General features: G+C 66.5%; 42 protein-coding genes and 3 tRNA genes (1 of these 45 only partly in view). 31 read left to right on the top strand and 14 right to left on the bottom strand.

Going from position 1 to position 45,710, the window contains the following annotated elements:
• The coding region (locus AD89_RS0104225) for a DEAD/DEAH box helicase (protein WP_025777363.1) at positions 1-1,451 on the bottom strand (1,451 nt) is incomplete at its 3' end.
• A gap of 129 nt (positions 1,452-1,580) precedes the next feature.
• On the opposite strand from AD89_RS0104225, the gene AD89_RS0104220 reads away from it, so the two are divergent.
• The 5 genes from AD89_RS0104220 (at position 1,581) to AD89_RS0104200 (ending at position 5,658) form a co-directional block, all read left to right on the top strand.
• On the top strand, positions 1,581-2,387 hold the full coding sequence (locus AD89_RS0104220) for a fumarylacetoacetate hydrolase family protein (protein ID WP_025777362.1): 807 nt from the start codon (positions 1,581-1,583) through the stop codon (positions 2,385-2,387).
• 161 nt (positions 2,388-2,548) lie between these two features.
• Complete coding sequence (gltX, locus tag AD89_RS0104215) at positions 2,549-3,961, top strand: glutamate--tRNA ligase (RefSeq protein WP_231488414.1); 1,413 nt, start codon at positions 2,549-2,551, stop codon at positions 3,959-3,961.
• Positions 3,962-3,963: 2 nt separating this feature from the next.
• Positions 3,964-5,292 (top strand): alpha/beta fold hydrolase, encoded by a 1,329-nt coding sequence (locus AD89_RS0104210; RefSeq protein WP_035319832.1) that lies wholly within the window; start codon positions 3,964-3,966, stop codon positions 5,290-5,292.
• A gap of 181 nt (positions 5,293-5,473) precedes the next feature.
• Positions 5,474-5,545: transfer RNA gene (locus tag AD89_RS0104205), tRNA-Gln, on the top strand.
• Positions 5,546-5,585: 40 nt separating this feature from the next.
• Positions 5,586-5,658, top strand: a tRNA-Glu gene (locus AD89_RS0104200).
• Positions 5,659-5,814: 156 nt separating this feature from the next.
• Here the strand turns inward: AD89_RS0104200 and AD89_RS0104195 are convergent.
• The gene (locus AD89_RS0104195; protein ID WP_155807364.1) at positions 5,815-6,477 is read right to left on the bottom strand and encodes a DUF4282 domain-containing protein; all 663 of its coding nucleotides are present in this window, start codon (positions 6,475-6,477) and stop codon (positions 5,815-5,817) included.
• Positions 6,478-6,578: 101 nt separating this feature from the next.
• Complete coding sequence (locus AD89_RS0104190; RefSeq protein ID WP_025777358.1) at positions 6,579-7,637, bottom strand: aldose 1-epimerase family protein; 1,059 nt, start codon at positions 7,635-7,637, stop codon at positions 6,579-6,581.
• Positions 7,638-7,756: 119 nt separating this feature from the next.
• On the opposite strand from AD89_RS0104190, the gene galT reads away from it, so the two are divergent.
• From galT to AD89_RS0104175, 3 genes are all read left to right on the top strand, one after another.
• Positions 7,757-8,977 carry a galactose-1-phosphate uridylyltransferase gene (gene galT / locus AD89_RS0104185; protein ID WP_025777357.1) on the top strand — a complete coding sequence of 407 codons (1,221 nt, stop codon included), beginning with the start codon at positions 7,757-7,759 and terminating at the stop codon, positions 8,975-8,977.
• Positions 8,974-10,281: a galactokinase gene (galK, locus tag AD89_RS0104180; protein ID WP_025777356.1), complete on the top strand. Its 1,308-nt coding sequence runs from the start codon at positions 8,974-8,976 to the stop codon at positions 10,279-10,281. The genes galT and galK overlap by 4 nt, the downstream gene beginning before the upstream one ends.
• Before the next feature lie 77 nt (positions 10,282-10,358).
• Positions 10,359-11,246 carry an alpha/beta fold hydrolase gene (locus AD89_RS0104175; protein WP_231488410.1) on the top strand — a complete coding sequence of 296 codons (888 nt, stop codon included), beginning with the start codon at positions 10,359-10,361 and terminating at the stop codon, positions 11,244-11,246.
• A gap of 78 nt (positions 11,247-11,324) precedes the next feature.
• Here the strand turns inward: AD89_RS0104175 and AD89_RS0104170 are convergent, their stop codons facing one another.
• From AD89_RS0104170 to AD89_RS0104155, 4 genes are all read right to left on the bottom strand, one after another.
• Complete coding sequence (locus AD89_RS0104170; protein ID WP_025777354.1) at positions 11,325-11,603, bottom strand: hypothetical protein; 279 nt, start codon at positions 11,601-11,603, stop codon at positions 11,325-11,327.
• 17 nt (positions 11,604-11,620) lie between these two features.
• Entirely contained in the window at positions 11,621-13,318 is a 1,698-nt protein-coding gene (locus AD89_RS0104165) for a sodium:solute symporter family protein (protein WP_025777353.1), read from the bottom strand.
• Between the two features lie 149 nt (positions 13,319-13,467).
• Positions 13,468-14,226, bottom strand: coding sequence for a DeoR/GlpR family DNA-binding transcription regulator (locus tag AD89_RS0104160; RefSeq protein ID WP_025777352.1), 759 nt, complete (start codon positions 14,224-14,226; stop codon positions 13,468-13,470).
• A 66-nt stretch (positions 14,227-14,292) separates the two neighbouring features.
• Positions 14,293-15,009: an IclR family transcriptional regulator gene (locus tag AD89_RS0104155; protein ID WP_025777351.1), complete on the bottom strand. Its 717-nt coding sequence runs from the start codon at positions 15,007-15,009 to the stop codon at positions 14,293-14,295.
• 176 nt (positions 15,010-15,185) lie between these two features.
• Here AD89_RS0104155 and leuC point away from each other — a divergent pair, with 176 nt between their 5' ends.
• From leuC to AD89_RS0104120, 7 genes are all read left to right on the top strand, one after another.
• The gene (leuC, locus tag AD89_RS0104150; RefSeq protein WP_025777350.1) at positions 15,186-16,670 is read left to right on the top strand and encodes a 3-isopropylmalate dehydratase large subunit; all 1,485 of its coding nucleotides are present in this window, start codon (positions 15,186-15,188) and stop codon (positions 16,668-16,670) included.
• 17 nt (positions 16,671-16,687) lie between these two features.
• Complete coding sequence (leuD, locus tag AD89_RS0104145) at positions 16,688-17,287, top strand: 3-isopropylmalate dehydratase small subunit (RefSeq protein WP_025777349.1); 600 nt, start codon at positions 16,688-16,690, stop codon at positions 17,285-17,287.
• A gap of 205 nt (positions 17,288-17,492) precedes the next feature.
• On the top strand, positions 17,493-18,809 hold the full coding sequence (gene murA, locus AD89_RS0104140) for a UDP-N-acetylglucosamine 1-carboxyvinyltransferase (RefSeq protein ID WP_025777348.1): 1,317 nt from the start codon (positions 17,493-17,495) through the stop codon (positions 18,807-18,809).
• Entirely contained in the window at positions 18,806-19,579 is a 774-nt protein-coding gene (locus AD89_RS0104135) for a lysophospholipid acyltransferase family protein (RefSeq protein WP_025777347.1), read from the top strand. The genes murA and AD89_RS0104135 overlap by 4 nt, the downstream gene beginning before the upstream one ends.
• A complete protein-coding gene (locus AD89_RS0104130; RefSeq protein ID WP_025777346.1) occupies positions 19,576-20,589 on the top strand; it encodes an NAD(P)H-dependent glycerol-3-phosphate dehydrogenase in 1,014 nt (337 codons plus the stop codon). The genes AD89_RS0104135 and AD89_RS0104130 overlap by 4 nt, the downstream gene beginning before the upstream one ends.
• A gap of 45 nt (positions 20,590-20,634) precedes the next feature.
• Positions 20,635-21,168: a YbhB/YbcL family Raf kinase inhibitor-like protein gene (locus tag AD89_RS0104125; protein ID WP_025777345.1), complete on the top strand. Its 534-nt coding sequence runs from the start codon at positions 20,635-20,637 to the stop codon at positions 21,166-21,168.
• A gap of 91 nt (positions 21,169-21,259) precedes the next feature.
• Positions 21,260-22,375, top strand: coding sequence for a D-alanine--D-alanine ligase family protein (locus AD89_RS0104120; RefSeq protein WP_025777344.1), 1,116 nt, complete (start codon positions 21,260-21,262; stop codon positions 22,373-22,375).
• Between the two features lie 46 nt (positions 22,376-22,421).
• On the opposite strand, the gene AD89_RS0104115 is transcribed toward AD89_RS0104120, so the two are convergent.
• Entirely contained in the window at positions 22,422-22,946 is a 525-nt protein-coding gene (locus tag AD89_RS0104115; RefSeq protein WP_025777343.1) for a DUF3515 domain-containing protein, read from the bottom strand.
• A 32-nt stretch (positions 22,947-22,978) separates the two neighbouring features.
• Here AD89_RS0104115 and thiL point away from each other — a divergent pair, with 32 nt between their 5' ends.
• Genes thiL through rsmD form a run of 4 tightly spaced genes read left to right on the top strand, consistent with a single transcriptional unit; the run spans position 22,979 to position 28,391 of the window.
• Complete coding sequence (gene thiL, locus AD89_RS0104110; RefSeq protein ID WP_025777342.1) at positions 22,979-24,013, top strand: thiamine-phosphate kinase; 1,035 nt, start codon at positions 22,979-22,981, stop codon at positions 24,011-24,013.
• 1 nt (position 24,014) lies between these two features.
• The gene (locus tag AD89_RS19200) at positions 24,015-25,634 is read left to right on the top strand and encodes a DAK2 domain-containing protein (protein ID WP_025777341.1); all 1,620 of its coding nucleotides are present in this window, start codon (positions 24,015-24,017) and stop codon (positions 25,632-25,634) included.
• The gene (locus tag AD89_RS0104100) at positions 25,631-27,778 is read left to right on the top strand and encodes an ATP-dependent DNA helicase RecG (RefSeq protein ID WP_025777340.1); all 2,148 of its coding nucleotides are present in this window, start codon (positions 25,631-25,633) and stop codon (positions 27,776-27,778) included. The genes AD89_RS19200 and AD89_RS0104100 overlap by 4 nt, the downstream gene beginning before the upstream one ends.
• Before the next feature lie 10 nt (positions 27,779-27,788).
• A complete protein-coding gene (gene rsmD, locus AD89_RS0104095) occupies positions 27,789-28,391 on the top strand; it encodes a 16S rRNA (guanine(966)-N(2))-methyltransferase RsmD (protein WP_025777339.1) in 603 nt (200 codons plus the stop codon).
• Between the two features lie 13 nt (positions 28,392-28,404).
• On the opposite strand, the gene ehuA is transcribed toward rsmD, so the two are convergent.
• The 4 genes from ehuA to ehuB are packed head-to-tail and all read right to left on the bottom strand — an operon-like array spanning position 28,405 to position 31,500.
• The gene (gene ehuA, locus AD89_RS0104090) at positions 28,405-29,211 is read right to left on the bottom strand and encodes an ectoine/hydroxyectoine ABC transporter ATP-binding protein EhuA (protein WP_051505038.1); all 807 of its coding nucleotides are present in this window, start codon (positions 29,209-29,211) and stop codon (positions 28,405-28,407) included.
• Positions 29,198-29,857 (bottom strand): ectoine/hydroxyectoine ABC transporter permease subunit EhuD, encoded by a 660-nt coding sequence (gene ehuD / locus AD89_RS0104085; protein ID WP_025777337.1) that lies wholly within the window; start codon positions 29,855-29,857, stop codon positions 29,198-29,200. Before ehuD ends, ehuA begins: the two co-directional genes overlap by 14 nt.
• The gene (gene ehuC / locus AD89_RS0104080) at positions 29,854-30,600 is read right to left on the bottom strand and encodes an ectoine/hydroxyectoine ABC transporter permease subunit EhuC (RefSeq protein ID WP_025777336.1); all 747 of its coding nucleotides are present in this window, start codon (positions 30,598-30,600) and stop codon (positions 29,854-29,856) included. The genes ehuD and ehuC overlap by 4 nt, the downstream gene beginning before the upstream one ends.
• Positions 30,601-30,621: 21 nt before the next feature.
• Positions 30,622-31,500: an ectoine/hydroxyectoine ABC transporter substrate-binding protein EhuB gene (gene ehuB, locus AD89_RS0104075; protein WP_025777335.1), complete on the bottom strand. Its 879-nt coding sequence runs from the start codon at positions 31,498-31,500 to the stop codon at positions 30,622-30,624.
• 116 nt (positions 31,501-31,616) lie between these two features.
• Here ehuB and AD89_RS0104070 point away from each other — a divergent pair, with 116 nt between their 5' ends.
• The 7 genes from AD89_RS0104070 (at position 31,617) to mutM (ending at position 36,631) form a co-directional block, all read left to right on the top strand.
• Positions 31,617-32,390 (top strand): GntR family transcriptional regulator, encoded by a 774-nt coding sequence (locus AD89_RS0104070; protein ID WP_025777334.1) that lies wholly within the window; start codon positions 31,617-31,619, stop codon positions 32,388-32,390.
• The gene (gene coaD, locus AD89_RS0104065) at positions 32,387-32,893 is read left to right on the top strand and encodes a pantetheine-phosphate adenylyltransferase (protein WP_025777333.1); all 507 of its coding nucleotides are present in this window, start codon (positions 32,387-32,389) and stop codon (positions 32,891-32,893) included. Before AD89_RS0104070 ends, coaD begins: the two co-directional genes overlap by 4 nt.
• Positions 32,894-32,896: 3 nt before the next feature.
• Positions 32,897-34,084, top strand: a complete 1,188-nt coding sequence (locus AD89_RS0104060) for an MFS transporter (protein ID WP_025777332.1) — start codon at positions 32,897-32,899, stop codon at positions 34,082-34,084.
• 74 nt (positions 34,085-34,158) lie between these two features.
• On the top strand, positions 34,159-34,722 hold the full coding sequence (locus AD89_RS0104055; protein WP_231488408.1) for a YceD family protein: 564 nt from the start codon (positions 34,159-34,161) through the stop codon (positions 34,720-34,722).
• 2 nt (positions 34,723-34,724) lie between these two features.
• The gene (gene rpmF / locus AD89_RS0104050) at positions 34,725-34,928 is read left to right on the top strand and encodes a 50S ribosomal protein L32 (protein ID WP_025777330.1); all 204 of its coding nucleotides are present in this window, start codon (positions 34,725-34,727) and stop codon (positions 34,926-34,928) included.
• A 4-nt stretch (positions 34,929-34,932) separates the two neighbouring features.
• A complete protein-coding gene (gene rnc / locus AD89_RS0104045; RefSeq protein WP_025777329.1) occupies positions 34,933-35,637 on the top strand; it encodes a ribonuclease III in 705 nt (234 codons plus the stop codon).
• 61 nt (positions 35,638-35,698) lie between these two features.
• Positions 35,699-36,631 (top strand): bifunctional DNA-formamidopyrimidine glycosylase/DNA-(apurinic or apyrimidinic site) lyase, encoded by a 933-nt coding sequence (mutM, locus tag AD89_RS0104040; RefSeq protein ID WP_025777328.1) that lies wholly within the window; start codon positions 35,699-35,701, stop codon positions 36,629-36,631.
• Positions 36,632-36,771: 140 nt separating this feature from the next.
• On the opposite strand, the gene AD89_RS0104035 is transcribed toward mutM, so the two are convergent.
• Together AD89_RS0104035 and AD89_RS0104030 are read right to left on the bottom strand one after the other, a co-directional pair.
• Positions 36,772-37,269 carry a hypothetical protein gene (locus AD89_RS0104035; RefSeq protein ID WP_025777327.1) on the bottom strand — a complete coding sequence of 166 codons (498 nt, stop codon included), beginning with the start codon at positions 37,267-37,269 and terminating at the stop codon, positions 36,772-36,774.
• A gap of 132 nt (positions 37,270-37,401) precedes the next feature.
• Positions 37,402-37,474 (bottom strand) — tRNA-Asn (locus tag AD89_RS0104030).
• An 87-nt stretch (positions 37,475-37,561) separates the two neighbouring features.
• Here AD89_RS0104030 and smc point away from each other — a divergent pair.
• The 5 genes from smc to ffh form a co-directional block, all read left to right on the top strand.
• Positions 37,562-41,101, top strand: a complete 3,540-nt coding sequence (gene smc / locus AD89_RS0104025) for a chromosome segregation protein SMC (protein WP_025777326.1) — start codon at positions 37,562-37,564, stop codon at positions 41,099-41,101.
• A gap of 238 nt (positions 41,102-41,339) precedes the next feature.
• Positions 41,340-41,741 (top strand): hypothetical protein, encoded by a 402-nt coding sequence (locus AD89_RS0104020; protein ID WP_025777325.1) that lies wholly within the window; start codon positions 41,340-41,342, stop codon positions 41,739-41,741.
• A gap of 159 nt (positions 41,742-41,900) precedes the next feature.
• A complete protein-coding gene (gene ftsY, locus AD89_RS0104015; RefSeq protein WP_025777324.1) occupies positions 41,901-43,043 on the top strand; it encodes a signal recognition particle-docking protein FtsY in 1,143 nt (380 codons plus the stop codon).
• Between the two features lie 218 nt (positions 43,044-43,261).
• Entirely contained in the window at positions 43,262-44,482 is a 1,221-nt protein-coding gene (locus tag AD89_RS0104010; RefSeq protein ID WP_025777323.1) for an ammonium transporter, read from the top strand.
• A gap of 308 nt (positions 44,483-44,790) precedes the next feature.
• On the top strand, positions 44,791-45,710 hold the 5' portion of the coding sequence (ffh, locus tag AD89_RS0104005; protein ID WP_025777322.1) for a signal recognition particle protein. The gene runs 694 nt beyond the window's last position; 920 of the gene's 1,614 nt are visible here — the first part of the coding sequence; it begins with the start codon at positions 44,791-44,793; the stop codon falls past the right edge of the window.

Genomic DNA, 45,710 nt, shown 5'->3' with positions numbered 1-45,710 from the left:
GAGGCGGGAACCGCCGCGATCGCCTGCCCCGTCTCAGTCACGTGCAGAGCGCTCTTATCTGCCTCCACGGCACCCAAAGCCACAAGATTGTCGACCGCCTGCCGCTTGGGGCCGGCCGGCAGCGGATCAGGCAGGAGGGCCTCGTCGCCGCCCCACGTGGCTAGGGCCAACACCGCGGAGGTGAGATCGGAGGTCGCGATTTCGGGTGGAGTGTGCTCGGGCAGGCTCGCCCAATCGGACTCTGACATGCAGCGATACGCAGCACCCGGTCCCTGCCGAGCGGCACGGCCGGAACGCTGCGTGCCCGAGGCCTTCGACTCGCGCATCGTCACCAGCCCGGACATGCGCCGCCGCGTATCCAAGCGCGGCCCCCGGGAGAGCCCGGAGTCGACGACGATGCGCACTCCGTCGATCGTCAGTGCCGATTCCGCCACTGATGTCGAGACGATGACCCGCCGGTTCCGACCCGTGCCGGACGAGCCCGGATCGACCGGACGCAGGATCGCATCCTGCTCCTTCGCCGGAGTTCGGCCTGTCAGCGTGTGCACCTCGATCGCAGCAGAATCCGAATCACCACCTGCGCTCGCCTCCAGATCTGTGCCCGCCTCGGCCCCTGCGCTCGATCCCATACGACGCCGCACCCGGGAGGCCACCTCGTCGACTTCTCGTGCCCCGGGAGCGAAGACGAGCACGTCCCCGGTGACGTTCTCCTCGAGCGCGCGCACCGTCACCGCCGCCAGATGATCAAGGAAATTCCAGGTCACACCCCTCGCATCGAGCGGCCGCTCCTTCGCCGGTGCCCACCGGACCTCCAAGGGATGAGTCTCGGCGGCCACCGACACCAGCGTCGCCGGTGCCTGCGGCCCGTCCCCGAGGCGCGCTGCCCACAGCCGCGCATCCAAGGTCGCAGACATGATGACCACAGCAAGGTCCTCACGCAGATCTGCCAACTCCCGGCACATCGCGAACGCGAGATCCGTATCCAACTGCCGCTCGTGCACCTCATCGAGGATCACTGCCGCGACGCCGGTCAGCTCCGGATCGCGCAGCAGCCGTGACAGGAGCACGCCCGTGGTGACGAATTCGATGCGCGTCGCAGTCGTTGTCCGCGACTCACCGCGAACGGTGAAACCCACCACCTCGCCGAGGCGGGTCCCCGTCAACGATGCGAGCCGCCTGGCCGCGGCGCGGGCAGCCATCCGCCGCGGTTGGGTGACGATGATGCGGCCCGGGAGTTCGGCACCAGCCGAACCTCCGGAGAACCGGGCCACGTGCTCGGCGATCATCGGCGGCACCACGGTCGTCTTACCGGTGCCGGGAGGAGCCTCCACGACCACTCGCGGGAAGGGGGCCGCCTCGGCGAGGGCCAGGTCATCGATGAGCGCGGCGGCGGGCAATCCGGCCCCGATGCGGGCGAGATCGAAGGTGTGCGGGAGGTGCGGATCGGGCATGACACCAGTCTCTCAGCAGGGCGGTCGGGCCCGCACATGGCACTCCGCCTGAGGATCTGCGGGGACCCGATCACGGTTCGAGGTGCACCGACGCGCGGAAGGCACCAGGCACTGACTAGACTGGGGCACATGCGTATCGCCAGATTTGTCCATCAGGACGAGCCCAAATACGGAGTCGTCGAAGGTGAAGTCCCGCCGATCACCGACGGCAGCTGGGACACGTCGGGTCTCGAACTCGCCGTTCTCGACTCCGACCCGTTCTTCTCTCCGGCCCAATCGACAGGCGAGAGGCTGAAGATCGACGATGTGCGTCTGGTCAGCCCCATCCTGCCGCGTTCGAAGGTCATCGGCGTCGGCCGCAACTTCGCCGACCATGCCGCCGAACTCGGCAACGAGGTGCCGGTGTCCCCGCTGACCTTCTTCAAACCCAACACCGCCGTCATCGGCCCCGGCGACCCCATCCGTCTGCCCGCCATCAGCGAATACGTGAGCTATGAGGCCGAACTCGCCGTCATCATCGGCCGGGTGGCCAAAGGTGTGAAGGCCGAGAACGCCAACGACCACGTCCTCGGCTATACCGCCGGAAACGATGTCACCCTGCGCGACATCCAGAAGGCTAACAAGCAGTGGTCACGGGCGAAGGGCTTCGACACCTCCTGCCCGCTGGGCCCGTGGATCGAAACCGAACTCGACGTCGACGACCTGAACATCCGCTCCTGGGTCGACGGAGACATCAAGCAGGACGGGACCACCGCCGACTTCATCTTCGACATCCCGACCCTCATCGAGCACCTGTCCGAGACGATCACCCTGCTGCCCGGTGATGTCATCCTCACCGGAACCCCGGCCGGCGTCGGCCAGATCGTGTCCGGCAACCGCGTCGACATCGCCATCGACGGGCTCGGCGTCCTGTCGAACCCGGTCATGGACGCCTGAACCCACCGCCGCTTCGGCGGGGTTGCGTCCCGGACCTTCCGACCCACACCGCCAGCGCCACCCCACACCACAGACTCACACTCGAGAAGATCACGCAAAGGACAATCGTGAGCGTCACAGTTCGTTTCTGCCCATCACCCACCGGCACCCCGCACGTCGGCATGGTCCGCACGGCCCTGTTCAACTGGGCCTACGCCAAGCACACCGGCGGCAAGTTCGTCTTCCGCATCGAAGACACCGACGCGGCACGTGACTCCGAAGAGAGCTTCGGCCAGGTCGTCGAAGCCCTCAAATGGCTGGGCCTGGACTGGGACGAAGGCATCGAGGTCGGCGGCGATAACGGACCCTACCGCCAGTCGCAGCGCGGCGAGATCTACGCCGACGTCATTGAGAAGCTCAAGGCCGGGGGCCACATCTACGAGTCCTACTCGACCAACGAGGAAGTCGAAGCCCGGCACAAGGCCGCGGGCCGTGACCCGAAGCTCGGCTATGACGGGTACGACCGCGACCTCACCGACGAGCAGAAGGCCGCCTTCCGCGCCGAGGGCCGCGAACCCGTGTGGCGCGTGCGCATGCCCGATGAGGACATCACCTTCACCGACCTCGTCCGCGGCGACATCACCTTCAAGGCCGGCACCGTTCCCGACTTCGTCGTCGTCCGTGCCAATGGCCAGCCCCTGTACACCCTGGTCAACCCCGTCGACGACGCGCTCATGGGCATCACCCACGTGCTCCGCGGCGAGGACATCCTGTCCTCGACCCCGCGCCAGATCGCTCTCTACGAACACCTCAAAGCCATCGGCATCGCCGAGGCGACCCCCGAATTCGGCCACCTGCCCTACGTCATGGGTGAAGGCAACAAGAAGCTGTCGAAGCGCGACCCCGAATCGAACCTGTTCCTCCACCGTGAGAACGGCTTCATCCCCGAGGGACTCATCAACTACCTCGGACTGCTCGGCTGGTCCATCGGACCCGACCGCGACATCTTCAGCGTCAAGGAATTCACCGAAGCATTCGACATCCACGATGTCCTGCCCAACCCGGCCCGATTCGACGTGAAGAAGGCCACCGCCATCAACGCCGACCACATCCGCCGCCTCGAGCCGGGTGACTTCCGTGACCGTCTGGTGCCCTACCTCCAGGCCGCCGAGGTGCTCCCGGAGTCCCCGGCGGAGGCTCAGCTGCAGGTCCTCGACAAGGCGGCACCGCTCGTGCAGACCCGCATGAAGCTGCTCGGAGAAGCTCCCGACCTGCTCGCGTTCCTCTTCACCTCGGATGCCGACCTGACCATGGCCGAAGACGGACTGAAGACGCTCAAGGACTCCGCCCCCGAGGTGCTCGCCGCCTCCATCGAGGTCCTCGAAGGCCTCGACGAGTGGACGACGGCGAAGCTCGAAGAGGTGCTCTCAGCCAAGCTCGTCGACGAGATGGAGATCAAACCGCGCCTGGCCTACGGACCCCTGCGGGTGGCAGTGTCCGGCCGCAAGGTCTCCCCGCCGCTGTTCGAGTCGATGGAGATCCTCGGCAAGGACTCCTCGCTGACGCGCCTCAAGGCACTCGCGGCGCAGCTGTGACCATGGTCGAGCAGAAGAACTGGACCCGTGGGGGACTGCACTTCCGTGACGTGACGGTCACCGTGCCCTTCGACCATTTCGGACGGGCGGGGGATGCCGCCTCGGCGGGGGAGAACGCCGTGCCGGCCGCCTCGGGGACGGTGAACCTGCCGGACACGATGGACGTGTTCGCCCGGATCATCGCCACCGAGGCGGACAGCCGGAAACCCTACCTCGTGTACCTGCAGGGCGGGCCCGGCGTGGAAGCTCCGCGCCCGGGCATCGCCGGCGGTCCCGGCGGCTGGGTGAAGCGGGCGCTCGAGGAGTTCCAGGTCGTCATGCTCGACCAGCGCGGAACCGGTCGATCGAACCCGATCGGCTCGGTTGATGGGGCCATCACCGGACTGGAGACGGTGGGGGAGGACCCGGCCGCGATCGCCGAGGCGCTGTCGTTCTTCCGCGCCGATTCGATCGTCGAGGACGCGGAGATCCTGCGCCGCCAGCTCGGCGCGGACACCTGGTCCCTGCTGGGGCAGTCCTTCGGCGGCTTCACGACTCTGCGCTATATCTCCGCGCATTCGAATGCCCTTCACGAGGTGTACTTCACCGGCGGTCTGCCGGCGATCGGCCTCGACCCGGCGACCGTCTACGGCCGCACGTGGGAAGGCATGATCCGCAAGTCCGAGCAGTATTACGCAGCGTTTCCCGGCGACCGTGAGAAGATGCGCAGGCTCGTCGAGCTCGCATCCGTCGGGGATGGGCTCGCCCTGCCCGGGGGAGCGCGGGCGACGCCGGAGCGGATCCGTCTGCTCGGGCACTTGCTCGGCGCCTCGGATGGTCCGGAGAAGCTGCATTATCTGCTCGACCTTGACTTCTCTTCGGCAGCATTCCGGCACGACCTCGCCGCGTCCCTGCCGTTTTCCGGGCGCAATCCGCTCTATGCGGTCATCCACGAATCCTGCTGGGCCGACGGCACGGTGACGAACTGGGCGGCCAGGCGGGCGATGCCCGATGCCGTGGTCAAGGATCCGACGCTGCTGGCCGGCGAGCATGCCGGGCCCGAGTCGTTGCATGAGGATCCGGAGCTTAGGCCCTTCGCCGAGGTGGCCGAGCTCGTCGCTGCACGTCAGTGGCCCGGTCTCTACGATGTCGACGCTCTGCGGGCCGCCTCGGTGCGTGGTGCGGCGGCAGTGTACTTCGAAGACGCCTACGTGCCGGTGGAGTATTCGCTGGCCACGGCCGAGCACCTGTCCGGGGTGCAGCCGTGGGTGACGAACGAGTACGAACACAACGGGCTGCGCGCCGATGGATACCGAGTCCTCGACCGGCTCATCGGCCTCGCCCGCGGGTGAGGCCGGCGCTCGTCGGCAGGGGAGAGTTGAGCCTGTCGGCGGGCCAGCGCCGGTGAGGCTGTTTTGTTAAGAAGGTCACACCGAAAATGACCCCCTGAGATTTGTCGGGAGGCGGGGTGCTTGTGTAGAGTTATATCTCGTTGCTCAGGGAATTCTCCACGGAGATAACCTTGAATAACATTGGGCTATGGTGTAATTGGCAGCACGAGTGATTCTGGTTCATTTAGTCTAGGTTCAAGTCCTGGTAGCCCAGCGGACATCATCCGGAGGTTCCTCCAGGTGAGTTGTTCTAAGCCCCCGTCGTCTAGTGGCCTAGGACGCCGCCCTCTCAAGGCGGTAACGGCAGTTCGAATCTGCTCGGGGGTACGGTTGAGCCCCGCATCGATTTTCGGTGCGGGGCTCACTCTAATTCACAGGCGTTTTCCCGCGCCTGCATTGGGGACAACTGGGAACGGCACTGTCTGAGTCAGAAAGCACCTGTTTCGCACAGTGCTTTCTGACTCCGACAGTGCCGTAGTCGCCTCAGCGGCTGACTGAATCGGCGATGCGCTTCGTGTGCTCGGCCGTCTTGATGTTGGAGACGATGAGCTCGAGAACCAGACGGACGCCGATGACCCACAGCGCCGGAATGATCCAGCCGAAGATGATGGCGATCAGCAGCGGCCAGATGCTGAAGCTCGGGCCGCCGGTCATATATGCCGAGGCCGTACCTGCTGCGATTCCCGTGGTGATGCCGGCGATGATCGTCCCGAGGTAGGACAGGACCGCGACCACGATCGCGATGATGTAGATGAAGCCCGCCCACTTCACCGCGATGAAGTTGTCGAAGCGGATGTCGAACAGCGACTTGAAGAACCCGGCCTGCTGAGGCGCCGTCTGCGGAGCCTGACCATGCGCTGGCTGACCGTAGGCGGGCTGACCATAAGCCTGCGGCTGTGCCGCGTTCTGCGAGTAGGCGTCCTGCTGGTAGGGATCCTGCTGATAAGCGCCGGGCTGGGAATAACCGCCCTGCTGGTACTGCTGTCCCTGTGCCTGATAGGCATTGGGGTCGTAAGTTCCCTGCTGGTAGGTGGTCTGATCGGGCTGGGCACTCTCCGACTGATCTCCCGCGCCGGGGTTCTGGCCGTCGAGGTTCTGCTCAGACGAGCTGCTGTTCGGGTCGTTCGGGTTCTGCGGTGTCGACATGATGTCCCTCTCGAGAATGGAACGCACCCTGGGCGCGCTCGCCAGATATCTGCCTGTCATCGCAACCTATCAGGATGCGCCGAACCGCGGCAGGGCGACTGTCATTCTGGGAGGAAAGTCGAAGCACCATCAGGAGCGGCCGAACCGTTGCCTGAGAGAGGCGAGGCCGCTTCGGATCGCTCGTCATCGCCTCCGCTCAGGGCGATGCTCCACTCGACGGCAAGCTCGTCACCGGCAGCGATGACGTCGAAGTCCTCTCCGGCCTCGCCGGCGGCGAACGCATTCGGAGGGCACGTCATCGGCTCGATGGCAATCGCCCGACGCGCCAGATCCTCATCGAGGCCGTCGCCAGTGCACACCTGCCAGGTGCGGAAACCGGGACCCATCCCGACGACGACCTCGCGCAGATCGGCACCCTTCAGCCGTGCTCGAGACCACCCGTCGTCCCCGCGCCGAGGTGAGCCGTACGCATCATCGAGGATCGTTGCCCCGATCAGGCGCAGCGCCCGGAAGTCCTTGCACACCATGCACGCGGAATCATCGGAGACGTGATCGGCCGGAACTGCGGTGCCGTCATCGAAAGGGCGCACGGCGGTGGGAATGAGCCGCTCATCGGTCTCGTGCCAGTGCGCAGCGGGAATGACGAGCTGAGCCTCGTCGACAAGGGCACCGTCGACGGGGTCGGTTGTACCCGATGGGGCTGTGCCCGGGGAGAGCCACGGATGAAATCCGAAACCGAACGGTGCGGGAGCCGACCCCGTGTTCAGGGCACGGGCACGCATGCGCAGCTCCGCCTCGGCGAGTTCGACATCCACCCGCAGGCCGAACGCGAACGGATACCCCTCCGTCGGCTCCAGCGAGTATTCGAGACTGACCGTCGACTCGGTGCGCTCGACCACGGACCACTCGGCATCGGCGACGAGACCATGCAGAGCAGTATCCCGCTCGGGCTCGGTGATCGGCAGCCGGTGGCTGTCGCCGGCGAAGTCGAAACGGCCGGCATCGATCCGATTCGGCCAGGGCGCGAGCACGGCCCCGTCGAAGGCGCTCATCGGCACCACGACCGGCCGATCGCCGACGCAGAAGCGAACCAGGCTCGCACCGATGGGGGAGATGACCGCCGTTGACTCGCCACAGGCGAGTTCGATGGTGGCGGTCATAGGTCTCCAAGGGGCTCGGGCGTGGGAGGTGCGGTTGCAGGTATTGTACGCCGACCGCGCCCAACCGAACCGCCAGATGTTAGCATTATGATCGAAAATGATAACTTTTGGGAGGTCTGATGCCGGCGTCGCATCAAAGGGCGAACCTGTCCGACGGTCGTGAGATCCTGTTCTTCCAGGACCTCGACTCACCTGCACCGACGATCGCCGCTGACCCCCGGCCGCACGATTCGCGACCCGACAGCGGCACCCTGCGCTTCGACGTCCTCACCGGAGAATGGGTCGCCGTGGCCACTCACCGGCAGACCCGCACCCACCTGCCCGCCGCCGCCGAATGTCCGCTGTGCCCGTCGACGCCCGACCGTCCCACCGAGATCCCGGCCGCGGACTTCGACGTCGCCGTCTTCGAGAACCGCTTCCCTTCCCTCGGGCCTGGCCTCGGTGATGTTCCGTCCCCTCAGGAGGTGGACACCACTTTCGCCGAGGCGGCCGCCGCTTCCGCCGATACCGTGACCTCTGCGCTGTCGGCACCCGGGTACGGACGCTGCGAAGTCGTCGTCTTCTCCTCGGAGCACACCGGCTCCTTCGCAGGACTCGGCACCGCACGTGCCCGCACCGTCATCGACGCCTGGGCCGACAGGACCGCCGAACTCTCTGCCCTGCCGGGCATCGAGCAGGTCTTCATGTTCGAGAACCGCGGGGAGGAGATCGGGGTGACGATGAATCATCCGCACGGACAGATCTATGCTTACCCCTATGTCACCCCGCACACCGCGATCACCTCGGCGCGGGCGCATGACCACCTGCGCCGGACCGGGCGACCGCTGCTCGGCGATGTGCTCGCTTTCGAACGCGAGGCAGGGGAGCGGATGATTCTTGAGACCGATCACTTCTCGGCCTTCGTGCCCTTCGCGGCCCGGTGGCCGATCGAAGTCCACGTCGTTCCGCACCGCCAGGTGGGAAGCGTCGACGAGCTCGACGAGACCGAACGCGACGACCTGGCGCGCGTCTATCCGGAGGTGCTGAGACGCATCGACGGACTCTACCCGAGCCCCACACCGTATATTGCGGCCTGGTACCAGGCACCGGTCAACAGTGCCGACCGCCTGGCCGAATGGCTCCACCTCGAGATCACGAGCCCGCGGAGGGCGGAGAACAAGCTGAAGTTCCTCGCCGGTTCGGAGGCCGCGATGGGCGCCTTCGTCGGCGATGTCTCCGCCGAGGAGACCGCAGCCAGGCTGCGTGCGGTGACCCCGGAACTCCTCGCCGAGGCGGCCGTACCCGTGAGCGCGAACGCGAGCACGGCTTCGGCGTTCGACCCGGAAGGCGATCGTTCATGACCACAGAGACCCCCGAGGCCGTATCCGCGCCGACCCCCGACCACCTCGCCGAGGAGTTCGAAGGCCTGTTCGGGTACCGGCCGCTCGGATCCTTCCGTGCACCCGGTCGGGTGAACGTCATCGGCGAACACACCGATTACAACTTGGGCTTCGTCCTGCCCATCGCCATCGACCGGGCCGTGTACGTCGCCATCGGCCGGCGACCCGCCAACGGTGCTGACGGGCGAGACGTGGACGTGGCAGGGCGGCGCGCCGAGGTAATAGAGGACACGGGAACCGTGGAGCCGCCTCGGCGCGGGGAGAGCATCCGCATCGTCTCCGACCATCGCGATGACACCGGCCAGCGTCTGTCCGGCCAGTTCGCGGCCGCTGACCTCGCGCCCGGTGCCCTGCCCGGCTGGCTGAGCCACCCCGCGGGCGTCGTCGACGAGATCGTGAAGACCACGGGCACGATCGTCGGCGGAGTCGACCTCTATATCGAATCCACGGTGCCCGTCGGTGCCGGACTGTCGTCATCTCACGCACTCGAGGTCGCGGTGCTCATCGCCCTCGACGAGGTGTTCGGCCTCGGTCTCGATGACCGGGAGAAGGTCCTGCTGACACAGAGAGCAGAGAACGACTTCGTCGGTGCACCGACGGGAATCGTCGACCAGGCTGCTTCGATCATGACCGAGGCCGGACATGCGCTCTTCCTCGACTGCCGCGACCTCAGCGCCCGCCAGATTCCGTTCGACCTCGACGCCGAGGGGCTGCGACTCCTCGTCATCGACTCGAAGGTCTCGCACTCGCACAGCGAAAGCGGGTACGGCGCCAGGCGGAGGACCTGTGAGGAATCCGCCGCGATCTTCGGCGTCGACAGCCTGCGGGAACTCCCCGACGACGTCGACCTGAGCGAACTGACCGACGAGCAGCGCAGGCGCGTGCGACACGTCATCGCCGAAAACGCGCGAGTCCGATCCTCCGTCGAACTGCTCGAGGACAACGAGCGATCAACCGGCGACGAACATGACGCGCGCATCCGTGCCCTCGGCGACCTGCTGGTGGCCTCCCACGAATCCCTGGCACACGACTACGAGGTCTCCTGCGCCGAACTCGATGTGGCGGTGGCGGCCGCGATGGGAGCGGGGGCGCTCGGGGCGCGGATGATCGGCGGCGGCTTCGGCGGTTCGGCGATCGCGCTCATCCACGCGGACCGGGTCGACGAAGTCGGCGACGCCGTCACTGCGGCATTCGCCGACCACGGCTACCGGATGCCGGACATCTTCGCCGTCAGCGCGGGTCGCGGCGCTGCCCGTTTCGACTGAACCTGTTTCGACTGAGCCGCTGATTCGGCTGCGGCCGGGCATGCGCACAGCGTTGACCACCCGAACCTCCACGGTTCATGCTGGAACCTCAGATGATGATGGACTCGGAGGGTCGGGGGAGCGGCATGGATATCTGCGACGTCAATGGGGTGAGCCTCGGCGTCGAGGAGTTGGGCGGGGCGGATGCGCCGCTGGTTCTCTGCCTCGGCGCTCCGACGATGCTGTCCTGGTCCGATGCTCTGTGCGTGCAGCTGGCTGCGCAGGGACGCCACGTCGTGCGCTGCGACCTCCGCGATGCCGGGGCCTCGAGCCATGGTGACCTCGAATCACCGGACTACACTCTGCGAGACCTCGCCGCCGATGCCGCCGAACTCGCTCGAGCCTTCGACGGCCGACCCGCTCATCTGGCGGGAATCGGCATCAGCGGAATGGTCGCGCAGGTCGCGGCTCTCGACCATCCGGATGCGTTCTCGGCACTCACTCTCATCGGCACCCGACCGGTAGCACCCGGACCCGTCGACGAGGACCTGCCGGATCATGATCAGGCCACCATGGGTTCGCTCTTCACCCGACCGCAGCCGGATTGGTCGGACGGCGACGAGGCGGCCGAGTTCATGGCCGAAGGAGCACGGATCCTCGGCGACGATCCCGCGGAGGCCCGCGACGTCGCGGCCGGCATCTGGGAACGGACGCAAGGCGATGACCCGGAGTCTTACCGGGCCGATCAGCTGGGGATGGTGTTCTCCCGCCTCGACTGCCGGCCACGCTGGCGAGAACGACTGCCGCAGCTGCGGGTGGCGACGCTGGTCGTGCACGGTCGACGCGATCCGTTCTTTCCTGTCGGCAATGCAGAGGCGCTCGCCCGCGAGATTCCCGGGACCCGCCTCCTGACCCTCGAGAATGCCGCTCGGGCCGTACCGGCCGCGGACGTCCCTGAGGTCGTCGGCGCGATGGCCGCGCTCTGAGCGGATCGGCTCAGACGGGCTTGGGCCGCCTCGGCGACGGTGTCGGTCTGAGCCGATCCCCGAACGCGAGGGCGGGTGTCAGTCGGTGCCGGCCGCGCCTGCGTCATCGTCGGGTGTCTCGACGATCCGGAGCGGACGCAGCCGCGCCCAGATGAGGAAGACGGCCGCGGCGACGACGAGACCGATCCCGGTCCACAGGTTCGCATCGACCCCGCCGGTGCGCTCGGCTTCGTCGGGAGTGAAGCCGACGAATCCGGCGATCGTGAGGATGATGCCGAAGATCGCCAACAGCGCACCGATGAAGTTGCGGACGTCGAAGGCGCCTGCGGTCTTGGTCTGTTGGTTGGAATTGCTCATGGGAATCACGGGCTCCTTCAGCCGAATGTCACGTTGAGGATGATGACGAGCACCAGGGCGACACCCGCGACGGGCACGGGGCGCTTCCAGAACGGCGCTTTCGGTTCGCCGAGGTCCTCGAAGTCGGACTTCGGGGTCTCCGAGTAGACGAGTCCGCGCAGCTCCGCGGCGGGCTTCGGCGTAGTGAACAGGGTGACGATCACGGACAGGACGATGTCGACGACGAACGCCGTGCTGGCAGCGAGGAATGCGGCACCCTGGCCGGGCAGGTCGAGGACTCCGGTCTCAGCGAGGATGAACACGAACACGGCAGACAGTGTGCCGCCGACGAGGCCGACCCAACCGGCGGTCGCCGACATCCTCTTCCAGAACATACCGAGGATGAACGTGGCGAACAGCGGGGCGTTGAAGAAGCCGAACAGCGTCTGCAGGTAGTCCATGAGGTTGGAGAAGTTGCCTGCGATGAGAGCGGTGAAGATCGCGACGACGCAGGCGCCGATCGTCGCCCACCGGCCGATCTTCAGGTAGTAGTCGTCCCCGCGGTCCTTGACCACGTACTGCTGCCACAGGTCGTAGCTGAAGACGGTGTTGAATGCGGAGATGTTCGCGGCCATGCCGGCCATGAACGCGGCGAGCAGGCCGGCGATCGCCACACCGAGGAGGCCGTTGGGCAGGACTTCGCGCATGAGCAGCAGGAGCGCATCGTTGTACGTCACACCCGTCTGTTCGAGCGCGGTCGCCTCGTCGATGGAGGCCGAGATCTCTTTGAACTGCGTCATCTGCGGCACGAGCACCGCGGCGATCATGCCGGGGACGACGACGATGAAGGGGATGAGCATCTTCGGGAAGGCGCCGATGATCGGGGTCAGGCGCGCGGCGTTGATCGACTTCGAGGCCATGGCGCGCTGGACCTCGACGAAGTTCGTCGTCCAGTAGCCGAAGGACAGCACGAAGCCGAGGCCGAAGACGATGCCGACGACCGAGAGCACGGGGTTCGAGAAGCCGGAGAGCTGTTCGCCCGGCCAGCTGCTCAGCTGTTCGGCGCCGAGCATTCCGTCATTGCTCACCTTGTCGACGAGTCCGTCCCAACCTCCGACGCGGTTGAGTCCGATGAGGGTCAGCGGCAGGAGAGCTGCGACGATGACGAAGAACTGCAGCACCTCGTTGTAGATCGCCGCGCTCAGCCCACCGAGGGTGATGTAGGACAGGACGATGGCGGCGGCGACGATGAGGGTGATCCACAGCGGCCAGCCGAGCAGGCGGTTGACGATCGTGCCGAGCAGGAACAGGTTGACGCCGGCGATGAGCAGCTGTGCGACGGCGAAGGACAGCGCGTTGACGAGGTGGGCGCCCGTGCCGAAGCGTCTGCGCATGAACTCCGGAACCGACCGGACCTTCGAACCGTAGTAGAAGGGCATCATCACGACACCGAGGAACAGCATCGCCGGGACCGCACCGATCCAGAAGTAGTGCATCGTCGGCATGCCGTACTGGGCGCCCGTGGCGGACATGCCCATGATCTCCACGGCGCCGAGGTTGGCGGAGACGAACGCGAGAGCCGTGACCCAGGCCGGAAGGCTCCGTCCGGAGAGGAGGAACTCGATGCTCGAGGAGATCCCGCGTTTGGCGAACCACCCGATGCCGAGGACGAAGATGAAGTAGATCGCTATCAGCAGATAGTCGATCCACTGTGCGTCCAAGCGGATTGCTTCCAAGGTTCCTCCATATGCGTCAGTGCACGGTTTCAAAATGCGTCAATGCATGGATGCGTGTGGTGTGTGACACCCGAGTGGACACTTTAGAGGATTGTGAGCCTGATCGCTAGTGATCGAACTTGAACAGTTCTGATCGTTTGCCAGGTTGGTCAGACGACCTCGACCTCGACGCCTGCCTCACGCAGGGCCGCGAGCTCGGATTCCGAGCTCTTCGAGTCGGTGATGAGCTGCTGGATCTGTTCGGTCGGGACGGTGAGCACCGATGAGCGGAGCCCGACCTTCGTGTGATCGACGAGGGCGGTGACGCGTTCCGCCCCGGCGGCCATCGCTCGGTCCGTGTCGGCGACGGGGAACGCCGGAGTCGACAGGCCGAAGTCCGCGGCCAGACCGTTGCCGGACAGGAAGACGGTATCGGCGCGCAGGCCGAGCAGCTGTGACACCGTGCCGCCGCCGACGAAGGCCCGAATGGAATGGCGCAGCAGACCGCCGACGACGATGACCTCGTTGTCGGGGGAGGGGACCATGGCCTCGGCGACGAGCAGCGAATTCGTCACCACACGCAGGCTTGAGCGCGTCACGAGCTCCTTGGCCAACAGCTCGGTCGTCGTTCCCGGCCCCAGGGCTACGACATCGCCATTGCGCACCTGCGTCGCCGCGGCGCGCGCGATCGCCGTCTTCTCGGCCAGCGCCTGCTCGAGCTTCTCCGCATAGCTCGACTCCCGCGCGCTCGATGCCAGCACGGCACCGCCGTGAGTGCGGACGAGCCTTCCCTCCTCGGCGAGCTGATCGAGGTCACGGCGGATGGTCACGGCCGAGGTGTCGAGCTTCTCCGACAGGGAGGTGATGGAGACGGCGCCGTCTCGCTCGATCGTGTCGACGATGATAGTGCGTCTCTGAGCGGCGATCATGGGGCCATAGTACAGACAGCGGGCCCGGGAGAGGATTCTCCCGGGCCCGTAAGAGTGCGGCAGCGCTCAGCCGCGCACGAGTGCTTCGGTCAGCGCACGCGCGGCGTCGATGACCGACTTCGCGTGCAGCCGACCCGGCTGGCGGGTGAGCCGGTCGACCGGTCCGGAGATCGAGACCGCGGCGACCACGCGGTTGCTCGGCCCGCGCACGGGGGCCGACACCGAGGCGACGCCGCGCTCGCGTTCGGCGATCGACTGAGCCCAGCCTCGGCGACGGACCCCGGAGAGCATGGTCGCGGAGAACCGGGCACCGCGCAGGCCCGTGTGCAGACGGTCCGGCTCCTCCCAGGCCAGCAGCACCTGAGCGGCAGAGCCGGCGCGCATCGACAGGGTCGCACCGATCGGCACGGAGTCGCGCAGACCCACGGGGCGCTCGGCCGCGGCCACGCACAGACGCAGATCGCCCTGGCGGCGGAAGAGCTGAGCGGACTCACCCGTCTGATCGCGCAGCTGACCCAGAACGGGCCCGGCCGCGGCCAGCAAACGGTCCTCGCCGGCGGCCGAGGACAGCTCGGCCAGGCGCGGCCCGAGGACGAAGCGTCCCTGCAGGTCGCGGCCGACGATGCGGTGGAATTCAAGGGCAACAGCCAGGCGGTGGGCGGTGGGGCGTGCCAGTCCGGTCAGCGTCACCAACTCGGCGAGAGAGGCGGGGCCGGCCTCAAGTGCGGAGAGAACCATTGCGGCCTTGTCGATGACCCCGACGCCGCTACCATTGCTAGTCATAGGCACCATTGTGCGCGTCTCAGTGGGCGAGATGCAAGTTCGCATTGCGATACGGGCGAGTAGATTTCGAATACGCACTCACTCCAGTGCGCACATCGCAATTCATCGACGCGGTCGTACCTCGGCCCGTCAGGTCTACATCGGGTGCAGAGATCCCTGCACCGGCGGGAGGAACCATGCCACGCACATTGGCCGAGAAGGTCTGGGCCGATCACGTCGTCTCACGAGGTGTTGACGGTGCGCCGGACCTTATCTACATCGACCTCCACCTCGTCCACGAGGTGACCAGCCCGCAGGCCTTCGACGGACTCCGACTCGCCGGGCGCCCCGTGCGCCGCCCCGACCTCACCATCGCCACCGAGGACCACAACACCCCGACGTGGGACATCGACAAGCCGATCGCCGAACCCACCTCGGCCACGCAGATCAACACGCTGCGCAAGAACGCTGAGGAATTCGGCATCCGCCTGCACAGCCTCGGTGACGCCGACCAGGGCATCGTCCACGTCGTGGGACCGCAGCTGGGCCTGACCCAGCCGGGCACCACCGTCGTCTGCGGCGACTCGCACACCTCCACCCACGGTGCCTTCGGGGCGCTCGCCTTCGGCATCGGCACCTCCGAGGTCGAGCACGTCCTCGCCACCCAGACGCTCAGCCTCAAGCCCTTCAAGACGATGTCGATCACTGTCGACGGCGATCTGCCCGAGGGCTCGAGCGCGAAGGACATCATCCTCGCGATCATCGCGAAGATCGGCACCGGCGGGGGACAGGGCTACGTGCTCGAATACCGCGGTTCGGCCATCCGCCAGCTGTCGATGGAAGCCCGGATGACGATCTGCAACATGTCGATCGAAGCCGGCGCCCGCGCCGGAATGGTCGCCCCCGATGAGACGACCTTCGACTACGTCAAGGGCCGACCGCATGCCCCCGAGGGCGAAGACTGGGACGCGGCCGTCGAGTACTGGAAGACCCTCTACACCGACGAAGGCGCGGAATTCGACGCCGAGGTGGTCCTCAAGGCCGAAGACATCGAACCGTTCGTCACCTGGGGCACGAACCCCGGCCAGGGCCTGCCGCTGTCGGCTTCCGTGCCCAGCCCCGACGACTTCACCGACGAGAACGACAAGGCGGCCGCAGCCAATGCGCTGGCCTATATGGGGCTGACCCCGGGCACGCCGCTGCGCGAGATCGAAGTCGACACCGTCTTCCTCGGCTCCTGCACGAACTCCCGGATCGAAGATCTCCGGGCCGCCGCCGAGGTGGTCCGCGGACGCAAGAAGGCCGAGAACGTCCGCTTCATGGTCGTCCCCGGCTCCGCGAAGGTCCGCCTCCAGGCCGAAGACGAGGGCCTCGACGTCATCTTCAAGGACTTCGGCGGCGAATGGCGCTTCGCCGGCTGCTCGATGTGCCTGGGCATGAACCCCGACCAGCTGGCCGACGGCGAACGCTGCGCCTCGACCTCGAACCGCAACTTCGAGGGCCGCCAGGGCAAGGGCGGACGCACCCACCTGGTCTCCCCGCTCGTGGCCGCGGCCACCGCAGTGCGCGGCACCCTGTCCTCACCGGGTGACGTCGCCGACCTCCCGCGGGACGCCGAACCCGTGGAATGGGCCGACGACCGCCTGTCCCTGACCCTGACGCCCGTCTCGGCGAACGACTGAAGTAGGAGGAGACCGCCATGGAAGCGTTCACCACCCACACCGGCATCGGCGTTCCTCTGCGCCGATCCAATATCGACACCGACCAGATCATCCCCGCGAAGTTCCTCAAGCGCGTCACCCGCACCGGATTCGAAGACGCCCTGTTCTACCGCTGGCGGACCAGTGACGACTTCGTCCTCAACGACCCGAACTTCGCGTCCGGCTCCGTCCTCGTCGCCGGCCCCGATTTCGGCACCGGATCCTCCCGTGAACACGCCGTCTGGGCGCTCAAGGACTATGGCTTCCGCGTCGTCCTGTCCTCTCGCTTCGGCGACATCTTCCGGGGCAACTCCGGCAAGGAGGGCCTGCTGGCCGCTCAGCTGGAACAGGCCGACATCGAACTGATCTGGAAGATCCTCGAGAACCATCCCGGCACCCCGATCACCGTGGATCTGAACGAGAAGACCGTGACATGCGACACCGTCACCGTGTCCTTCCAGATCGACGACTACACGCGCTGGCGCCTGCTCGAAGGTCACGACGACATCAGCCTCACCCTGGCCAAGGAAGACGAGATCGTCGCCTACGAATCCTCCCGCTTCGCCTTCAAGCCCACGACCCTGCCCGCCAAGGTCTGAGACTCGCCGAGGCGGCCCACCGCCGCCATCGGACCCCCACCGAGGCGGCCCGCCGCCACGGTCGGACGCGACCTCGGCGCCGGCTTAGGCGAATCGGTGGGATACCGTCGGCTGGGTTAGTCTAGGACGGTGCCCGCCGGAATTCGCGGGCACCGTCTCCGGGTGGAAGCCCGCCCGGATCCGATCATCGGAATCAGGGAGGAACATGCTCGAAGTACGTGGGGGAAACCCGCTGGACGGCACCGTCCGCGTCCGCGGCGCCAAGAACCTGGTGCCCAAGGCGATGGTGGCCTCTCTGCTCGGCGAGACCCCGTCCGTGCTGCGTGGCGTGCCCGAGATCCGCGACGTCGAGATCGTCACCGGACTCCTCGAACTCCACGGAGTCCGCGTCACCTCCGGTCCCGACGGAGACCAGCCCGACGGCGAACTCCATCTCGACCCGGCCGAAGTGGCTCAGGGCTCGATCGTCGACATCGACGCCCACGCCGGATCCTCACGTATCCCGATCCTCTTCTGCGGACCTCTCCTGCACAGCCTCGGCCAGGCATTCATCCCCGACCTCGGCGGCTGCCATATCGGAGACCGCCCCATCAACTTCCACCTCGATGTGCTCCGCAAGTTCGGAGCCGAGGTCGACAAGACCCCCGGCGGCATCATGCTCAAGGCGCACAGCCGCCTGCAGGGAACCAAGGTCGAACTGCCCTATCCCTCCGTCGGAGCCACCGAACAGGTGCTGCTGACCGCGGTGCGCGCCGAAGGCGTGACCGAGCTGCGGGGTGCGGCCATCGAACCCGAGATCATGGATCTCATCGCGCTGCTGCAGAAGATGGGCGCGATCATCACCGTCGACACCGAGCGTGTGGTGCGCATCGAAGGCGTCGACACCCTCCGTGGGTTCACCCACCGCGCCCTGCCCGACCGCAACGAGACCGCGTCCTGGGCCTCGGCGGCACTCGCCACCGGCGGAGACATCTTCGTCGCAGGCGCCAGCCAGCCGGAGCTCATCACCTTCCTCAACGTCTTCCGCAAGATCGGCGGCGAATTCGAGGTGCAGGAGAACGGCATCCGCTTCCGCCATCCCGGCGGCAAACTCCGATCCTTCGCGCTGGAGACCGACGTCCACCCCGGCTTCATGACCGACTGGCAGCAGCCGCTGGTCGTCGCGATGACTCAGGCCGAGGGGCTGTCGATCATCCATGAGACCGTGTACGAGAACCGGTTCGGCTTCACCGACGCCCTGCGTGATATGGGTGCGCAGATCCAGCTCTACCGCGAATGCCTCGGTGGCACCCCCTGCCGCTTCGGGAGGCGGAACTACCAGCACTCGGCCGTGATCTCCGGGCCCACCGACCTCACGGGCACCCGCATCGACGTCCCCGATCTGCGCGGCGGCTTCAGCCACCTCATCGCCGCACTGGCCGCCCGGGGCACGAGCGAAGTCCACGGCATCGAACTCATCAACCGCGGCTACGAGAACTTCCTCGACAAGCTCATCGGACTCGGCGCCGAGGTGTCCGCATGAGGGCTGAACCCTCGCCCCGGGCCGCCCACGAGCCGAAGCCCCTCGTGGCGTTCGACCCCGCCTCGGTGCGCTCGCAGAACCGGGCGGGCACCGTCGCCGCCACGGCGGCCTTCGGACTCATGCGCACGGCCACGAGGATGAGCGTGCGGGGGACCGAGCACCTGCCGCCGGCCGGGACGGGCATCATCGTCGCCGCCTACCATGCCAACCATCTCGACCCGATCCTCGTGGGACTGGCGCTCAAGCGCCACGGACGGATGCCGCACTTCCTCGCGAAGTCGACACTGTTCACAGGTGCCCTGGGCGTCATCCTCAAGCGCATCGGGCAGATCCCGGTGCTGCGTGCCTCGGCGCAGGCCGGGGACTCCCTGGCATATGCGAAACAGGCCCTGGCCAACGGGCAGACCGTCGTCATCTATCCCGAGGGCACCTTGACGAAGGACCCGCAGCTGTGGCCGCAGCACTTCAAGACCGGCACCGCGCGGCTGGCGCTCGAGACCGGAGCCCCGATCGTCCCCGTCGCCCATTGGGGACTGGACACGGTCTACCCGCGCGGGCAGAAGAAGGTCCGCTTCCGTCCCTTCAGCCACGACTCGGTCGTCGCCTTCGGTCCCGCCATCGACTATTCGGATCTGTGGGATCGCCGGGATGAGAAGAAGACGATGGGCGACCTCTCCCAACGAGTGAAGAACACCGTGGCGGCGATGGTGGCCGAACTGTCCGAACGCGAACTGCCGCAGCGTTTCACAGCTAAGGAGTCTGGCGAATGAGCGTCGACAAGATCACCGTCCTCGGAGCCGGATCGTGGGGAACCACCTACGCCGCGGTCATCGCCGACGCCGGTTTCCCCGTCACCCTGTGGGCTCGCCGCCCCGAGGTCGCCGCGGAGATCAACTCCACGCACACCAATCAGCGCTATCTGGGCGAACGGGTTCTGCCCGAGCGGCTGAGCGCGACCGCTGACGACATCGCCGCCGTCACCGATGCCGAGGTCATCGTCCTCGCCGTCCCCGCCCAGACCCTGCGGGAGAACCTCACCCGGTGGAAGCCGCACCTGCGTGAGGGCGTGAAGCTCGTGAGCCTGATGAAGGGCATCGAAGTCGACACCGGCAAACGCATGTCCGAGGTCATCGTCGAGGTCGCCGAGGTCGAACAATCCCAGATCGCCGTCGTCTCGGGTCCGAACCTCGCCCGTGAGATCGCCGACCGGCAGCCCACCGCCACTGTCGTCGCCTGCTCCGACATCACCACCGCCGAGGTGGTCGCGGAGATCAGCGCGAACGCGTACTTCCGGCCGTATACGAACACCGATGTCGTCGGCGTCGAGATCGGCGGTGCGATCAAGAACATCATCGCCCTGTCCGTGGGCATCGCCGACGGGCAGAAGCTCGGCGACAACTCGAAGGCCTCGATCATCACCCGCGGGCTCGCCGAAACCTCTCGCCTGGCCGCGGCCATGGGCGCCGAGGCGCACACCCTGTCCGGGCTCGCCGGACTCGGCGACCTCGTGGCCACCTGCGCCTCGCCCCTGTCACGCAACCGCACCTTCGGGCGCCACCTCGGTGAGGGGATGAGCCTCGAGGACGTCATCGCCCACACCTCGCAGACAGCCGAGGGTGTGAAATCCGCCCCCGCCGTCCTCGCCCTGGGCCGACGCAACGGCGTCGACCTGCCCATCACCGAGGCGGTCTGCGCAGTGCTGAACGGACAGCTGCAGGTTGACGAACTCGCCGGATTGCTGTTGTCTCGGAAACGTAAGCACGAAGGACCGCCAGCCTGAGGCGAAGCCCGTCTCAGGCCGATCGCTGGACAATTAGGAGCACCCATGAGCGCCAACTCACCGTTCTTCAACCTTCCCGAACTTCCCACCTTCACGCTGACGAGCACCGACATCGACGACGGTGGAGTGCTCAGCGGCCCCCAGCTCTCCGGCGCCATGGGCGTGCCCGGCGGTGAGGACGTCTCCCCGCAGCTGTCGTGGTCCGGTTTCCCCGCAGAGACCAAGGCGTTCGCCGTGACCTGCTACGACCCCGACGCTCCCACCGGTTCGGGCTTCTGGCACTGGGTCGTCACGGACCTCGACGCCTCGGTGACGAGCCTGGAGGCCAACGCCGGCGATCCGGCCGCCGACCTCCTGCCCGGCGGAGCCGTGACCCTGCGCAACGATGCCGGCGAACCCCGCTTCGTCGGTGCCGCCCCGCCGCAGGGCCACGGACCGCACCGTTACTTCTTCATCGTCACCGCTCTGGCCGAACCGCTGGGCATCGACGAATCCGCATCTCCTGCCTTCGCCGGCTTCAACATGTTCTTCAAGGGCATCGGCCGCGCGTGGCTGGAATGCACGTTCGAGGTCAAGTGAGCTAGAGTCTTTCAGTCCGCGCACACCTGACCCGCTGTGCGCACCCCGTGCCCGGTCCCAGTGCGCGGGAGTACCAGTTCAAAGGAAACTCATGGCAGACAACGATCACCGGCCCCGTGTCGCAGTCCTCTTCGGAGGCCGTTCGAGTGAGCACTCCGTCAGCTGCGTCACCGCGGCCGGAGTGATCGGTGCCATCGACTCCCAGGCCTTCGACGTCCTGCCGATCGGCATCACGAAGACCGGCGTGTGGCGGGTCGTCGACGACTGGGCGAGCATGCGCTTCGATCCCGACGCCATGCCCGAAGTCACGGACAACGGCACCGAGGTGATCCCTCCGGTCTCCGCCGACGGGGCGCCTCTGCTGCACCGGGATGCCGAGGGCACCTGCACCGAACTGGGCGCGGTCGACGTGTTCTTCCCGCTCCTGCACGGACGCTTCGGTGAGGACGGAACCCTGCAGGGACTGTTCGAACTCAGCGACACCGCATTCGTCGGCTCCGGAGTGTTCTCCTCCGCCGCGAGCATGGACAAGCACTACACGAAGTCACTCATGGCCCACGCCGGAATCCCCACCTGCCCGTGGGAACTCGTGACCGAGACGATGTGGGCCGCAGACCGCGCCGAGGCCGAGAACCGAGTGGCCGGGCTCGGCCTGCCCGTCTTCGTCAAACCCGCCCGCGCCGGATCGTCCATGGGAGTCAGCCGGGTCGCCGAAGCCGCCGACCTCGAAGCCGCCCTGCTCGGCGCCTTCGAACACGACTCCAAAGTCATCGTCGAACCCGAGGTCAGCGGCCGTGAGGTCGAATGCGCCGTGCTCGGTTCCCTCCATGACACGGACCTGCGCGTGTCCGCACCGGGCGAGATCCGCGTGAGCGGAGATCATTCCTTCTACGACTTCGACGCCAAGTACCTCGACCTCGCCGCCGCCGAGGTCACCTGTCCGGCCGACCTCGACGAGACGGTGACGGCCCGGGTTCAGGATCTGGCCGCCTCGGTGTTCCGCCTCTTCGACTGCACCGGACTGGCCCGCGTCGACACGTTCGTCACGGACACCGGAGACGTCGTCATCAACGAACTCAACACCCTGCCCGGGTTCACCCCCACCTCGGCGTACCCGTTCATGTGGGCGCAGTCGGGACTCGACTACTCCGAACTCATCGGCGAACTCATCTCGATCGCCCTGATCGACCACTCCCGCGCGAAGTGAGACGGGGCGCCATATGCGGCGCAATCGCGTCCGCGGCGGGCGGGCTCTAGTCGGTGATGTCCTCCGCGCCGACGCATTCGTGCTCCGGCGGGATCTTCGACAGTGTCGGTGAGATCGCGGCGAGCACATCGTTGCCGGACTCGGCCTTGCGGTTGACGAGCACCTCGACCGCCGGTGTGCGACCGTAGCTGGTGAACCTCCACGTCGAATCGTCGTCGTCCACCGGTTTCGAGATCCAGTCGACCCCGGACACGCTCACGCACTGATCGGTCGTCGGGCCGGGAGGAGTGACTCCGCAGCGCAGCACCGCGACATTCGGATCTCCCCACGCCTTCGTGCCCTGCGAGGAGGTCGTGCGAGCCTTCTCACCCGAGATCTCATCGGGCAGGGTGAGCATGATGTCGGCACACTTCGGATTCGCCGCGTCCTCGGCGGGTTCGACGATGACGGTCCGCGAACACCCGGTGACTGCCAGACTGGTGAGCACCGTGGCCAGCGCGACGACGGTGAGAGAACGGCGACGGTGCGCGGGCCGGGCGCTGCGGCGCGTCGAAGCAGAGCGAGATCTCATAGGACTACCGTATCGCCCGATAACCTGGAGCCATGACCCGACTGTCCGAACTTGGCGAATCACACATCATCTCCCGCGTGCTCACCCGCAATCCCAGCAGCGAGCAGGTGATCGTCGGACCCGGAGACGATGCGGCCGTGACCGCACCGGACGGTCAGCTCGTCTCGACGGCGGACATGCTCGTGGAGAACGAGGACTTCACCCGTGTGTGGTTGGACTGGGGGCAGCTCGGAGTCAAGGCAGCGGCCCAGAACCTCGCCGACGTCTGCGCCATGGGCGCGACCCCGCACGGACTGCTCGTGTCCCTGGCCGTTCCCGATGACACGGACATTGCCTGCCTCGAAGCCCTGTACGCCGGGCTCATCGACGAAGCGGCACGAGCGGGGTCGGCTTTGGACTGCACCGTGCCGATCATCGGCGGGGACTTGTCCTCGTCGCGCCTTATCGTCATCGCCATCACCGCGCTCGGGACGGTGGAGAAGGGCCACGAGATCCTGCGCTCCGGTGCCCAGCCCGGAGACGCGCTCTTTCTGGCCGGGACCGTCGGGCGAGCGGCCGCCGGCCTCGACCTGCTCTTCGCCGGAGCGCGACGCGACACCGTCGGACCTGAGCTGCGATCACTCATTGAGACCCAACTGGCGCCACGGCCCGACTACGGAGCACTGGCCACGATCGGCGCCTCGGCGATGATCGACGTCTCCGACGGACTCAGCCTCGACCTCGCCCGGGTGGCGACCGCCTCGGGGGTGGGAATCGACCTCGAGTCGACCTTGCTCCGCGAGCTCATCGACCCGCTGCTGCCGGCGGCCGAATTCGTGCTCGAGGACCGAACGGCGAGTGGGACAGGCGATGCGAACGGTACGACCGGTACGGCCACGACAACGGAGGACCTGGCACTGTCCTGGGTCCTCGACGGGGGAGAAGACCACGGCTTCGCCGCGTCGGCGCCGTCGCGTCAGGCCCCTGGAGTAGGCTGGCGGAGAATCGGAGCGATCCGCACCGGAGACGATGTCAGCCTCGACGGCACCCCCGTGCCGGCGAGCGGTTTCAGCCATTTCGGGAAGTGACATGAGCAACGCCATCAGCCTCAACGGTCGTCTGGCCGCGCGCTGGGCCCGCCGCGCGGTCGACCGGCTGCGCAAGGAGCGCACCGAGATCGACGAGCTCAACGTCTTCCCCGTCCCCGACGGCGACACGGGCACGAACATGTACCACACTCTGCGGGCCGCCTACCTCGCCGTCGAAGAGCTCACCGGCCCCGTCACCCTCCCACAGGTCGTCGCCGCACTCGCCGCCGGAGCCGGACGCGGCGCCCGCGGCAACTCCGGACTCATCCTCGCCGTCGCCCTGCAGGGAGTCGCCGATGCCCTGGCCGGAGTCACCGTCGCCACCGCCGACGCCATGGCCACCGCCCTGGAGACCGCCTCCGACCGGGCCCGGGCCGCCGTCGCCCGCCCCGTCGACGGCACCATGCTCACCGTGCTCGACGCCATGGCCACCGAGGCCCGCGAACACGCCGACGACGGAGCCGAGCTGATCGACGTCATCGCGGCCGTGCGGGAACGCTCCCGGTCCGCCCTGCGGGAGACCACCGGACAGCTCACCGTGCTGCGCGAGGCCGAGGTCGTCGACGCCGGATCGACGGGAATCGTCGAACTCTTCGACCTCCTCTACGCCACCGTCACCGGTCGGACACCGCAGGATTCGATGCTCGCCGAGGTGGCCCGCGCCCCGAAGATCATCCACGAAGCCACCGCGGATGAACTCGAGATCGTCGCCATCCTCGCTGATACCCCCGCGGACGCGCTCGCCGAGGATCTCGACCGCCTCGGCGGGACCTCGATCGTCATCAACGGGGCCAAGGTCCACGTCCACGTCGCCGACGAGACGACCGCCGCGACCGTCATCGACCGCCTCGGCGAATATGGGATCGCCCGGCTCGATATGGAAGACCTGCGGATGCACGAGCAGGAAGGGGAGACGAAGCTCATCGCCCTGGTCAAGGGCACGGGGCTGCTCATGCACACTGCGCTCAACGGGGCCACGGCGCTGACTCCGGAGGTGGGGGACCTGTTCGAGACGATGTCCGAACTCATCGCCGCCGAGGACCGGGAGGTCATCGTCATCCCCAGCTCCACCTCGGCGCTGAAGTCCCTGACCGGGCTGGGCGCGCATGTCGTGCGCTCCCGCAACGTCGGCACCCTGCTCTCGGCACTGGCCGTCTACGATCCCTTCGCTCCGGTGGGGGAGATCTTCGCGGATATGACCGAAGCCGCCGCGGGCACCAGAGTGGGCACGATCTATTCGGCCGATCAGCTCGCCTCCGACCCGCCGACCGGGATGCTGCCGGCCGTTGCCGAGGACGAAGGATCGACTGCGGTCGGCGTTCCGGGTGCTGGCGCGGGTGGGGGCACGGCTGTGGCGGCTCATCCGGCGCAGTTCTACCGGGTGTTCATCGAAGGCCGCGCGAAGACCCAGAGCACGGAGCTGCGGACCTTGGTCGAGAAGCTCGCCGATCGGCTGCTCGGGGCCGGTGGAGAGCTGCTCACCGTCGTTTACGGACCCGACTGCGCACCCGAGGTGCTCGACCATCTGCGGGACTGGATCCAGAAGTCACATGAGACCGTCCACTTCCAGGTCATCGATGCCAGAGACTCCGGAGTGCTCGTGATCATGGGGGTCGAATGAGGACCCGGCTCGAAGACAACTTCCGGCCGGCCGATCGGAAGAACCTGGCCCAGCGCGGGGTCCATTCGGTCACCGACCTCTTCCGCTTCTTCCCTCGGCGCTACCTCGTGCCGGGGGAGCACACGGAGCTCGGAGATCTGCCGCTCGGTGAGACTGCGATCATCCAGGCCGAAGTCATCAAGGTCGAGACGCGGCGGATGAAGCAGCGGAAAGGCACGATCACCGAAGTCATCGTCCATGACGGAACACAGTCGATGAAGATTGCGTTCTTCAACCAGCACTGGTTGGGGAAGGCGCTGAAGCCGGGACTGACCGTTGTCTTCGGCGGCAAGGTGGAATCGTTCCGCGGGCAGCTGACCTTGGCGTCTCCGGTGTGGCTCAACCGCACCGAGGATGATCATGAGTGGACTCCCGAGGATCTCAACTCGCCGTTCCCGATCTACCCTGCCGTGAAGAAGATCGCGCAGTCCCGGCTGTGGAGTTCGATCAAGACCCTGCTCACCGTCGCCGGGCCCGAGGAGTTCGAGGATCCGCTGCCGAAAGGACTGCGGGACGCTCATGAACTGCCGGATCTGCGCACAGCTCTCGAGGACATGCACCGGCCGCGGACGATCGAGGACGTCGAGCGGGCCCGGCAGAGGTGGAAATGGGAAGAGGCACTCGCCCTGCAGACCGAATTCGCCGCCCGCAAAGCGAAGCTGGCTGACGAGAAGGCGACACCGCTGCTGACCCAAGGCGCGAAGAGCCGCCGATTCGACGCAGACCTGCCCTTCACCCTCACCGCATCCCAGGTCAGGGTCGGTGAGGAGATCGCTGAGGACATGGCTGCGGACCGGCCGATGCACCGGCTCCTCCACGGTGATGTCGGTTCCGGTAAGACGCTTGTGGCGCTGCGGGCCATGCTCACCGCCGTCGACTCCGGTGCCCAGGCCGCCATGCTCGCCCCCACCGAGGTGCTCGCCACTCAGCATTTCCATTCGATTCAGACCTTCCTCGACGAGCAGATGGCACTGTCTCCGCTGCTGTCCGATGATGATCAGGTGACAGTGGCGCTGATGACCGGGTCGATGCCGGCGAAGGAGCGTCGCGAACTCGCCCTCGACCTCGTCGCCGGCAACATCGACATCGTCGTCGGCACGCATGCGCTGCTGTCGGAGTCGACGATGTTCTCCGACCTCGGCCTTATCGTCGTCGACGAACAGCACCGGTTCGGTGTCGAGCAGCGGGAAGCGCTGCGGGCCAAGGGTGGAGACGCCACCCCCCACACTCTCGTGATGTCGGCGACCCCGATCCCGCGCACCGTGGCAATGACGGTCTTCGCCGACCTCGACATCTCGACGTTGGATGAGATGCCGGCCGGGCCGAAGGACATCGCCACCCATGTGGTGCCGATCGTCGACCAGCCTGCCTGGTACGTCCGGGTGCGTCAGCTCATGCGGCAGACCGCCGAGGCTGGGAAGGGAGTCTTCGTCGTCTTCCCGCGAATCGAACCGACGGACATCGAAGATCCGGAATCCGGGGACGTAGTCGGACAGAAGCAGGGCATCGAAGACATCTCACGGAAGCTGTCCGAGACCCCGGAACTGTCCGGTCTGACGTTCGGTCTGCTGCACGGGCGGATGACGACGGCGGAGAAGGACCGGGTGCTTGCGGACTTCGTCGGAGGCGATATCGACATCCTCGTCTCGACGACGGTCATCGAGGTCGGCGTCGACGTGGCGCGGGCGACGATGATGGTCATCATCGAAGCCGAGAACTTCGGCGTCGCACAGCTGCACCAGCTGCGCGGACGCGTCGGCCGTGACGGCAGCTCCGCCCTGTGCTTCCTGCTCACCGAGATGAGTGCTGAGGACGAGAGCTATGGGCGACTGCAGGCGGTGGCCGACACGCTCGACGGATTCGCCCTGGCCGAATACGACCTCGACTCCCGCGGCGAAGGCGATGTGCTCAGCGGCTCCCAATGGGGCGGATCCTCGCTGCGGCACCTGTCGATCCTCCGCGACTCCGAGATCGTGGCCGAAGCGAAGACGATCGCCGAACAGATCGTCGCCGTCGACCCCACCCTCGAGGCGGTGCCCGCGCTCAAGGCCTTCATCAGGCGCGTCCTGCCCGAGGACGACGCGCACTTCATCGAGGCAGGCTGAGGAGGCAGACATGAGAATCATCGCCGGAGCACACAAGGGCGCCAGACTGTCGTCACCGTCGGGTGCGAACACCCGACCGACGTCCGACCGGGTCAAGGAGTCCCTGTTCTCCATGCTCGACGGCTACGGGGTGGTGCCGGCCGCGAACGTCCTCGACCTCTTCGCCGGTTCGGGCGGGCTGGGCTTCGAAGCGATGTCGAGGGGTGCCGCACAGGTCGACTTCGTCGATTCCTCGCTCGCTTCGATCCGCTCGCTGCAGGCCAATGCGGACAAGCTCGGCCTCGACCACTCCGCGACAGTCCACGCCGGGGACGTGCTCCAGTTCCTCGCCGGACTGCCCGGACCGGAGAATCCGGAGTCGCCGGTCTTCGACCTCGTGTTCATGGACCCGCCGTACCCGTTGGGGGAGGACGCTGTCACGCAGATCCTCAGGCGTCTGCGCACACACCTGGACATGGAGTCCATCGTCGTCGTCGAACGTGCTGCGCGCTCGCCGGAGCCGACGATGCCCGACGGGCTCGAAGTCTTCCGCGCGAAGACGTTCGGCGAGACCGCGATCCACTTCGTCCAGCTCGCCGGCGAGGCGGACGACGCGGCAGCTGCGGCGGACTAGAGCACGCTGGGGCTCAGAGCACGCTCGAGAGGAACTTGCGGGTGCGTTCGTGCTGCGGGTTGTTGAAGATCTGATCCGGCGGACCCTCTTCGAGCACCTGACCACCGTCGAACATCATCACCCGGTGTGAGACGTCGCGGGCGAACTGCATCTCGTGGGTGACCAGCAGCATCGTGATATCCGTGGTCTCGGCGATATCGCGCAGCACTTCGAGCACGTCGCCGACGAGTTCCGGATCGAGCGCCGAGGTGACCTCGTCGAGGAGGAGGATCTCCGGGTTCATCGCCAGGGCCCGGGCGATCGCCACACGCTGCTGCTGACCGCCGGAGAGGCGAGTCGGGTGCGCCCCGGCTTTGTCGGCCAGTCCCACGCGTTCGAGCAGCTCCTTGGCTTCCTTGGTCGCGTCGGCCTTGGACTTGCCGAGCACGTGCACGGGGGCTTCGATGATGTTCTCGAGCACGGTCATGTTCGGGAACAGGTTGAACTGCTGGAAGACCATGCCGATGCGCGTGGTCATCTCGCGGGTGCGCTTCTTCGGCAGCTCGACCCGCTTGCCGTCGCGCTCTTCGAACGTCAGCGGCTGACCGTCGACGAAGATGTAGCCGCCGGTGAGCTCTTCGAGGGTCATCACCAGCCGCAGGATCGTCGTCTTGCCCGATCCGCTGGGTCCGATGAGGGTGACGCGCTCGCCGGGAGCCACCGTGAAGTTGAGGTTCTTGAGCACCGTAGTCGGCCCGAAGCTCTTCTCCACGTCAGTGAATTCGATCGCCGGTGTGCCGGTGTCGGTTGGTGTGGCTGGGGTGTTCTCAGTAGGTGGCAAGACGTCGATCCAATCTCTGAATGAGCAGTGAGGTCGGGTAGCTGGCGGCGAGGAAGATGATGCCGGCCAGCGTGAAGGCTTCCGTATAGGCGAAGGTCGAACCGCCGAATTCCTTCGCGGCCGTGACGAGCTCGACGACGGAGATCGCGAACAGGAACGGTGTGTCCTTGAACATCGCGACCGCGTAGTTGCCCAACGACGGGATCGTCGCCCGCAGCGCCTGCGGGAGCACGATCGCGGTGAACGTGCGCACCGGCGGCAGCGACAGGGCGGTGGCCGCTTCGAACTGTCCCGGCGGTACGGCATCGATCCCGGCTCGGTAGCTTTCGGACATGTAGGTCGAATAGTGGATGCCGATGACGATGAAGCCGACGACGAGAGCCGGGATGTCGACGAGACCCGGAATGTCCGAGAACCCGAAGTAGACGAACAGCAGCTGAACGACCAGCGGGGTGTTGCGGATGAACGCGACGATGAGACGGACGAGCCAGTTGATCCACCGCGGCAGTCCGCGGATGGCGACGGCGAGGATGAGTCCGAGGATCGCGGCGATGACGGTGCCGACGACGGTGGCGATGAGCGTGTTGACGAACCCACGCAGCAGGATCGGCAGTGCTTCGGCGGCGAATTCCCAGTTCCAGATCACAGGGTGCCTCCCTTCGCACGTGCGGCATCGGACCGGGCCGCACGCCGGGCGTCGCGGCGATCGGTCCGTGAGTTCGGGCGCCTGCGACCCAGCGCAGCTGTGGCCCTGCGTTCGAGGAAGTTCATGAATTCCTGGAGCAGCCAGGCCAGCACGAAGTAGATGAGGAGACCGATCGAGAAGGCGAACATCGTGTCACCGGTCGACTGGCGCAGCTGGCCGACCTTGTCGGTGAGGTCGGAGAGAGTGATGAAGGAGACGACCGCCGTGCCCTTGAGAAGTTGGATGAGCAGGGTCGCGATCGACGGGATCATGAGCGCCCAGGCCTGCGGGAAGATCACACGGATCATCCGGCGGGTGGGGGAGAGGCTGAGCGCGATCGCGGCCTCCCACTGCCCGGGGGCCACGGTCTTGATCGAGGACCGGACCACCTCGGCGGAATAGGCTCCGTAGTTGAGCGCCAGCGCGCCGATGCCACAGGCCATGGGGTCGAGGTCGGCGCCGAGGAGCGGCAGCACGTAGAACAGCCAGAACAGCTGGACGAGCAATGAGGTGCCGCGGAAGAATTCGACGATGATGCGCGCCGGGATGCGCAGCCAGGCACTCGGCGAGGTCATCGTCAGACCCAGGATGAGGGCGATGAGCACGGCCCCGATGCTGCCGAGAACCGTGAGGATGATGGTTGTCTGAACTCCCTCCCACAGCTGTGGGAGGAAGTTCAGCAACGTCGTGATGTTGTCGTTCATGGTGCTGGAGTTGGCGCCGACTCAGGAGTCAGCGGTGGGAAGTTCGCCCTTGCACAGCTGATCGGTCGTGATCGACCCGTCGGGGCGCTCCTCGGCAGTGAAGCCGTAGTCGCCGACGGCGTCGAGGTAGGCGTCCTCGTCGGAGATGATCTTGTCCAGACCCTTGTTCCACTCGTCGCGGAGTTCCTCGTCATCGGTGCGGAAGACCGTGGCGCCGGCACCGATCTGCGGGACACCGTCGATCTCCTGGACGAAGGATTCGCTGACTTCGACACCGGCATCGGCGTTGTTCTTCGCCATCCAGTTGAGCGAGATGGCGGTCAGCGCAAAGACGTCGGCGCGACCGGTGGTCACGGCGTCCATACCGTCCTGCGGGGTGCCGACCTGCTGGGTCTCGATGCCGAGGTCTTTCGCATAGTCGGATTCGATGGCACCGGTCATGGTGGCGAGCTTGACGCCCTTGTCCTTGACGTCGTCGAGGTTCTTCATGCCGTCGAGCTTGCCCTCCTTGGTCATGAGGGCAGTCGTGTACATGAACTCGGGATCGCCGAAGGCGGCCTGCTCGCAGCGGTCGGGCAGGATCGACATGCCGGCGGAGATCGCGTCGAAGCGATCGGCATTGAGGCCGGGGATGAGAGATCCGAATTCGGTGTTGACGCCTTCGACGTCGTCGATGCCGAGCTCCTTGAACACGGCCTTGGCCAGGGAGACGGAAGCTCCCTGGAGCTCACCGCCCTCTTCGAAGCTGTACGGGGCCTCACCGGCGAAGCCGACGGTGATCTTTCCGTCGTCGATGGCCTTCTGGAGAGTCGACTTGTCCGAGTCGCTTCCGCCGCAGGCACCCAGTGTGAGCGTCAGCGCGAGGATCGAAGTCGCGGCGGCCAGTCCTTTGAGTTTCATATGCTGTTCCTTCCTTGAACGTCGACACATCGAGGTGACGTGCGTCTCTTGGACAGTATTCAATACTCATGTTGTCCGAATGTCACACTGTCTGACAACGTTATATGATCGTGACCGTGACGAATCCTCCTACTTCCGAGCTGCCGGTGCTGCGCAAAGTGGTCCGGGCGTCGACGATCGACCTCATCGTCGACCAAATCCGCAACGCCATCTACTCCGGGTCACTCGAGCCCGGTCAGTCGATCAGCGAAGTGCGCACGGCCGAGCTGCTCGGGGTGTCGCGGCCGTCCCTGCGGGAGGCCCTGCAGCGTCTCATCAGCGAAGGCGTGATGACGCATGCTCCCGGACGAGGTGTGCATGTGAGGCGGATGCGCACCGCCGATATCGACGACATCTACGCCGTGCGCGAGGCGATCGAGTCGCAGGCGGTCAAGCTCGTCGTCAGGCAGGGTCGGTCCACGTCACGGATCGGCACGGCGCTGCGAGAGCTCGAGCACGCCATCGAGGGCAACGTCGCGCGTACGATCGGCGACGCCGACCTCAACTTCCACCATGCGATCGTCGCGTCCTCCGGATCGGCGCGGCTGACCGACCTCATGAAGGTCTCGATGGTCCACACCCGACTGCTGTCGCTGTCCGAGAAGCGCGGCTACGAGGTCCGGTGCGATCTCATCGACAGCCACCGCAAGCTCGCCGAGGCGGTCGCCGCCGGTGACGAGCCCCGTTCCCTGGCCATCGTCGCGCGGATCATGGACGAGGCCGCCTCCCGACTGCACGGACCCGATGACGGTTTCGACGCCCAAGTCGTCAGGGGCCACGACGATGAGACGCCCGCCGGCGACCAGTGGCTGCAGCTGCGCGAGCGGCCGAACGATACGATGAGGGCATGAAGGTCGTCTGCCCCGGTTCCTATGACCCGATCACCATGGGTCATCTCGATATCATCGCCCGCAGCTCTCGGATGTTCGAAGAGGTCGTCGTGGCGGTCGTCCACAATCCCTCTAAGTCCGGTCGCTTCGACCCGGCCGTCCGCGCGGACCTCATCCGTCGATCCCTGACCGAGGACGAACGCACTCGGGGCGCACAGAACATCACGATCGACCTCGTCTCCGGGGGCCTCCTCGTCGACTACTGCACGAGAATCGGCGCTCCCGCCGTCGTCAAAGGTCTGCGCTCGGGCACCGACTTCGCCTACGAACTGCCGATGGCGCTGATGAACAAGCACCTGTCCGAGCTCGAGACGATCTTCGTCCCCGGTGACCCGAAGTTCGAACACGTCTCCTCCTCACTCATCAAGGAAGTCCACGGAGGCGGCGGGGACATCGCAGGCCTCGTCCCCACCTCGGTGCTCGACGCCCTGCGGGGAGACATCCCCGGCGACGGCGCTCGCTGAGGGATGGGCGCGGCGACTCCAGCCAACCGGGCGTGGTTTCCCGGCCTCGTCATCCATACCGTGCTCGCGCACGCCACCTACAACGGCGTCCGCGTCCTCATCTCCTACCGCACCCTCGAACTCGGCGGAACGGGGTTCGTCCTCGGCCTGATGACGGCCGTGTACTCCCTCGTCCCACTGCTCACCGCTCTCCTCATCGGCCGCCTCGTCGATCGGGGCTATGCCACCGCGGTGCTGTGGACGGGCACCGTGCTGTCCGTCCTGCCCGTCGCGCTCGCGGCCATGGCCCCCAACCTCGGCGTGCTGCTGGTCGCCACGATGAGCCTCGGCGTCGGACAGCTGCTGACCACGGTCGCCTCCCAAGCACTCATCCCGCAGAGCTTCCCGGCGGCCCAGATGACATCGAAGTTCGGCCACCTCACCCTCGGCGTCTCGATCGGGCAGACCATCGGACTGCCTCTGGCGGGAATGGTCGCCGATGCCACCTCGGGGGACACCGCGATCACGAACGCCCTGTGGTTCATGACCGCGGTCTCCGCGCTCACCCTCATCGCCGCCGTCATCGTCATGCTCCGCGGCAGGACCCCTCACGTCTCCCGCGCCGAGGCGGCCGAAGGGGCGCAGACGCCGTGGGCGCTCCTGTCGATCAGGGGGATGAAACCGGCGATCTTCGCGTCCATGGCCACGCTCGCCGCCGTCGACCTGATGACCGCCTACCTGCCGCTCATCGGGCAGCAGAACGGACTGTCCGTGACCACGGTGACCTGGCTGCTCGCCCTGCGCACCCTGGCCTCGGTGGTCTCACGGCTCTTCATCGGAAGCCTCACGGCCAGGTGGCGGGACCTGTCTCTGCTGTGGACCGCCTCGGCGATGGCCGGCATCAGCGTCGTCCTCATCCCCGTGTTCAGCCAACCGTGGATGCTCGGGCTGCTGCTCGCGGTCGCGGGATTCTGCTTCGGACTCACCCAGCCGCTGACCATGTCGTGGGTGTCCGCGCTGGCCGATGCGAAGAATCGGGCCGCGGTGCTCTCGATCCGCCTGGCGGGCAACCGACTCAGCCAGGTCGCGATCCCCTCGGCCGCCTCGGCGCTGACGATCGTCGCCGGCTCCGGGGTCGTGTTCACGATGTCCGGAGCGCTGCTCCTCATTGCCGGGGCAGTGACCTGGCGCAATCATCACGAACGATGGTGACGAGGAACACCTGCACGGCCGATGAGGACCGATTGGTAATGACCGCTGACAATGATTAGAATGGTGAGTCGCGTGTGAACGCAGGAGCGACATCCTCAAACGCACCAGGAGGACAGGGCATGAAGAACAGATCTGAATTCGTCTATGATCTCAGATCCATGGGACTGCTCGGTCATCCGGGTGAGTGGGAACGGGTGAACACCACCTTGTCGGCTCCAGCGGATCTCAAGATCGAAGTGATCGGGGTTGGTCAAGGTTCACCACTGACGCTCGAGCTGATGTTCGAGAGTGTGTCGGAGGGGATCTACGTGTCGGGCACAGTCTCGGCGACGGCCCGCGGCGAAGACGCGAGGACGCTCGAACCCATCGAGCTGCCTATAGATGTGGACATCCAGGAGATGTACGTCTATGAGCAGGCCGAAGGGGACGAGGACTCCTACGTCATCGACCGGGATCAGCTCGACCTCGAGCCCGCGATCAGAGACGCCGTCGTGATGGCTCTGCCGTTCAATCCCTCGCGGGATGAGAGCGAGGAGTTCAGCTACACCCTGGGGGAGGACCTCGAGGTGGACGAGGACGAATCCGAATCGCCGTTCGCATCATTGAAGAATCTGTTGGAAGAGAAGAAAGAGAGCTAGACGTGGCTGTTCCGAAGCGTAAATTGTCGCGCAGCAACACCCGCCACCGTCGTTCGCAGTGGAAGGCCAAGGCTCCGAACCTGGTCAAGACTGTGGAGAACGGTCGCGTTGTGTACTCGCGCCCCCACCAGGCCAAGGTCGTCGAAGACGCAGCCGGCACCCCGCTGTACCTCGAGTACAAGGGCCGCAAGGTCGCTGACGTCTGAGACTGTGGACACAGACACCACAGCAGCACTGAAGAAGAGTCTCGGGATCGATATTGATCCCGAGACTTTTCGTCTCGCGCTCACGCACCGCTCCTTCGCCTTCGAGGCTGGTGGCATCCCCACCAACGAGCGCCTCGAGTTCCTCGGCGACTCCGTTCTCGGCCTCGTCGCCACCGAGTCGCTGTTCTACGACAACCCGGACCTGCCCGAAGGCCAGCTGGCCAAGATGCGTTCGGCCGTCGTCAACACGCGCGCCCTCGCCTCGATCGCCCGCCGGCACGGCATCGGCGAGCACATTCTGCTGGGCAAGGGTGAGGAGCTGACCGGAGGCCGGAACAAGGACTCGATCCTCGCCGACACGGTCGAAGCGCTCATCGGCGCGACCTTCGTCTCCCGCGGACGCGAAGAGGCCTTCGCCTTCGTCCACCGCCTCATCGACGGCATGCTCGACGACGCGGTCAACCTCGGCGCGGGGATGGATTTCAAGACCACCCTGCAGGAAGCGGCTGCCGACCTCGACCTCGGTGCCGTGAGCTACGAGATCACCTCGGCCGGGCCCGACCATGCGATGGTGTTCACCGCCACCGCGATGCTCGGGGCGAACAACTGGGGCGCCGGCGACGGTTCGTCGAAGAAGGCCGCCGAAGCCGCGGCCGCCGAGGTGGCCGTCAAAGCCATCCGCACCATCTACCCGGACTACCGGCGCTGAGCCTCACCGTGGTCTCTTTGTGCGCTCACGGGCGTATGCCTGATCGAATCGAGGGTCACTGATGCCTGAGCTTCCCGAAGTCGAAAGTGTCCGTCGCGGCGTCGACGAATGGACGGCCGGGACCACGATCACCGGCGCCGAAGTGGCCGACCCCCGAATTCTGGGCACGACGTCCCAGCGGCGCATCGATCCGTCCGCGGTCTCCGGGTTCGCTTCGGCTGTGACCGGGGCACACATCCTCAAGGCCGAACGGCGCGGGAAGTTCATGTGGCTGAGCCTGGGAGAGGCGACTGCGCCTTCCTCGGAGACGGCGGGCTCGGGGGCTCGCTCGCCGCTGACGCCTGAACTCGGCATCCTCGTGCATCTGGGCATGAGCGGACAGCTGCGCATCCATTCGCCCGGCGAGGAGCTCCACCGGCACACGCGTGCGGTCCTGCGCCTCGACAGCGAGCGCGAACTGCGCTTCGTCGACCAACGGATCTTCGGCCATATCGGCGTCCAACCCCTCGTCCACGGGTACGGGCGACTCGTCCCCGCCTCGGCGATCCATATCGCCCCCGATCCGCTCGAAGCCGCGTTCGATCCGGAACGGGTCGTGGCGGAGCTTGCGAAGAAGCGCACGGCGATCAAGGCCGCGCTGCTCGACCAGACGCTGGTCAGCGGAATCGGAAACATCTACGCTGATGAGGCGCTGTTCCGGGCGGGAGTCCACCCCCTGGCAGTGCCGGCGCGGACACGGAAGAACCGCCTGACCGCGGTCATCGAATCCGCGACGACAGTGATGAGCGACGCCCTGGCCGTGGGCGGGACGAGCTTCGACGCTCTCTACGTCAACGTCAACGGCGAATCCGGATACTTCGATCGCGCCCTGCTCGTCTACGGGCGCGGGGGACAGGAATGCGTGCGCTGCGGGACCGAGATCGTCAAGATCACCGTCGGCGGACGCGGAACCCACTACTGCCCCGTGTGCCAGAAGGTCCCGCGGTATCGGTAGGCGGGATGCCCCTCACCGCTGCTCGTATTTCCTCGCGTTCGTCGCGCTTCCTCCTGTCAGCACTCCATCAGTCACCGGCAGCGGCTGTCTGCACCGGTGCAGCGCGCTGACATGACGCTCCGGGTGCGCGATGCCTGCGATCAGCGGCCGGGGAGATCGGACTGCTGGGACATTCGTGCCAGATAAGCCTTGTGGCCGTCGATGAGGGCTCTCTGCGCCTCGCCGTGGTCGGGCGGGGTGAGTACGTTCGCGGGGTTCGTCGGAGACAGCCACAGCGAGTCGACCTCGACGATCCGACCGCTCCTGAGACGCGCGGCCGCCGCCAGCCGCGGGCGTGAACCCGGGGCGGGGATGAGAATGCGGTCGAGATCCAGCCAGGCGATCCGATGAGGTCTGCCGGTGAAGCCGCACCAGATGAACTCCTCAGGAGTGATCTCCAACCGGGCGCGAGCACCCATGTGGAAGTTCACCCAGGCGCCGATGAGCAGGATGACCGGGCCGAAGAGGAAGATGAGGGCCACAGGGTCGCCGACGACGGCGATGACGATGAGGGTGATGAACGCGAGTATCGCCATGACGACCAGCATCCATCCGACGAACTTCGAGATGTTCCCCTCGCGTCTGATAACTGTATTCATCCGATCAGGTTCTGCCTCTCCGAGCGCTCCGTTCACCGTATTCTGCTCGTCGCAGTGTGCCCACCGCGGTCAAAGACCCACCGCCGCGCTAGGACTGAGAAGGCCCCGTCGGTGACGACGGGGCCTTTTATGCTCCCCCGGCTGGGCTCGAACCAGCGACCCTTCGATTAACAGTCGAATGCTCTGCCAACTGAGCTACGGAGGAAAGATGCGCAGTGATCTGCGCACGAGGAGAAACTCTACCAAAAGATTCGGGATCTCGCCGCCGCCTGCCGATATGCTGGGTGCCAATATGCATCTCAAAAGCCTGACACTGCGGGGATTCAAGTCCTTCGCCTCGGCGACGACCCTCCGATTCGAGCCGGGGATCACCTGCGTCGTCGGACCCAACGGCTCGGGCAAGTCCAACGTCGTCGACGCCCTGTCCTGGGTGATGGGCGAGCAGGGCGCGAAGAATCTGCGCGGCGGAAAGATGGACGACGTCATCTTCGCCGGAACCTCGAAACGCCAGGCCCTGGGACGCGCCGAGGTGACTCTGACCATCGACAACACCGACGGAGCCATCCCCGTCGACTACACCGAGGTGACGATCTCGCGGACCCTGTTCCGCACCGGCGGTTCCGAATACGCCGTCAACGGTGCCCCGGCCAGGCTGCTCGACATCCAAGAGCTGCTCAACGACTCCGGCCTGGGCAAGGAGATGCACGTCATCGTCGGTCAGGGCCGCCTCGATGCGATCCTCCACGCCGACCCGCTGGAGCGCCGCAGCTTTATCGAAGAGGCCGCCGGGGTGCTCAAGCACCGACGCCGCAAGGACAAGGCGGTCCGCAAACTCACCGGACTGCAGACGAACCTCGACCGGCTCACCGATCTGCGCACCGAACTCAACCGGCAGTTGGGACCCCTGGGGCGGCAGGCCGAAGCCGCTGCGAAGGCCGCGACCGTGCAGGCGACGCTGCGTGACGCCACCGCCAGGCTGCTCGCCGACGATGCCGTGCGGATGCAGTCCTCCCTGGCCTCGACGAGCGAGGGCGACGACCACAGCGACCGCATCACCGAACTCGACCACCGCCGCACCCGCACCGAGGCGCGGCTGTCGGAGATCGAAGCCCGGTTGTCCGAACTCGACTCCGAACTCGATGTCCAACGCACCGCGGAATCGCGGACACAGACGCAGATCGTGCGCGCCCAGGGACTGAGCCGCCGGGCCGAGGACAAACGCTCCCACCTGCTGTCGGAAGTCACTAGCTTGGGGCAGAGGGAAGCGAAGTCACCCGAAGAGCTGCGCGCCCAAGCCGAACGCAACCGCTCCGAACTCACAGAGGCCGAAGCGGCCGTGACCGAGAAGACGAACGCACTCGAGGCCAGTCAGCAGCGGAAGGACGAGCTCACCCAGGCGCTGCGCAGCGCCGAAGACGAGGTCAAGGCCGCACAGATCGCCATCACCGAAGCGGTGAAGAACCGTTCGGCCCTGCAGTCGAAGCAGACCCAGGCGGCCGAGCGGATCACCGACCTCAAGTCTCGGATCGAAGCCAACCGCGCAGAGATCGACACCGTCACCGCCCGCATCGCCGAGCGTGAGAGGGACCTCGAAACCGCGGAGACCGGAGTCGAGGACGTCGAGGCCGGTGAGACCGAACTCGACTCCGCGTACGAGGCGGCGCAGGAGAGCCTCGAGAAGTTGGAGACCGAACGCAGCGGCCTGCAGGAGCAGCGGGCGCAGGTCGCGTCCGAACTGTCATCGGCGAAGGCCCGCGCGGAAGCTCTGGCCCTGGGCACCGCACTGGAAGCCGACCTCGACGACATCGTCAACGCCGAACTGCCGGGGGTGCGCACCGCCGTGACCGAACGGCTGAGCGTCGACCACGGCTTCGAAATGGCCGCGGCCGCCGCGCTGTCGACCACGGTCTCCGGCGTCATCGTCGATGACAGCGCAGCGGCGCTGGCAGTGCTCGACCACCTCGGCGAGGACACGAACGTGTCACTGACGATCCCCGCCGGGGTCGAATCAGCGACCGGGAAGGGCCAGGGGAGTGCCCTCGAGACGCTGCCGGAGCTGCCGGCCCTGGGCGACCTGCGCTGGCTCTCCGAAGTCGTCGACAGCGACGTTCCCGAACTGCGGACTCTGGTGGCCCGGGCCCTGCACGGAGTCGTCTGCGTCCCCGACGCGCGCACCGGAATCGAGCTGACCGAGTCCCGACCGGAACTCACCGCCGTCACCGTCGCCGGGGAAGTGCTCACCGCGACCCGCATCAGCCGGGCCCGCACCGCCTCGGGCACACGCTTAGCCTCACAGACCGCGCTCGAGGACACCCGGTCCCAGATCACCGACCTCGAGGACCGGGCAGGCAAGCTCGACGCCTCCTTGAGGGAACTCGAACCGCGCTTGAGCGCAGCGCGGGAGGAATCGGCCGCGGCGCTCGACGCTCTCCACTCCTCGGATGCGAAGATCATGGCCGCCGCCGAGGAGGTCTCGCGCATCACCGGTGAGATCGGCGTGGCCCGCACTCGACTGCAGCGCGCGCAGGACAACGCCACCGAACTCGACGCCCGCCTGACCGCCGCAGAACGTGACTCCCAATCGGCCGCGGCGGCACTGGCGTCCGCCGCCGAGGTCGACGAAGTCGTCGACACCGCGGCCCGGGACGAGCTCAGCGCCCAGGTCGCCCAGGCCGCCGACGACCTCGTCGAAGCCCGCATCAGCCACCGATCGGCCGCCGACCGGGCCCGGTTCCTCAGCGACCGGGTCGACTCCCTCCTGCGAGCGGCGAAGGCCGAAGAGGCGGCGCGGGAGCAGACGCAGCGCGCGATCGCGAAGAAGAAGCGCGCGGCCGCCTCGGTGCAGCTCATCGCCGAGACGGCGGCCGACGCCGCGGAGCTGGCGACCTCCACGGTGGCCGAACTCGGTGAGGCGATCCAGGTCCTCGTCGACGAACGCGGCGGTCTGCGCGAAGAGAAGGGCCGCCTCGGCGAGGAATTGGGGTCGACGCGAACACAGCTGCAGAAGCTCAAGGACGCCGCCGCCGAGGCGGAACTGGCGAAGGAGCGATTCAGGCTGAAACTCGAGGAGATCGCACACCGGTCGGAAGAGGAGACGGGGTTGGGCATCGATCGTCTCATCGACGAATTCGGGCCGCATCTGCCCGTCCCGTCATTCGATGAGGACGTCGAGGATCGTCCGTATGTGCGCGCCGAGGTGGAGAAGCGGCAGAAGCAGGCGGCTTCGCAGCTCAAACGCATCGGCACGGTCAATCCGCTTGCGCTCGAGGAGTACGAGGCGCTGAAGGAACGGCATCAGTTCCTCGAGAAGCAGATCGCTGACATCGAATCCTCGCGCAAGGACCTCATGCAGCTCGTCGAGGAGGTCGACCGGCACGTCGAACGCGTCTTCGCCGACGCCTATGCGGATACGGCGCGGGAGTTCGAGGACATCTTCTCCCGTCTCTTCCCCGGTGGTGAGGGCGCCCTGAGCCTGACCGATCCGAACGATATGCTCACCACTGGCGTCGACGTCCACGCCCGCCCGGCCGGCAAGAAGGTCAAACGCCTGTCTCTGCTCTCCGGCGGGGAGCGGTCGCTGGTCGCCGTGGCCATGCTGGTCGCGATCTTCAAGGCCCGGCCGAGTCCGTTCTACGTCATGGACGAGGTCGAAGCGGCCCTCGACGATCTCAACCTCTCGCGCCTGCTCACGGTGTTCAAGGAGCTCCAGGACTCCTCGCAGCTCATCGTCATCACCCACCAGAAGCGGACCATGGAGATCGCCGATGCCCTCTACGGAGTGACGATGCACGGCGATGGGGTGTCGAAGGTCATATCGCAGCGGATTCCGTGAACCACGGCACCCGGTCTGCCCGCCGCGCCCGAGGTGACGGGCCCGCGATGAGGACACAAGGCCGTTTGACGGTGACGTCCAGGACAGTCCCAGCGAATTTTGCAACTGCCGTATGGCGGGCCAGCACAATTGTCGTCGCCGGGGACTATAGACTTGGGCCGAGACACAGGTAATCAAAGAACGTGAGGAGCGAGACGTCCATGGCCGAGGCTGCTGTGCTGCGAGGTGGCTCGAGGGCATGAATTCGGTACTCGTCGTCATCGTCGGACTCGCGATCTCCTTCGCTCTGGCACTCGTCGTCGTCCTCCTCGTGGCTCTGCCCGGCCTGCGTGCCGAAGGACGCCTGCGATACTCCTCCGACGTGCAGCGCTTCCGACTGCCGCCCGAGTGGACCGGCTACGACGACGAAGTCCATGAGTTCTTCGGCCACGACGACGGCACCTCGCACCTGGCGACGAGGGAACAGGCGGCAGTGACCGCGATCCGCGACCACTCCTATGTGCTGCGTCCCCAACCCCGACGCCATGCCGCACCCTCACTCATCACGGTGCGCCCGCGCACCCGCCATTGGAAGATCCCCGAGTCGGGAACCGGGTGGAAGACCACCGCCGGACTGCTCTTCGGCAGCCGCGGGTCCTGAGCTTCGCACCCACGGTCTCGAGCGGTCGAGACTCACGACAACGACGACCGCGCCGACTGATTCCGGCGCGCTCAACGACACACAGACACCACCGGAAGAATCCGGGAACTCGAGTGCCGACGGCTCGGACGGCGGCGCTCAAAGGAGGACGGAAGAACCATGGATCAGCCGATCATCTTGCTCATCGTCGCGGCGATCGTGTTCGCCCTCGTCGTCGCGCTAGGCATCTCGCTGCGCGTCAACGCCCGGAAGAAAGGGCTGGATGAGCGGCGCGGCATCGATGCGGAGGTCACCGGTGAGCCGAGCATCGACGACGTCGCCGAGGCGGTCGAGAAGGACAGAGCCGAAACGCGCGGATCCGAGGTTCCCACCGAACCGGCCAGCCGCCTCGTCCGACTGCGGCAGCGCCTGGCGAAGTCGAACTCCGGGCTCGGCCGCGGGCTGCTCAACCTCCTCTCACGCGACAACCTCGATGAGTCCGCCTGGGAGGAGATCGAGGACACGCTCATCCTCGCCGATGTCGGCGTCGAACCGACGACCGAACTCGTCGACCGCCTGCGCGAGCGCGTCAAGGTGCTCGGCACCCGGGACCCCGAAGAGGTCCGCGGACTGCTGCGCGAAGAGCTCATCACGCTCGTCGACCCGACGATGGACCGGTCGCTGGCCGATGCCGGCACGGGCGACGACCCCTCCGTCATCCTCGTGGTCGGGGTCAACGGTGCGGGGAAGACGACGACGGTGGGCAAGATCGCCCGTGTGCTCGTCGCCGAGGACAAGTCCGTGCTGCTCGGAGCCGCGGACACCTTCCGTGCCGCCGCAGCCGAACAGCTGGCCACATGGGGCGAACGCGTCGGCGTCGAAACCGTCCGCAAGGACGAAGGGGCCGACCCCGCCTCGGTGGCGTACTCAGCCGTCGAGAAGGGGCAGGCCGACGGCACCGACGTCGTCCTCATCGACACCGCCGGGCGGCTGCAGAACAAACGCGGCCTCATGGATGAGCTCGGCAAGGTCAAGCGGGTGGCCACCCGCCCGCTGGGGGAGGGCCACGAGATCGACGAAGTGCTGCTCGTCCTCGACGCGACCACCGGACAGAACGGCATGCAGCAGGCGAAGGTCTTCGCCGAGGCGGTCGACATCACCGGAATCGTGCTCACCAAGCTAGACGGCACCGCGAAGGGCGGAATCGTCGTCGCCGTCCAGCGTGAGCTCGGCGTGCCGGTCAAGCTCATCGGACTCGGCGAAGGCGCCGACGACCTCGCACCATTCACTGCCGAAGGATTCGTCGACGCGCTGCTTGACTGAGGGCTGATTGAACGCTCAGCAGTCCCGACGGCATTGTCGCGCAACTGATCCCGCACATTCTTCGAGCCTGGTCTCACCCGCATATTCGCAGGGTGAGACCAGGCTTGTCACATTCTGGAAACATTGACGACTCACCACTGTGACATGCGTCATGCAGACTGTGTCTGCCCGGTTCGTTTCGGAACCGGCCGAGACACGAAAGAGACGAAAGAGACGACATGGAACTCGATGCAGTGAATGTATGGATGATGGTCGCCGCGGGGTTGGTGCTGCTCATGACCCCCGGGGTGGCGTTCTTCTACGGAGGAATGACGCGGATCACCTCGGCGATCAATATGATGATGATGGTCTTCTCCGCGATGGCCGTCGGTGGACTCGTCTGGGTCCTCTTCGGCTACGGACTGAGCTCCGGTGACTCGATCGCCGGAATCGTCGGCAACCCGCTGTCCGAACTCGGACTCACCGGCTCGGTCGCGAACGACCCGGCCTCGCTGATCTCCATCGGCTACGGTTCGACGTTCGCGATGATCGCGATCGCCCTCATCGCCGGCGCGGTCGCCGACCGGGCGAAGTTCTCCACCTGGCTGGTCTTCTCCGCCGCGTGGGTGACCCTCGTGTACTGCCCCCTGGCGTTCATGGTCTGGGGAGACGGACTGCTCAGCGAATCCGGCGCGATCGGCAGTCTGTTCGGGCCGGCCATCGACTTCGCCGGAGGCACGGTCGTCCACATCAATGCCGGCATCTCCGCCCTGGTGCTCGTCGTCGTCATGGGTCGTCGCGCCCGCTTCTCGACCCCGCACAAGCCGCACAACATCCCGATCACCGTGCTCGGGGCTGCGCTGCTGTGGTTCGGCTGGTTCGGGTTCAACGGCGGTGCCGCCACCACCATCGAACAGGGCGGACTCATCTGGATCAACACGCTGGCAGCACCTGCCGCTGGCATGATCACCTGGATCATGATCGAACGCCTGCGCGCCTCGCGACCGAGCAGCATCGGCAGCGTCTCGGGAGCTATCGCCGGCCTCGTCGCGATCACCCCGGCGTGTGCGAACGTCGATCCCTATGCAGCCATCCTCATCGGAATCGCGGCAGGCGCCGGTGCGATCTTCGCCGTCGAAGCGAAGAACCGTCTGCGCTATGACGATGCGCTCGATGTCGTGGCCGTTCACCTCGTCGCCGGAATCATCGGCACCGTGATGATCGGGTTCTTCGCCTTCCCGAACGAAGACGGACCGGCCGGCCTCTTCTACGGAGGCGGACTCGAACTCCTCGTTGCACAGGTGCTCGCCTGTCTCGTGGCCATCGTCTTCGCCGGTCTCGTCACGCTCGCGATCTCCCTGGTCCTGCGCTCGACGATGGGGCTGCGGATCGACCCGCGGGAGGAACTCGAGGGAATCGACACCTTCGAACACGCCGAGCAGGCCTACTCGTTCCGGTGACCCCAACAGACGCCCGTCCAGGCGGCCGGTGGGTCTCGCCGGCCGCGTGAACGGGGGAGAGTGCGACGTCGTGCTCATTGATCGCCTCGGCAGGGTGGAAGCAGACCACCCCGCCGAGGCGATCGGCCGTTCCGCTTGCAGGTGAAGCATTTGTGCCGCCTCGGCGTTCGGCAATTGACGAATACTTGAAGGCCAGCGCCACCTCGGCGAGGGTTCACGGGGCATTGTCAGCACTCTTGGTTTCAGCCCGGCACGGGTGAGTTGCTAGTCTAGAGAGTCGACCAAACCATCGTGAAGAAGGCTTGTACGTGTTTAACTCTCTGTCCGACAGGCTCACCGCGACTTTCAAGAATCTGCGCGGGAAGGGCCGGCTGTCCGAAGCCGACGTCGATGCCACCATCCGTGAGATCCGACGTGCCCTGCTCGACGCCGACGTCGCCCTGCCTGTCGTGCGTGCCTTCACCGGCCGGATCCGCGAACGCGCCCTGTCCGAGGAGGTCTCGGCCGCGCTCAACCCCGGCCAGCAGGTCGTCAAGATCGTCAACGACGAACTCGTCGGCATCCTCGGCGGGCAGACCCGTCGCCTCAACTTCGCCAAGCGTCCGCCGACGGTCATCATGCTCGCCGGCCTCCAGGGTGCCGGTAAGACCACCCTGGCCGGAAAGCTCGCCCACTGGCTGAAGTCCGAGGGCCACCGTCCCATGCTCGTCGCCGCCGACCTGCAGCGGCCCAACGCCGTCAACCAGCTCCAGATCGTCGGCGAACGTGCCGGTGCCGTGGTCTATGCCCCGGAGCCGGGCAACGGCGTGGGCGATCCGATCCAGGTCGCCACCGACTCGATCGAGGTCGCGAAGTCCAAACTCCACGACGTCGTCATCGTCGATACGGCCGGCCGCCTCGGCATCGACGAGGAGCTCATGGCCCAGGCCGCGGACATCCGCAGCGCGGTCAACCCCGACGAAGTCCTCTTCGTCATCGACGCGATGATCGGTCAGGACGCGGTGAAGACCGCCGAGGCGTTCCTCGACGGCGTCGACTTCACCGGCGTCGTGCTCTCGAAGCTCGACGGTGACTCCCGCGGCGGTGCCGCGCTGTCCGTCGCCGAGGTGACCGGGAAGCCGATCATGTTCGCCTCGACGGGCGAATCGATGAAGGACTTCGAGCAGTTCCATCCGGACCGGATGGCCGACCGGATCCTCGACATGGGCGACATCATGACGCTCATCGA

The organism is Brevibacterium sp. VCM10 (assembly GCF_000583215.1).
Lineage (GTDB): Bacteria > Actinomycetota > Actinomycetes > Actinomycetales > Brevibacteriaceae > Brevibacterium > Brevibacterium linens.
This window is presented reverse-complemented; position numbering and strand designations above follow the sequence as displayed.

Bases quoted from the DNA above. Each gene is read 5' to 3' on its own strand.
- AD89_RS0104115 (WP_025777343.1), bottom strand. From the start codon at position 22,946: ATGAGATCTCGCTCTGCTTCGACGCGCCGCAGCGCCCGGCCCGCGCAC.
- AD89_RS19200 (WP_025777341.1), top strand. From the start codon at position 24,015: ATGAGCAACGCCATCAGCCTCAACGGTCGTCTGGCCGCGCGCTGGGCC.
- AD89_RS0104195 (WP_155807364.1), bottom strand. From the start codon at position 6,477: ATGTCGACACCGCAGAACCCGAACGACCCGAACAGCAGCTCGTCTGAG.
- AD89_RS0104125 (WP_025777345.1), top strand. From the start codon at position 20,635: ATGAGCGCCAACTCACCGTTCTTCAACCTTCCCGAACTTCCCACCTTC.
- smc (WP_025777326.1), top strand. From the start codon at position 37,562: ATGCATCTCAAAAGCCTGACACTGCGGGGATTCAAGTCCTTCGCCTCG.
- thiL (WP_025777342.1), top strand. From the start codon at position 22,979: ATGACCCGACTGTCCGAACTTGGCGAATCACACATCATCTCCCGCGTG.
- galT (WP_025777357.1), top strand. From the start codon at position 7,757: ATGCCGGCGTCGCATCAAAGGGCGAACCTGTCCGACGGTCGTGAGATC.
- AD89_RS0104010 (WP_025777323.1), top strand. From the start codon at position 43,262: ATGGAACTCGATGCAGTGAATGTATGGATGATGGTCGCCGCGGGGTTG.
- AD89_RS0104175 (WP_231488410.1), top strand. From the start codon at position 10,359: ATGCTGGAACCTCAGATGATGATGGACTCGGAGGGTCGGGGGAGCGGC.
- AD89_RS0104190 (WP_025777358.1), bottom strand. From the start codon at position 7,637: ATGACCGCCACCATCGAACTCGCCTGTGGCGAGTCAACGGCGGTCATC.
- coaD (WP_025777333.1), top strand. From the start codon at position 32,387: ATGAAGGTCGTCTGCCCCGGTTCCTATGACCCGATCACCATGGGTCAT.
- AD89_RS0104155 (WP_025777351.1), bottom strand. From the start codon at position 15,009: ATGACTAGCAATGGTAGCGGCGTCGGGGTCATCGACAAGGCCGCAATG.
- AD89_RS0104100 (WP_025777340.1), top strand. From the start codon at position 25,631: ATGAGGACCCGGCTCGAAGACAACTTCCGGCCGGCCGATCGGAAGAAC.
- AD89_RS0104130 (WP_025777346.1), top strand. From the start codon at position 19,576: ATGAGCGTCGACAAGATCACCGTCCTCGGAGCCGGATCGTGGGGAACC.
- murA (WP_025777348.1), top strand. From the start codon at position 17,493: ATGCTCGAAGTACGTGGGGGAAACCCGCTGGACGGCACCGTCCGCGTC.
- ehuC (WP_025777336.1), bottom strand. From the start codon at position 30,600: ATGAACGACAACATCACGACGTTGCTGAACTTCCTCCCACAGCTGTGG.
- ftsY (WP_025777324.1), top strand. From the start codon at position 41,901: ATGGATCAGCCGATCATCTTGCTCATCGTCGCGGCGATCGTGTTCGCC.
- AD89_RS0104210 (WP_035319832.1), top strand. From the start codon at position 3,964: ATGGTCGAGCAGAAGAACTGGACCCGTGGGGGACTGCACTTCCGTGAC.
- AD89_RS0104170 (WP_025777354.1), bottom strand. From the start codon at position 11,603: ATGAGCAATTCCAACCAACAGACCAAGACCGCAGGCGCCTTCGACGTC.
- AD89_RS0104035 (WP_025777327.1), bottom strand. From the start codon at position 37,269: ATGAATACAGTTATCAGACGCGAGGGGAACATCTCGAAGTTCGTCGGA.
- AD89_RS0104135 (WP_025777347.1), top strand. From the start codon at position 18,806: ATGAGGGCTGAACCCTCGCCCCGGGCCGCCCACGAGCCGAAGCCCCTC.
- leuD (WP_025777349.1), top strand. From the start codon at position 16,688: ATGGAAGCGTTCACCACCCACACCGGCATCGGCGTTCCTCTGCGCCGA.
- AD89_RS0104220 (WP_025777362.1), top strand. From the start codon at position 1,581: ATGCGTATCGCCAGATTTGTCCATCAGGACGAGCCCAAATACGGAGTC.
- AD89_RS0104160 (WP_025777352.1), bottom strand. From the start codon at position 14,226: ATGATCGCCGCTCAGAGACGCACTATCATCGTCGACACGATCGAGCGA.
- AD89_RS0104120 (WP_025777344.1), top strand. From the start codon at position 21,260: ATGGCAGACAACGATCACCGGCCCCGTGTCGCAGTCCTCTTCGGAGGC.
- leuC (WP_025777350.1), top strand. From the start codon at position 15,186: ATGCCACGCACATTGGCCGAGAAGGTCTGGGCCGATCACGTCGTCTCA.
- AD89_RS0104020 (WP_025777325.1), top strand. From the start codon at position 41,340: ATGAATTCGGTACTCGTCGTCATCGTCGGACTCGCGATCTCCTTCGCT.
- ehuB (WP_025777335.1), bottom strand. From the start codon at position 31,500: ATGAAACTCAAAGGACTGGCCGCCGCGACTTCGATCCTCGCGCTGACG.
- galK (WP_025777356.1), top strand. From the start codon at position 8,974: ATGACCACAGAGACCCCCGAGGCCGTATCCGCGCCGACCCCCGACCAC.
- AD89_RS0104060 (WP_025777332.1), top strand. From the start codon at position 32,897: ATGGGCGCGGCGACTCCAGCCAACCGGGCGTGGTTTCCCGGCCTCGTC.
- rsmD (WP_025777339.1), top strand. From the start codon at position 27,789: ATGAGAATCATCGCCGGAGCACACAAGGGCGCCAGACTGTCGTCACCG.
- gltX (WP_231488414.1), top strand. From the start codon at position 2,549: ATGGTCCGCACGGCCCTGTTCAACTGGGCCTACGCCAAGCACACCGGC.
- mutM (WP_025777328.1), top strand. From the start codon at position 35,699: ATGCCTGAGCTTCCCGAAGTCGAAAGTGTCCGTCGCGGCGTCGACGAA.